Annotated in this window: 55 protein-coding genes and 1 pseudogene (1 of these 56 running past the window's edge); 30 read left to right on the forward strand and 26 right to left on the reverse strand. The window is 62.3% G+C overall.

From position 1 onward, the window contains the following. The 6 genes from ACERJA_RS11415 to ACERJA_RS11440 all read right to left on the reverse strand — a co-directional run. A protein-coding gene (locus ACERJA_RS11415; protein WP_373608305.1) for an aminotransferase class III-fold pyridoxal phosphate-dependent enzyme crosses the window boundary here: on the reverse strand, window positions 1-831 show its 5' portion. The gene continues 513 nt to the left of window position 1, outside the view; the window shows 831 of its 1,344 coding nt (coding positions 1-831); the start codon lies at window positions 829-831; the stop codon falls past the left edge of the window. Window positions 832-877: 46 nt separating this feature from the next. Continuing rightward, window positions 878-2,170, reverse strand: a complete 1,293-nt coding sequence (locus ACERJA_RS11420) for an MgtC/SapB family protein (protein ID WP_373608306.1) — start codon at window positions 2,168-2,170, stop codon at window positions 878-880. Between the two features lie 97 nt (window positions 2,171-2,267). After that, complete coding sequence (locus ACERJA_RS11425) at window positions 2,268-2,540, reverse strand: hypothetical protein (protein ID WP_373608307.1); 273 nt, start codon at window positions 2,538-2,540, stop codon at window positions 2,268-2,270. A gap of 3 nt (window positions 2,541-2,543) precedes the next feature. After that, on the reverse strand, window positions 2,544-2,819 hold the full coding sequence (locus tag ACERJA_RS11430; RefSeq protein ID WP_006065595.1) for a PadR family transcriptional regulator: 276 nt from the start codon (window positions 2,817-2,819) through the stop codon (window positions 2,544-2,546). Window positions 2,820-3,278: 459 nt separating this feature from the next. Further along, window positions 3,279-3,425, reverse strand: coding sequence for a hypothetical protein (locus ACERJA_RS11435; RefSeq protein WP_006065596.1), 147 nt, complete (start codon window positions 3,423-3,425; stop codon window positions 3,279-3,281). Between the two features lie 547 nt (window positions 3,426-3,972). After that, window positions 3,973-4,599, reverse strand: a complete 627-nt coding sequence (locus ACERJA_RS11440) for a hypothetical protein (protein WP_373608309.1) — start codon at window positions 4,597-4,599, stop codon at window positions 3,973-3,975. Between the two features lie 216 nt (window positions 4,600-4,815). On the opposite strand from ACERJA_RS11440, the gene ACERJA_RS11445 reads away from it, so the two are divergent. Further along, window positions 4,816-5,835: a YbhN family protein gene (locus ACERJA_RS11445; protein ID WP_373608311.1), complete on the forward strand. Its 1,020-nt coding sequence runs from the start codon at window positions 4,816-4,818 to the stop codon at window positions 5,833-5,835. 79 nt (window positions 5,836-5,914) lie between these two features. Continuing rightward, entirely contained in the window at window positions 5,915-6,640 is a 726-nt protein-coding gene (locus ACERJA_RS11450; RefSeq protein WP_373608312.1) for a TFIIB-type zinc ribbon-containing protein, read from the forward strand. Between the two features lie 10 nt (window positions 6,641-6,650). Here the strand turns inward: ACERJA_RS11450 and ACERJA_RS11455 are convergent, their stop codons facing one another. The 3 genes from ACERJA_RS11455 to glyA all read right to left on the reverse strand — a co-directional run bounded on the left by ACERJA_RS11455 (window position 6,651) and on the right by glyA (window position 10,430). Beyond that, complete coding sequence (locus ACERJA_RS11455; RefSeq protein WP_373608313.1) at window positions 6,651-7,544, reverse strand: bifunctional methylenetetrahydrofolate dehydrogenase/methenyltetrahydrofolate cyclohydrolase; 894 nt, start codon at window positions 7,542-7,544, stop codon at window positions 6,651-6,653. Window positions 7,545-7,777: 233 nt separating this feature from the next. Continuing rightward, window positions 7,778-9,079, reverse strand: a complete 1,302-nt coding sequence (locus tag ACERJA_RS11460) for a serine hydrolase domain-containing protein (protein WP_373608315.1) — start codon at window positions 9,077-9,079, stop codon at window positions 7,778-7,780. A 97-nt stretch (window positions 9,080-9,176) separates the two neighbouring features. Continuing rightward, window positions 9,177-10,430, reverse strand: coding sequence for a serine hydroxymethyltransferase (gene glyA, locus ACERJA_RS11465; protein WP_373608316.1), 1,254 nt, complete (start codon window positions 10,428-10,430; stop codon window positions 9,177-9,179). Between the two features lie 139 nt (window positions 10,431-10,569). Here glyA and ACERJA_RS11470 point away from each other — a divergent pair, with 139 nt between their 5' ends. Next, a complete protein-coding gene (locus ACERJA_RS11470) occupies window positions 10,570-12,669 on the forward strand; it encodes a hypothetical protein (protein ID WP_373608317.1) in 2,100 nt (699 codons plus the stop codon). Between the two features lie 144 nt (window positions 12,670-12,813). Here ACERJA_RS11470 and ACERJA_RS11475 read toward each other — a convergent pair whose 3' ends face one another. Further along, complete coding sequence (locus ACERJA_RS11475; protein WP_373608318.1) at window positions 12,814-13,959, reverse strand: hypothetical protein; 1,146 nt, start codon at window positions 13,957-13,959, stop codon at window positions 12,814-12,816. A gap of 374 nt (window positions 13,960-14,333) precedes the next feature. On the opposite strand from ACERJA_RS11475, the gene rbcL reads away from it, so the two are divergent. From rbcL to bioD, 6 genes are all read left to right on the forward strand, one after another. Further along, window positions 14,334-15,584, forward strand: coding sequence for a type III ribulose-bisphosphate carboxylase (gene rbcL / locus ACERJA_RS11480; protein ID WP_373608319.1), 1,251 nt, complete (start codon window positions 14,334-14,336; stop codon window positions 15,582-15,584). Window positions 15,585-15,644: 60 nt separating this feature from the next. Further along, window positions 15,645-16,643: a hypothetical protein gene (locus ACERJA_RS11485; protein ID WP_373608320.1), complete on the forward strand. Its 999-nt coding sequence runs from the start codon at window positions 15,645-15,647 to the stop codon at window positions 16,641-16,643. Window positions 16,644-16,719: 76 nt separating this feature from the next. Beyond that, window positions 16,720-17,826 carry a biotin synthase BioB gene (gene bioB, locus ACERJA_RS11490; RefSeq protein WP_373608321.1) on the forward strand — a complete coding sequence of 369 codons (1,107 nt, stop codon included), beginning with the start codon at window positions 16,720-16,722 and terminating at the stop codon, window positions 17,824-17,826. 25 nt (window positions 17,827-17,851) lie between these two features. Further along, on the forward strand, window positions 17,852-19,012 hold the full coding sequence (locus tag ACERJA_RS11495) for a transcriptional regulator (protein WP_373608483.1): 1,161 nt from the start codon (window positions 17,852-17,854) through the stop codon (window positions 19,010-19,012). Between the two features lie 162 nt (window positions 19,013-19,174). Next, on the forward strand, window positions 19,175-20,383 hold the full coding sequence (locus ACERJA_RS11500; protein WP_373608485.1) for an aminotransferase class I/II-fold pyridoxal phosphate-dependent enzyme: 1,209 nt from the start codon (window positions 19,175-19,177) through the stop codon (window positions 20,381-20,383). 3 nt (window positions 20,384-20,386) lie between these two features. Continuing rightward, entirely contained in the window at window positions 20,387-21,067 is a 681-nt protein-coding gene (gene bioD, locus ACERJA_RS11505; RefSeq protein WP_373608322.1) for a dethiobiotin synthase, read from the forward strand. 7 nt (window positions 21,068-21,074) lie between these two features. Here the strand turns inward: bioD and ACERJA_RS11510 are convergent, their stop codons facing one another. The 3 genes and pseudogenes from ACERJA_RS11510 to ACERJA_RS11520 all read right to left on the reverse strand — a co-directional run. Next, window positions 21,075-21,275: a hypothetical protein gene (locus ACERJA_RS11510; protein ID WP_373608324.1), complete on the reverse strand. Its 201-nt coding sequence runs from the start codon at window positions 21,273-21,275 to the stop codon at window positions 21,075-21,077. A 107-nt stretch (window positions 21,276-21,382) separates the two neighbouring features. Then, the gene (locus ACERJA_RS11515) at window positions 21,383-22,870 is read right to left on the reverse strand and encodes a replication factor C large subunit (RefSeq protein ID WP_373608325.1); all 1,488 of its coding nucleotides are present in this window, start codon (window positions 22,868-22,870) and stop codon (window positions 21,383-21,385) included. Between the two features lie 43 nt (window positions 22,871-22,913). After that, window positions 22,914-23,127, reverse strand: a pseudogene (locus ACERJA_RS11520) (hypothetical protein); the annotation flags it as partial. A gap of 46 nt (window positions 23,128-23,173) precedes the next feature. Between ACERJA_RS11520 and ACERJA_RS11525 the strand changes: the two are divergent. The 4 genes from ACERJA_RS11525 to ACERJA_RS11540 all read left to right on the forward strand — a co-directional run bounded on the left by ACERJA_RS11525 (window position 23,174) and on the right by ACERJA_RS11540 (window position 26,582). Then, window positions 23,174-24,688: a hypothetical protein gene (locus ACERJA_RS11525; protein ID WP_373608326.1), complete on the forward strand. Its 1,515-nt coding sequence runs from the start codon at window positions 23,174-23,176 to the stop codon at window positions 24,686-24,688. A gap of 67 nt (window positions 24,689-24,755) precedes the next feature. Further along, window positions 24,756-25,505: a competence/damage-inducible protein A gene (locus tag ACERJA_RS11530; protein WP_373608327.1), complete on the forward strand. Its 750-nt coding sequence runs from the start codon at window positions 24,756-24,758 to the stop codon at window positions 25,503-25,505. Window positions 25,506-25,670: 165 nt separating this feature from the next. Beyond that, a complete protein-coding gene (locus ACERJA_RS11535) occupies window positions 25,671-26,381 on the forward strand; it encodes a helix-turn-helix domain-containing protein (protein WP_373608328.1) in 711 nt (236 codons plus the stop codon). A gap of 21 nt (window positions 26,382-26,402) precedes the next feature. Continuing rightward, complete coding sequence (locus ACERJA_RS11540; RefSeq protein ID WP_373608329.1) at window positions 26,403-26,582, forward strand: hypothetical protein; 180 nt, start codon at window positions 26,403-26,405, stop codon at window positions 26,580-26,582. A 131-nt stretch (window positions 26,583-26,713) separates the two neighbouring features. Here ACERJA_RS11540 and gcvH read toward each other — a convergent pair whose 3' ends face one another. Beyond that, window positions 26,714-27,097 (reverse strand): glycine cleavage system protein GcvH, encoded by a 384-nt coding sequence (gene gcvH, locus ACERJA_RS11545; protein ID WP_373608331.1) that lies wholly within the window; start codon window positions 27,095-27,097, stop codon window positions 26,714-26,716. Further along, window positions 27,097-28,194, reverse strand: coding sequence for a glycine cleavage system aminomethyltransferase GcvT (gcvT, locus tag ACERJA_RS11550; RefSeq protein WP_373608332.1), 1,098 nt, complete (start codon window positions 28,192-28,194; stop codon window positions 27,097-27,099). The genes gcvH and gcvT overlap by 1 nt, the downstream gene beginning before the upstream one ends. Window positions 28,195-28,338: 144 nt before the next feature. On the opposite strand from gcvT, the gene ACERJA_RS11555 reads away from it, so the two are divergent. Next, on the forward strand, window positions 28,339-28,815 hold the full coding sequence (locus tag ACERJA_RS11555; protein WP_373608333.1) for an NYN domain-containing protein: 477 nt from the start codon (window positions 28,339-28,341) through the stop codon (window positions 28,813-28,815). Between the two features lie 101 nt (window positions 28,816-28,916). On the opposite strand, the gene ACERJA_RS11560 is transcribed toward ACERJA_RS11555, so the two are convergent. Further along, window positions 28,917-29,342, reverse strand: coding sequence for an EamA family transporter (locus ACERJA_RS11560; RefSeq protein ID WP_373608334.1), 426 nt, complete (start codon window positions 29,340-29,342; stop codon window positions 28,917-28,919). A 309-nt stretch (window positions 29,343-29,651) separates the two neighbouring features. Between ACERJA_RS11560 and ACERJA_RS11565 the strand changes: the two genes are divergently transcribed. From ACERJA_RS11565 to ACERJA_RS11575, 3 genes are all read left to right on the forward strand, one after another. Beyond that, window positions 29,652-30,500 (forward strand): TatD family hydrolase, encoded by an 849-nt coding sequence (locus tag ACERJA_RS11565; protein WP_373608336.1) that lies wholly within the window; start codon window positions 29,652-29,654, stop codon window positions 30,498-30,500. Between the two features lie 75 nt (window positions 30,501-30,575). Continuing rightward, a complete protein-coding gene (locus tag ACERJA_RS11570; protein WP_006065620.1) occupies window positions 30,576-31,154 on the forward strand; it encodes a DUF2150 family protein in 579 nt (192 codons plus the stop codon). A 394-nt stretch (window positions 31,155-31,548) separates the two neighbouring features. Further along, window positions 31,549-32,520, forward strand: a complete 972-nt coding sequence (locus ACERJA_RS11575; RefSeq protein ID WP_006065621.1) for a phosphoadenosine phosphosulfate reductase family protein — start codon at window positions 31,549-31,551, stop codon at window positions 32,518-32,520. Between the two features lie 117 nt (window positions 32,521-32,637). Here ACERJA_RS11575 and ACERJA_RS11580 read toward each other — a convergent pair whose 3' ends face one another. From ACERJA_RS11580 to ACERJA_RS11590, 3 genes are all read right to left on the reverse strand, one after another. Further along, window positions 32,638-32,829: a hypothetical protein gene (locus tag ACERJA_RS11580; protein WP_373608338.1), complete on the reverse strand. Its 192-nt coding sequence runs from the start codon at window positions 32,827-32,829 to the stop codon at window positions 32,638-32,640. Between the two features lie 87 nt (window positions 32,830-32,916). Further along, window positions 32,917-33,687: a hypothetical protein gene (locus ACERJA_RS11585; RefSeq protein ID WP_373608339.1), complete on the reverse strand. Its 771-nt coding sequence runs from the start codon at window positions 33,685-33,687 to the stop codon at window positions 32,917-32,919. 101 nt (window positions 33,688-33,788) lie between these two features. Then, a complete protein-coding gene (locus tag ACERJA_RS11590; RefSeq protein ID WP_373608340.1) occupies window positions 33,789-34,631 on the reverse strand; it encodes an aldo/keto reductase in 843 nt (280 codons plus the stop codon). Between the two features lie 140 nt (window positions 34,632-34,771). Between ACERJA_RS11590 and ACERJA_RS11595 the strand changes: the two genes are divergently transcribed. Together ACERJA_RS11595 and ACERJA_RS11600 are read left to right on the forward strand one after the other, a co-directional pair. After that, complete coding sequence (locus ACERJA_RS11595) at window positions 34,772-35,443, forward strand: trimeric intracellular cation channel family protein (RefSeq protein WP_373608342.1); 672 nt, start codon at window positions 34,772-34,774, stop codon at window positions 35,441-35,443. Window positions 35,444-35,533: 90 nt separating this feature from the next. Beyond that, complete coding sequence (locus tag ACERJA_RS11600) at window positions 35,534-35,776, forward strand: hypothetical protein (protein ID WP_373608343.1); 243 nt, start codon at window positions 35,534-35,536, stop codon at window positions 35,774-35,776. Between the two features lie 30 nt (window positions 35,777-35,806). Here the strand turns inward: ACERJA_RS11600 and ACERJA_RS11605 are convergent, their stop codons facing one another. Next, a complete protein-coding gene (locus ACERJA_RS11605) occupies window positions 35,807-36,547 on the reverse strand; it encodes a proteasome assembly chaperone family protein (protein ID WP_373608344.1) in 741 nt (246 codons plus the stop codon). A 136-nt stretch (window positions 36,548-36,683) separates the two neighbouring features. Between ACERJA_RS11605 and ACERJA_RS11610 the strand changes: the two genes are divergently transcribed. Both ACERJA_RS11610 and ACERJA_RS11615 read left to right on the forward strand, forming a co-directional pair. Further along, on the forward strand, window positions 36,684-37,595 hold the full coding sequence (locus tag ACERJA_RS11610; protein WP_373608345.1) for an RsmB/NOP family class I SAM-dependent RNA methyltransferase: 912 nt from the start codon (window positions 36,684-36,686) through the stop codon (window positions 37,593-37,595). Further along, complete coding sequence (locus tag ACERJA_RS11615; protein WP_373608346.1) at window positions 37,592-38,098, forward strand: hypothetical protein; 507 nt, start codon at window positions 37,592-37,594, stop codon at window positions 38,096-38,098. The genes ACERJA_RS11610 and ACERJA_RS11615 overlap by 4 nt, the downstream gene beginning before the upstream one ends. A 71-nt stretch (window positions 38,099-38,169) precedes the next feature. Here ACERJA_RS11615 and ACERJA_RS11620 read toward each other — a convergent pair whose 3' ends face one another. The 3 genes from ACERJA_RS11620 to ACERJA_RS11630 form a co-directional block, all read right to left on the reverse strand. Beyond that, entirely contained in the window at window positions 38,170-39,690 is a 1,521-nt protein-coding gene (locus tag ACERJA_RS11620; protein ID WP_373608347.1) for a DUF790 family protein, read from the reverse strand. A 122-nt stretch (window positions 39,691-39,812) separates the two neighbouring features. Further along, window positions 39,813-41,285: a sodium/proline symporter gene (locus ACERJA_RS11625; protein WP_373608348.1), complete on the reverse strand. Its 1,473-nt coding sequence runs from the start codon at window positions 41,283-41,285 to the stop codon at window positions 39,813-39,815. Between the two features lie 2 nt (window positions 41,286-41,287). Further along, on the reverse strand, window positions 41,288-41,422 hold the full coding sequence (locus ACERJA_RS11630) for a hypothetical protein (RefSeq protein ID WP_373608349.1): 135 nt from the start codon (window positions 41,420-41,422) through the stop codon (window positions 41,288-41,290). A 250-nt stretch (window positions 41,423-41,672) separates the two neighbouring features. Here ACERJA_RS11630 and ACERJA_RS11635 point away from each other — a divergent pair, with 250 nt between their 5' ends. Both ACERJA_RS11635 and ACERJA_RS11640 read left to right on the forward strand, forming a co-directional pair. Next, a complete protein-coding gene (locus ACERJA_RS11635; protein WP_373608350.1) occupies window positions 41,673-42,632 on the forward strand; it encodes a TIGR03885 family FMN-dependent LLM class oxidoreductase in 960 nt (319 codons plus the stop codon). A gap of 216 nt (window positions 42,633-42,848) precedes the next feature. Beyond that, on the forward strand, window positions 42,849-43,487 hold the full coding sequence (locus ACERJA_RS11640; protein ID WP_373608352.1) for a hypothetical protein: 639 nt from the start codon (window positions 42,849-42,851) through the stop codon (window positions 43,485-43,487). Window positions 43,488-43,723: 236 nt separating this feature from the next. Here ACERJA_RS11640 and ACERJA_RS11645 read toward each other — a convergent pair whose 3' ends face one another. Next, window positions 43,724-46,072, reverse strand: a complete 2,349-nt coding sequence (locus ACERJA_RS11645) for a catalase (RefSeq protein WP_373608353.1) — start codon at window positions 46,070-46,072, stop codon at window positions 43,724-43,726. A gap of 398 nt (window positions 46,073-46,470) precedes the next feature. Here ACERJA_RS11645 and ACERJA_RS11650 point away from each other — a divergent pair, with 398 nt between their 5' ends. Beyond that, entirely contained in the window at window positions 46,471-46,839 is a 369-nt protein-coding gene (locus ACERJA_RS11650) for a sensory rhodopsin transducer (protein WP_373608487.1), read from the forward strand. Between the two features lie 221 nt (window positions 46,840-47,060). Here ACERJA_RS11650 and ACERJA_RS11655 read toward each other — a convergent pair whose 3' ends face one another. Then, window positions 47,061-48,506: a DEAD/DEAH box helicase gene (locus ACERJA_RS11655; RefSeq protein ID WP_373608354.1), complete on the reverse strand. Its 1,446-nt coding sequence runs from the start codon at window positions 48,504-48,506 to the stop codon at window positions 47,061-47,063. Between the two features lie 173 nt (window positions 48,507-48,679). On the opposite strand from ACERJA_RS11655, the gene grpE reads away from it, so the two are divergent. Further along, window positions 48,680-49,600: a nucleotide exchange factor GrpE gene (grpE, locus tag ACERJA_RS11660; RefSeq protein ID WP_373608355.1), complete on the forward strand. Its 921-nt coding sequence runs from the start codon at window positions 48,680-48,682 to the stop codon at window positions 49,598-49,600. A 165-nt stretch (window positions 49,601-49,765) separates the two neighbouring features. Next, entirely contained in the window at window positions 49,766-51,679 is a 1,914-nt protein-coding gene (gene dnaK, locus ACERJA_RS11665) for a molecular chaperone DnaK (RefSeq protein ID WP_373608356.1), read from the forward strand. 258 nt (window positions 51,680-51,937) lie between these two features. Here the strand turns inward: dnaK and ACERJA_RS11670 are convergent, their stop codons facing one another. Then, window positions 51,938-52,444: a DedA family protein gene (locus ACERJA_RS11670; protein WP_373608358.1), complete on the reverse strand. Its 507-nt coding sequence runs from the start codon at window positions 52,442-52,444 to the stop codon at window positions 51,938-51,940. Window positions 52,445-52,756: 312 nt separating this feature from the next. Between ACERJA_RS11670 and dnaJ the strand changes: the two genes are divergently transcribed. From dnaJ to hpt, 4 genes are all read left to right on the forward strand, one after another. Beyond that, window positions 52,757-53,920, forward strand: coding sequence for a molecular chaperone DnaJ (dnaJ, locus tag ACERJA_RS11675; protein ID WP_373608360.1), 1,164 nt, complete (start codon window positions 52,757-52,759; stop codon window positions 53,918-53,920). 358 nt (window positions 53,921-54,278) lie between these two features. Beyond that, a complete protein-coding gene (locus tag ACERJA_RS11680) occupies window positions 54,279-54,878 on the forward strand; it encodes a DJ-1/PfpI family protein (protein WP_373608361.1) in 600 nt (199 codons plus the stop codon). A gap of 189 nt (window positions 54,879-55,067) precedes the next feature. After that, window positions 55,068-55,808 (forward strand): hypothetical protein, encoded by a 741-nt coding sequence (locus ACERJA_RS11685; protein WP_373608362.1) that lies wholly within the window; start codon window positions 55,068-55,070, stop codon window positions 55,806-55,808. 73 nt (window positions 55,809-55,881) lie between these two features. Next, complete coding sequence (hpt, locus tag ACERJA_RS11690) at window positions 55,882-56,427, forward strand: hypoxanthine/guanine phosphoribosyltransferase (RefSeq protein ID WP_373608363.1); 546 nt, start codon at window positions 55,882-55,884, stop codon at window positions 56,425-56,427. Window positions 56,428-56,633: the final 206 nt, after the last annotated feature.

Consider the following 56,633-nt stretch of genomic DNA (forward strand, 5'->3'; position numbering starts at 1 on the left):
CGACTGGATCTCGTCGGCGATGATTCTGAGATCGTACCGTTCACGCAGTGTCTCGAGGTCGCGGGCGAACTCAGGGTGGGCGACTCGGTAGCCACCCTCGCCCTGGATCGGCTCGAGGATCAGGAAAGCGATCTCGTCAGGGTCGATCACGCCGCGGTCTGGGTGGAGCTTGTCAGCGACGACGTTGCCGCCGGGGCCGTCGGTGAGCCAGCGACGTTCGTACTCGTCTTGCGTCGCTGGGTAGGGGAGACTGATCACGCCAGGCACTTCGGGAAAGCCGCGTCGGTGGGCGGCTTTCGACCGATTGAGCGAAAGCGCGCCGAGCGTGCGGCCGTGGAAGGCACCCTCGAACGTAAACGCGCGGTGGCCGCCTGCGGCATAACAGATCTTGATGGCGTTTTCGATGGCTTCGGCCCCTGAGTTCGAGAGGAAGACGCGGTCCATCCCGTAGTGGTCAGTCATCGCAACCAGTCGGTCCATCAACTGCGTTGGGCCGGGGAATTCGGGATCTTCGGGCGGCCCGCTCCCGCTGACGTAGAAGTCCTGGCCAGCGATCTTCAGCGGATCAACGAGATCGAACTCGCGGAGTTTCTCACGAAGAATCGGGTTGTTGTAGCCAAGCGGGGCGGCAGCGACGTGACTCGTAAAATCCAGCAAGATGTTGCCGTCAACGTCGGTACAGAACGGACCGACCGCGTCTGCGCCAGTATCCCAGACGAACTCGTAGACGTACGTACTTGGGGCGGCAAACTGATGGTGGTAGTCGACCCACCGTCTGGCTCGCTCGTCGGGAATCGTCTCGACCTGGGGTTCCACCGTGTCGCGGTCCATACAGTATGCACTATGGTAGCGTGGCTGATATACTCGCTGGCCGCGCTCAGAGGATGATGAGAAGCGATGCGAGCCCACCACCGAGCAAGAGCAAGCCGCTGTAGACCGCGACCTGCTTGCGAAAATCGTGATTCGTCGACGTCGACGCGAGCAGCGCCTTGACGACGATACTCGAGACCGTCGCCAGCAGGATGGCGATCGTCGCCTCGGCAGCGCCGAGTTGGCCACCCCGATAGAGGACGACCGCCGACGTGGTTGCGCCCGCACTCGAGACGAAGCCACTCGCGACGGCGGTCGCGTAGAACCCCAGCGTCCCAAACCACGTCTCAGCGAGCGATCCGAACACGAGAACGACGAGGAAGACGGCACCGAACGCCAGTGCATTTTTCATCGAGAACGGGCTCTCGAGTTCGATTGGTCCTGATTCACGCCAGTCGGCGGTGATGGCGGCGATCGCGAACGCGATCAGGATCACGGCCCCGAGTGGAACGATCGCCTCGAGGAGGATCGCTGTCTCCCCACCCATCGTAAACCCCACTGCGATCGCGAGGTTTCGTGCGGCCATCGCTGCGTTCGCGAGCAAGATCGCTGCGACGGCATACGAGGCGGCTGCCGGTCGCTGGCGGACGTGATCGAGCATCGTGCCGACGACGGCCGTCGACGAGGCGAGCCCGCCGAAAAATCCCGTCACGGCGATCCCTCGGCCGCCGTAGGTCGAGACGATCGCATAGTTGGCGATGCCGATCCCCGCGACGGCGACGACCATCAGCCAGATCACCTGTGGCTCGAGCGGGAGGATCAATCCACCGAACTCGAGGGCGATCTCGGCGGGCAACAGCGGGTAGATGACGAACGCCAGAATAGCGAACTCAGTGGTCGAGCGCATCTCTTCGCGAGACAGTCCCCACGCGAACTCGTGGAGTTCTCGTTTGAGGACGAGCAACAGCGACGAGAGCACGGCGACGGTGACACCTTCGATGATGAATCCGGAAGCGACCAGCACACCGACGCTGTAAGCGACCAGCATCGAAACGGAGGTCGTCAGCGAGAGTCCGGTGTCGTCATCGCTCAACAGCCCCTGAACCGCCAGCAACACACCCTGGATAATAACGAGCACACCGCCGAGGACGAGAAGCCCTTCACCGATATCCGTCTCGATGGCAAACAGCGTAAACACTGCTCCAAGGAGACTGATCAGCGAGAACGTCCGAATGCCGGCGGACTTCTGGGACCACTCGCGCTCTAAGCCCAGAAACATCCCGAGCGCGCCAGCAAGCGCGATCCGGACGACTGTATTGTCTAGCGACGCATCGACGAGTTGCAACGAGACCTCGCTCACTGTGGCCAGTTCATCACGGTCATATATAAGCGACGTGTCGAAACTGGGGATCCGTCCTCGGGCACGGTGTCACTGGTACCGTGGGGTTCGAGCCCCATCACTCTCGGCGCTCACGAAGACGACGGCCATCCCGCGGGCAGTAGTCGTACGCCGACTCAGTCGTCTGAAATGAACACTCCGGACAGTCTTTCACAGTCGATAGCCGGCGCTGTTCGTCGTCATCTCCCGACCGTCCCCAGCCGAAGAGGATCGGGACGAACGGGAGAAACAACAGGAACAGCGCCGTCTCGAAGAAGATCCAGGCAGCGGCGCTCACCGTAACGCCGACTGCCAGCCCCGCAAGCGCGGTGACCGTTCGTGACCGAACCACGCCCTACAACTCGACGTACTGCGCTTCCCACTCTCGACGTGCCTCGAGCTCTCGGCGGCCACGACGGGTGAGCGTATAGAAGTTCGTTCGGCGATCGCGTCGTCCCTTCTCGACGAGGCCTTTGTCGACGAGCGTGTCGAGGTTTGGGTAGAGGCGGCCGTGGTGAATCTCTTTCTCGTAGTAGTTCTCGAGTTCCTCTTTGATTGCCAGTCCGTGCGGTTCTTCCTCGCCGGCGATCACGTACAGCAAGTCCCGCTGGAATCCTGTCAGGTCGTACATTGGGAAAGTACCAATCGCACTTACTGTCGAATTTTAATAAGGCTATCGGGTTGTTTCGATCGAAACCGGGATATTACCGATGAGAATCGGCGTCTCGACCGTTCTCGAATGATAATCACTATGAGGGGTTCGAAGCAGCGCACACATAATGTGGAAGTCATGTTTACAGTCCATCTTGATCGTTTCTGGAGAATTATAACAGCAGATTTCGTACACGAGGCTGTCAAATCGAGACTCAACGAACGTATCGAGAGTACAGCCGCTACCCAGTAGTTTCAGTTGGAAACAGGAAAGCAGATCGCGTGACGGAAAAATGTCACGCGATCGCTTGCCGCCCTGAATTGGTCCCCGCTGACGCTTCGGCCCTCCAAGCGAAGCGTCACGTGACAGATTCTGCCGAGTGTACTTAAAGCTAACGACACCGGACTGAGTTGTGATACGTTTCGTACGTGACTGGATTCAAATATGCTCTTCCTCGAGGACCCAGCCAAGCGCACGTTTGTAATACGTGAACATCTCTCTAACGCCATCGTGGCGCATCTCCTCGCTCTCGAGGTGTTCTTTGAGAAATTCGTACTGTTCGCGGATTTCGTCTTCGTCTCGCATATGCGCTGTTACACGCCGAAAGCGCAAAAAAGGTCGCCGAAACGAAACCACAGGAGTGCGATACATCAGTGTCGTGGATGTTCCAGACGAGATCAATGCTTCAACACCCAGTGCAGTCGGCAAAATAATACGTAATTGGGGCGCTGTGCTGTCGCTCGCGCTGTCTCTTTCACGGGGAAGCCGCTGGTTTGAATCGACAACAGTTGTGTAAACAGTTCACAGGGGCAGAGCTGGTACCCCTACCTGTCCGGCAGAACAACTGCTCGTATCGCTCAAGTGCCCTCGGCGCTGACTAACCGTCCATTCCAACAACCCCACACGGTTCAACCCCGCCCACCGTGGGGCGGGAATCCGCCTCGCTACCTGGTTTGAAATGTCGTTCATCACGGGCCGATGATCGAAGACGCTGGATGATGGCAGCGTCTTCGATCGCAGCCGCTATGATGATCTCGCGTCGGAAAAAGGGGCACGGCAGCCGATCAGCCGATCAGCCGCCCGGCGTTCGTTCGATCACCGCGTCGCGCTCGAGAAACGGAACGATAGCCGATTAGATGTCGTCGTCGTTGTCGTCTTCGTCATCCATATCGTCGTCATCGGCGGCTTCGCCGAGCGTGAGCGTCAGCTCCTCGTCGTCGCCATCGATTTCGACTTCGTCTTCGGCCTCTTCGCCTTCGAACTCGGCGGTAACCATGTACTCGCCGTCCTCGAGGTCGTCGAATTCGACCTGACCGTCTTCGTCAGTTTCCTCTTCTCGTGGGAACTCGTCGTCGTCCATCTCTTCGTCATCGTCCTCATCATCCATCTCGTCGTCGTCCATCTCCTCGTCATCGTCCTCATCATCCATCTCGTCGTCGTCATCCATCTCCTCATCGTCCATCTCGTCGTCATCGTCTTCATCGTCCATCTCGTCGTCAGCCTCGTCGAGTTCGACCATCGCACCCTCAACGGACTCTTCGTCCTCGTCCTCGACGGTCACCGTGAGCATGTACGTCCCGTTTTCGTCGTCCACCATGTCGTCGTCTTCGTCATCCACCACGTCGTCGTCTTCGTCTTCGACGGGATCTTCTTCATCCACGTCATCATTGCCGTCATCTGCACAGCCAGCGAGTACGAGTGCACTTGCAGTACCTGCAGCGGCAACGAACTTGCGTCGGTTGAGTCTTGGATCGGACATATCTCTGGATAGGACGTTCCCGCTGGTTTCATTGCGGCCTGCAACTGCCGTCCGTTAATGACCTATTGAACAGCATGACTGGCTGCATGATACTCATTGATTTTGTACCGTTCGATGAGTAACTCCCGTGTAGCTCCGAGTAACCATCAGCCGTCGTTGGATTTCGGCCTGTGGTCTATTCATAAAGCAATTGTAGTATCAGAACCATGTTCACGTGTGAAACGACGGATCGCCCTCGGGTTCGCGTTTGCCCTCCTCCTCCTCGTCCTCCTGATCAACGCGATCGGTGGCCAGAACGTTCTGGATGAGCTTTCGAAGGCTGACTATCGAGTGCTTGGTCTCGGTCTCCTTTCGGGCGCGCTCGCGCTGACGTTCCGTGGCCTGGTTTGGGCACGGTTCATCGCACTGATCGACGAAACGATGCCACGTAGACGGATTGGTGAAGTCTTTTTGACTGCGATGTTCGTAAAGTACGTCACTCCCTACGGACAGCTTGCAACCGAACCGTTCGTTGCCTACCTTGTCTCGCGCGACGGAGAGATGGCCTACGAAGACGGCCTCGCCAGTATCCTGTCCGCAGATCTGCTAAACTACGTCCCCTACTACACGTTCGGCTTTCTAGCTCTGGGACTGATCGCAGCCGGCGGCACTCTCAGAGACGGCATGGGCACGCAGTTTGTCGCGTTCGCCTCCTTGTTTCTCGTCATCGTGGGTGTCGTCTACATCGCCGTTCAGCAGCCAGCGATCGTCTACCGACTCGTTCTCAGCATCACCGGCCTCTGCCGTCGCGTCGTCGGCCGGGTTACCACCCGGTTCGACGAACAGCTCTCTCCCGACGCCGTCCGGCCCCGGCTGGATGGGTTCTACACCACAGTCGAAACGATCACAGCCGATAAACGCACACTCGTGATCGCAACCGTCTACGCCCATCTCGGGATGGCTTTCCTAATGCTTCCCATCTATATCGGTGCACTCGCGTTGGGCTATCAGCTCGCCTTCCCCGTGGTCGCCCTTGTCGTCGCACTCGGAAAGCTGGGCGCTGTCGTTCCCGCCCCTGGCGGCACCGGCGGCGTCGAGGTGATTGTCACGGCCGGACTCACCACACTCGGTCAGCTCGAGCCAGCTGCTGCAGTGACGATTGCACTCATCTACCGGCTCTGTACGTACTGGCTCACGATCGGAATCGGTGGGCTCTCCGCCGCGAGACTGCTCGTCGCGCGTCCCACAGACAACTGAGCCACTGGCAGCCATCGGTCACTCGCTCTCGTCATGGAACTCCGGTGTGGTTTTTGGGCATCCGCCCGTAGTGACACCCATGAAAGTCCGGGGTGAGCGCGAGTGCAAGGAGTGTGGGACTCGATGGTCGTACTACGAAACCGGCAGCGTGGGCTGTCCGGCCTGTGGAAGTCTCCGGAGTGTTGGCATCGACGAACGCACCGAACACACCGATCTGCAAGTGTCGTTCGATCTCACGCAGGTTCGCAACGCGATCGACGACCTCTCGACCAACGATCTCGCTGCTCGAGCCCGTGCGGAGTGTCGTGAGTACATCCGCCGCCGTGGCTTCGTCAACGCCGGCACGCTTCGGGAACTCGACGACACCTACCTCGCTGCCAGCGAACTCCGACACGTCGCCGACATCGTCGGCCGCGATCGCCGTCTCGAGGAGCGCGAAGAACTCTATTTCCTCTCGTTGCTTCGTGACGCAGACACCGGTGAGCGGCCGCCGGCCGCCGAAATCCCACCGACCCTCCGAGGTGCCCGTGGGCTCGCTGCTGCAAACGCCGTCCGCGAGTATCGCCGCGACGTCCGAACGTGGGCCGAAGACCGCGAGCTGACGAACGCCGAGCGAAGCGCGCTCGAGACACTCGGCGAACACGTCACCCGAATTCGGATGCTCGATGGCGACATCGACCCCCGCACGGCCGACCGATTGATCGATGCCACTCGTGACCTCGCAAACGGGCTTCGGGGTGACGAACTGGCATTCACACAGGCCCAGGACAGGCTCGAAGCCCTCGAGTTCGACGAAATCGCGTAGAAACGACGGCTCAGGGCAGGTCGACGTCGATATCTTCCTGCAGGCGTGCGGCTTTGACCGTGTTGTAAAGCAACATCGCCCGCGTCATCGGCCCGACGCCGCCGGGAACGGGAGTGATCGCGCTGGCGGGCTCTTTCGCGCTGTCGAACTCGACGTCGCCGACGAGTTCGTAGCCTTTCTCGGTGTCGGCGTCGACGCGGTTGACACCGACGTCGATGACGACCGTTCCCTCGCTGATCATCGAGCCGTCGATGAGTTCGGGGACGCCGACAGCAGCGACGACGACATCCGCACTGCGAGTCTTCGTGGCGAGGTCGTCAGTTCGGGAGTGACAGACGGTCACCGTCGCGTTGCCGTCGTCGGCTTTCTGGATCAGTAGGTTGGCGAGGGGTTTGCCGACGATATCCGAGCGACCGACGATCGTCACGTCTTTGCCCTCGGTGTCGACGTCGGCGGACTCGAGCAATTTCTGGACACCGTGGGGCGTGCAGGGGCGGAATCGGGCGTCACCGGCGACGAGTCGGCCGACGTTTTCGGGGTGGAAGCCGTCGACGTCCTTGGCGGGGTCGACACGGCGGATAACCTCCCGATAATCGACGTGGTCGGGGACGGGGGCCTGGACGATGTAGCCGTGGACGTCGTCGTTGTCGTTGAGATCAGCGATGGTGTCGTACAACTCCTCGGCCGGAGCATCGCCAGCGACGTCGACGTGGTGGCTCTCGATGCCGACCTCCTCGCAGTCGCGCTGTTTCATGTTGACGTACGTCTGGCTGGCCGGGTCGTCACCCATCAGGACGGTCGCGAGGCCGGGTCGGGCGCCTGCGTCGGCGAGCGTCTCGATTGCGTCCGTCAGGTCGTCACGAATCTCGCTTGCGACGGCGTTGCCGTCGATGATCTCAGTCATTACTCGAGTGGGTGGTCGCGAGGCTAATCAACCCTCGGGTTCGTGCTCAGAATCGGTGTCAAAACCAGGGTTAGTATCCACAAACGTGGACATATTTAGGCAGGCCGTTCCTCGAAGAACGCCACGATCGTCTCGGCGACCGAGCCAGGAGATCCGAACGGCAACGTGTGGCCCGTTTCCGCGGGGCGATCCAGCCGATCGCTGAGCAGTTTCTCGAGCGAGCGATGGGCAGGTCACGTGAGTTCGGATCGAACAGTCTCGGAGAGTATCGAGATCCGAGCGTCGTGTTCGTAGCTGTCTCGAATCCCGTTTACGACGTACGCAAACGCCAGATCCGACTCCGGATCGGCCCAGGTCATACTACTGCCGAGTCCGCCGTGGCCGAACGTCGCTTCCGGAGCGGGAACCCCGCGACGGTCGGGAACTGCCCCGCCACGCTGGAACCCGAGGCCGTACCGTGAGGCAGTGCCGACGCCGTCCTCGGGCGGTTCTTCGACGTGTAGATCGGTTGCCGTTGTGACCGTCTCTTCGCTCAGTACGCGCGTACCGTCGAGCTCACCGCCGTTGAGGTAGCAGGCGTAGAATCGAGCGAGTTCTCGAGCCGGGCCGATTCCGGTCCAGGCGGGGTTGATACCCTCCTGAACCGTCTCTCGGTTGTAGGTCTCGGCGGCCTCCTCAGTGGTGTAGCCAGCCATCAGTCCCGGCTCGCCAACCCGGTCGTAGGGCTCGAAGCCGACGAGCGTCGCGACGTCACCATCGTCATCCTCGGGTCGACCGATGTGAGTCCGGTCCATCCCCAGCGGCTCAAAGATATTCTCGCGTGCGAAGTCGTCAATCCGGTCGCCCGTGACCTGACGGACGAGTTCGCCAGTGATCCAGCCGAAGCTGTAAAACTGGTAGCTGGTCTCGTCGCCGGGTGAAAACTGGAGTGCTGCGTCCTCGACGGCAGCGGCCAGCGCGTCAGGGTCGGTCCACTGGTCGTACTCCCGGTCGATATCGGTCTCCGGAATCCCGGACTGATGCGTGAGGACGTGTCGGACCGTCACCTCGGCTTTCTCCGAGTTCTCGTCGGCGAACTCGGGCCAGTGGTCGACGATCGGATCGTCGAACGCGAGTTCCCCGTCATCGGCGAGCATATGAACACAGGCCGCCGCGAGCGGTTTCGTGTTCGAAAAGAGGACGAATCTCGAGTCCGGCTCGGTCTCGACGCCGTCCGGATCGGCCTCCGTTTTCGTGAGTTCGTCGTCGCCTTCGACCCCGGTGATACCGCCGGCAAGGTCGACGACGAGTTCGTCTCCCCGGTAGACGGCGAGTTGCCCACCGTGGTGGAGTCCCTGCTCGAGATGATACTCAAAGACCCGTTCGATCCGTTCTTCGCCGCGAGCAACGGTTTCGGGTACGTCGTCCTCGTTTCGGACGCTAGTTGTCGCACGCGTCGTTCCTGCCGAGGTTGGTTGCCCGGCGAGTGCAAGCAGCCCCGTGCCGACCGCTGAGAGCATCGATCGCCGACCGACGTTCGAGTTATCCGACACCATACTGTACGGATGCGTCGATCGACGGCAAAACCACTGCGCGCGTATTCCGGGAGCCGAACACTGAGAAACCGAGTGGCGTCAAAAACGTCTTCGAACCCTACTCGTCTTCGTACAGCGGATTCGCGTCACACAGCGACTCGACGTCCTCGCGGACCTCAGCGAGGACGGCCTCGTCCTCGGGGTTGTCGATAACGCGCGTGATCAGGTCGGCGACGGTGCGACAGTCGTCCTCGTCGAAGCCACGCGTCGTCAGTCCGGGCGTGCCGGCGCGGATGCCCGACGGATCGAACGCCGAGCGCGTCTCGCCGGGGACCGTGTTCCCGTTGAGGACGATCCCGGCGTCCTCGAGCGCTTCTTCGGCGTCGCCGCCGGAGGTGTCTGGGTGGCTCTCACGAAGGTCGACGAGCACGAGATGGTTGTCGGTGCCGCCCGAAACGAGCGAGAAGCCGTTCTCGACGAGTTGCTCGCCGAGAGCCTCCGCGTTGGCCACCGTCTGGGAGGCGTAGTCCTCGAACTCGGGCTCGAGTGCTTCTTTGAAGCCGACGGCCTTGCCGGCGACGTTGTGCATGAGCGGGCCGCCCTGTCCGCCGGGGAAGACCGCTGCGTCGATGTCGTCGGCGTACTGTTCGTCGCACATGACGATGCCGCCGCGGCCGGCGCGGATGGTCTTGTGCGTGCTGCCGGTGACGAAGTCGGCGATGCCGACCGGCGAGTCGTGGACGCCGGCGGCGACGAGACCCGTGATGTGGGCGATGTCGGCGAGGTGAAGCGCGTCGACGCTGTCGGCGGCTTCCTGAATACGTGCCCAGTCGATCTCGCGTGGGTACGCGGAGTAGCCCGAGACGATGATGTCCGGCTCGAACTCCTCGGCCTGCTCGGCGAGCCCCTCGTAGTCGACGTAACCCGTCTCGGCGTCGACTTCGTACTGCTCGACGTCGTAGAGCTGACCGACGAAATTCGCCGGATGACCGTGGCTAAGGTGGCCGCCGTGGGTCAGATCCAGCGAGAGGATCTTGTCGCCGGGCTCGAGCATCGCAAAGTAGACGGCCTGGTTGGCCTGGGTCCCCGAGTGTGGTTGGACGTTGACATGTTCTGCACCAAACAGCTCCTGAGCGCGGTCGATCGCGAGCTGTTCGACTTCGTCGGCGTACTCACAGCCACCGTAGTAGCGCGAGCCGGGATAGCCCTCGGCGTACTTGTTCGTCAGGGCGCTTCCCTGTGCATCGAGGACGGCCTCGCTGACGTGATTCTCGCTGGCGATCATCTGCAGCGACTCTCGCTGGCGATCTACTTCTCCCTCGAGTGCATCAGCAACGGCGGGATCGACATCCCGGACGTGGTCGTGTTCCATGTCCGATGTGCCGGCTGGCGGCAGTATAAGTGTACCCGTCTTCGATGAGCGGTGTCACTGCACCGCACCGACGGGTCATATGTCGGATTGGAAACAACCCGATACAACTAACTTCCCTGCGTGACATTCAGCATCTCGAATGATAGAGTGGGCACTCGACGGCAGCCATCTCCGTCTCGTCGACGCCGACGACACCGTGTTGTCTATCCACGGTGTCGAACACGTCGAGGAGTCGGGCCCCGAGATTCCCCGCCCCGTCGAGGAGACGCTCGTCGTCACGACGAGTGAACTCCGGTTCCCACACGCGGCCGTCTCCGCGTTTGCACTCGGCTCGAGCGAGCATCACGAACTCGACCCAGACGACACGCCGCGTTCGTTGTCTGCTGGCGAGTATATTCTCAGTATCAAAACAGCGCTCGAGACGTGTCTCCAGTTTTCGGACGCAGCGACGATCAGCCACACCGAAGGCAACGAGTCGCTCGTCGTTTCTTTCCCGGACCGGACCCGCGTGACCGTCGGCGTCAAGAGCCACCACGACCTCCCGACGGAGACGATCACTGTTCCCGACTCGCCCGACGGGATCGCAACCGCCATCAGCCATCTCGCTGCAGCGCACAAGACGGACCGTTCGGACCGGACCTATCCCTCCCTCCGTGGGCATCCGGCGCTGCTCGAACAGGGCGATTCCCTCGAGATCCCCGACCAGCTGCGAGCGACACGCCCCGATTCCGGAATCGAACTCGTCGTTCCACCAGCCTACGAATCGCTGTTCGTGGCCGCGCCGCTGGCATACCATCTGCAAGCGACTCTGCGGACTGCTGATGGCCGTGGTCGTGGTTCCGATCGAGCACGACTTCGGATCCCCGATTTCGGAATCGAGAAACGGCTCTCGCCGATGCCCGACCTCGAGCACGACGTCGAGCGGCTGTTGCGAAAGACATTCTTTCTCGACTGCCTCGTTCGCAACGCCGGGCCATACGGCACGAAACTGGCGGAACAACACATTCTCGAGGCACTCGACCTCGACGCTGGGGCGCTCTACGACGACAGTCCACAACAGCGACTCGCAACGTATCTCGACGTCCCCTACGATGCGATCAAACACCGGCTGCCGGACTGGCATCTGTCGACGTACGTTACGCCTGAGTACGACAGCGTCGAGTTGCTCCCGTTCTTGCTCGACCGGATGAGCATGGTCTACATGCCTCGAACGTCCACACTCGAGGGCAAGGAGCTGATCGAGCGAGCGCTCGAAGATTTCTACCGGAGTGGGAACGAGACAGCCAGCACCGAACTGAGTAGAGCAGGCGCCAGAAACGTTGCCGCTGTCGACATCGTCAAACCCGACCTTCAGAACGGCCGTGCTCACGGCTGGCTTGCGGATGGTGTCCCGATCGACGTCTTCAAAACCACCTCGGATGCCTACCAGAATCGCCTCGACTATCTCGAGCAGCCGAGTGAGTCGATGTCGGTTCATATCGTGTTGAACGATCCAGAGATGGTCGGTGAACACGACAGCGTCGCCGAAATCTATCGCCAGCGCGCCCAGGAGTTGGCAATGGATGTCTCCGTCAACGAATCGCTGACGACGGCCGAACTCGCACGTGTTTTCGAACGCGAGTCCGAGTTCGTCCACTACATCGGTCACTGTGAACGCGAGGGGCTGTGCTGTCCGGACGGCTTGCTCTCGACCGCGAGTCTCAGCCGCTGTAACGCACAGACGTTCTTTCTGAACGCCTGTGGCTCATACCACGAGGGAAAGCGGCTGATCGAGAAGGGGAGCGTCGCCGGCGGGGTGACCTTTCGCGAGGTGTTGAACGACCACGCGGTCAAGGTCGGCTCGACGTTCGCAAAGCTCCTGATCAATGGATTCAGTATCGAACGCGCGCTGGATCTGGCACGCAGCCGGATTATGATGGGCAAAGACTACGCCGTCGTCGGTGACGGCACCCATTCGCTCATCCAGAGCGAACAACAGCTCCCGACGACCATCACCATCGAGGCGCTCGACGGGGACGAGTATCTGGTAACGCTCGACTGTTATTCAACACGGATGACCGGCTCGTACTACGTTCCACAGACTGCCGCCAACGAGTGTGCCTATCTCTGTGGAACCGAGTCGAGTTTCACACTCGAGGAGGCAGGTGTTCGCTCGTTGCTCTGTGAAACCGATGCGTCAGTCATCTACGACGGCGATCTCTACTGGTCGAAAACGCTAGCACAGCAGTTTGGGAACTGACCACCAGTCGGCAGTACTGTCCCATCTCTGTGGGGACATACGAAGATAGTGACGAGTGTAAACACGGCAAAAAGAGAGATAGCACGGTGGGGAGCCGGGCCAGTAGCGTGCCCGTCACGCGGCGTGGTCGGTCTGTCGTCCTACTCAGGAGAACAGCCGACCGAGTTTTGAGCGGAGCCAGCCCAAGAACCCACCAGCGTGGTCATCATCGTCAGCCGCGGGTGCGGGCACGCCACTCTGGTCGTCATCAACGAGCGCGAGATCCGTCGTTGCAGCCGTTTCGTCGCTGGAGTCAGCGTCGGACGCCTCGTTCGGCTCGACTGTGTCGGTCGTTGCCGGCTCCTCGCGGCCGTCCGAAGTGGCAGCAGTTGGTGCGTTTTCGTCCGGTGTTTCGTCACTCGAGGGCGACGCTGCAGCCGACTCCGGATCGTCTGTCTCGGCTGGACCGTCTTCGGAGACGTCCGTCTCGGTATCGACGGCGTCGTCGTCGACACTCGAGCTGTCGACAGTCTCGGACTCCGGAGACACTTCGGCGTCAGGTGCTGTCTCGGTAGTTTCAGACTCTGGTGACGCTTCGGCGTCGGGTGCCGTCTGGACAGTCTCGGACTCCGGCGACGCTTCGGCATCAGGTGCTGTCTCGGTAGCCTCGGACTCTGGTGACGCTTCGGCGTCGGGTGCCGTCTGGACAGTCTCGGACTCCGGCGACGCTTCGGCGTCGAGTGCTGTCTCGGTAGCCTCGGACTCTGGTGACGCTTCGGCGTCAGGTGCTGTCTCAGCAGTCTCGGACTCCGGGGACACTTCGGCGTCGAGTGCTGTCTCAGCAGTCTCGGGCTCCGGTGACGCTTCGGCGTCGGGTGCCGTTTTGGCAGTCTCGGACTCGTCTGCATCGATCCAGAGGAATTCCTGGTCTTTTGTCCGGTCGGTCAACAGGAGTTCCTCGAGCGCCCCCTCGTCGACGAGCAGGTCGTCACCGGCCGGTTCCGGCTCCGGATCGTCCGCACTCGCGATGATATCCTCGGGACTCTCGTCGTCGAGAACGTCATCGATGTCGTCGGTCGTGGACCCACTTTGCTGGAGATTTCCGAAGACGGTCGCAGCCGTCTGGTCCTCGACACCCCCGTCGGATGGCTCTGGCTCATCGTCAGTCGGCTCCTCATCGCCTGTCGATTCCCCGCCGACTGGCTCCCCCTCTGGCACCCCTTCGTCGATCTCCCCGAACAGATCGTCGGCCGTCCCCCCGACGTCGAGTGAGCCGTCACTCGAGTTCGTGTTTATCGTACTATCAGTCATAAACTCCTTCTATGATAGTAGCTAATCATATGACTTTAACTTTCGGAATTTTTTCATTGCTAGTGACAAAATCCGATACCGTATTAGTGTGACGGCCGTTTTCGGGCGACAACAGTAGATCAGGTTGACGAGCGTCCAATAATAGTGCCGAGGGAGTGAATTGTATCTATTCGAGTGCGAGAGGATACGATCGAGAACGGAAACTCGCTCGTCACACCATCGAAACGACCGATAAGCGGGTTTCGGCCGATCAGAGATCGCGCTGGTTTTCTGTGGTCTCTCCGGCCAGACAATGCAGGCGGTGAGAACGGGTTTCAGCGAGTCGAGATCGGGACAAACCCTATTAGTCACCACATTGAATATTAGAAGTTGCTATGACTGGAATCGAATACGACGACTTCCTTGACCTCGAGTACGAACCCACAGACACGGATCTCGTCTGCGAGTTTACCATCGATCCGGCCGAGGGGATGTCGACCGAGGCGGCGGCGAGCCGAGTCGCCTCTGAGTCCTCCAACGGGACCTGGGCAGCGTTACACGTCGACGAAGACGAACTGACCGATCTGAGCGCAGTCGCGTGTGCGATCGACGGCCACGAGATCACCGTCGCCTACCCTGATGCCCTGTTCGAAGCGGGAAGCATGGCCCAGATCCTCTCGTGTATCGCGGGCAACATCATGGGGATGAAAGCGGTTGAGACGATCCGTCTCGAGGACTGCCACTGGCCCGAGCCGCTCGTTTCCGGCTTCCCCGGCCCGCAGTTCGGGACCAGCGTCGCCCACGAAAAACTCGACGCGGGCGACCGCCCAATCCTCGCGACGGTCCCCAAACCGAAGGTTGGGCTCTCGACGGACGCCCACGTCCAGATCGGTGAGGACGCCTGGCGCGGCGGTATCGACCTCCTGAAAGACGACGAGAACCTCACGGACCAGGCGTTCAACCCCTTCGAGGACCGACTCGCCGACAGCCTCGCCGCTCGAGACCGCGTCGAGGAAGACGTCGGCGAGCGAAAAGATTACCTCGTGAACGTAACCGCGGAGACGAACGAGATGCTCGAACGCGTCGACCTCGTCGCCGAACACGGTGGCGGCTTCGTCATGGTCGACGTGATCACCTGTGGCTGGTCGGCCGTTCAGACGGTCCGAAAGCGTTGCGAACGACACGACCTCGCGATCCACGCTCATCGCGCCATGCACGCCGCCTTCGACCGCCTCGAGCACCACGGCGTCTCGATGCGGGTGCTCGCTCAGATTGCTCGCCTCTGTGGCGTCGACCACATCCACACCGGCACCGCCGGGCTGGGCAAACTCGCAAACGAGGACACGCCGGGGATCAACGAGTGGCTCACGTCGGACCTGTATGGCATGAACCCAGTCCTGCCTGTCGCCTCCGGCGGTCTCCACCCCGGCGTCGTCGACCAGTTACTCGACGCGCTCGGCACGGATATCATCGTCCAGGCCGGCGGCGGCATCCACGGCCACCCCGACGGCACGCACGCCGGCGCAAAAGCGCTCCGACAGTCCGTCGAGGCGAGCCTCGAGGGCATCTCGCTCGAGGACGCTGCCGACGACCACGACGAACTGGCGACGGCACTCGAGAAGTGGGGTGCGGAGACACCGCGGTAGTGTTGGCAGACACCACCGAAACGAGACAAAACACTTACCAGTTCGCGTCGAACTGGTCGTATGAGCCGTCCGTCACGCCGCTCCCTCCTCGGCCTCGTCGGGAGCACCGTCGCCGGCTGTGCCGCGGTCGCCGGCTGTTTGGGTCGCGTCGAGCACTCGACGCTGGGTCGATTCGAGGACCCGACCGACTCGCTCCCTCCGGCCGGCGAGAACGCCGCGGGCTGTCCCGACTACGACGTCGACTGGCTCGTCGCGTACCGTGAGATCGATCCCGACGAGGTCCCTATCACCCTCGAGCCGTCGGCCGAGTCGATCGGTGAGGGCGAACGGATGACCGTCACCCTGCGAAACGAGTCCCACAGCGAGTTCTCGCACAATCAGTACAACTGGCGACTGCACAAACGCGTCGACGAGGACTGGTACTTCATTGCCCCTCGAGAGATTCCACTGCCGTTGCATACGCTCAAGCCCCGCAGGCGTTACGAGTGGGAGCTGACAGTCGACAACGACGGCGTCGAGGACGGAACCGCTATCGGCGGCCCGGGATCGTACGGGGACCGCGACCCGATCCAGGGGCTCGGCGGCGGCACGTACGCCTTCGGGACGGAGGGCTGGTTCGACAGCGCCGACGAGAAGATCGGCTTCTGCGCCCGGTTCAAACTCGAGACCGACGCCCTCGAACTGACGCCGACCCGCGCCGTCGACGAGACTGAGTGGAAAGACGGCATCCTCGTTGCCCGGTCGATGCGGGGAGATCCGGAGAACGAGCACTCCCGGCTCGGCGCGTACGAACTCGAACGCATCGTTGCCAACACCAAGAGTGACGACGATCGTGCGAACGACGAAACCGCCGAACCGCTGATCACCGAAACCGTACTGCGAAACGACCAGTTACGGGACGTCGTCGCGCTGGCCTGCGAGTACGACGCCGACCGGGTTCGTCTCGAGGAGTACGACGCGGGCTACCCGATCTTCGGCAGCCACGAGGACGGCGTTTACGAGTACGACGGCGAGGTCTACGAGATCACGACCCGAGAAATAGCGCCGAAAGGCGACTGACGTGCCGAAACCCCTGGTGTCGCAAAAGACGTGAGTATCCACAACAATTATAGTCTCGTTAACCGCCATTCGAATCGTGGTTTACGAGACGGACAACAAGACGGTCGACGACGCGCTCGAGCGAGTGTTCGCCGGCGAACGACTCGATCGAACTGACGGGCTCGCGCTGATGGCTCAGCCGGTCGACCCGCTCGCTGAGGCCGGCGCGGCCGTACGCGATCACTTCGGTGACGGCACGGTCGACGCCTGCTCGATCGTTAACGCAAAGGCGGGCAACTGCGCCGAGGATTGTGGCTTCTGTGCGCAGTCGGTCCACTTCGATACCGGCATCGACACGTACGATTTCATCGGCCCGGAGAAGGTCTTAGAGGCCGCAAAGCGGGCCGAACGCGATGGTGCCCAGCGCTTCGGCATCGTCGTCGCCGAGAAAGGCGTCTCGAAAGAACACCGACCTGAGGAGTGGGCGGACGTGCTCGAGGCCATCCGACTCGTCAGAGACGAATGTGCCCTCGAGATCGATGCCTCCCTTGGCATCCTCACAGAAGAGGAAGCCGAGATCTTGGTCGAGGAGGGGATCAATCACTACAATCACAACATCGAGACCTCACCACGATACTTCCCCGAGATCGTCGACACCCACAGCTTCGAGGATCGGGTGCAGACGCTCGAGATCGCCAAAGACGCCGGCATGGACCTCTGTGCCGGCGTTATCCTCGGCATGGGCGAGACGCCGACCGACCGCGTCGACGCGGCGATCGCGCTCCAAGAGATCGGCATCTCCTCGCTCCCGGTGAACGTGCTCAACCCGGTCGAGGGGACGCCGCTTGCCGAGCAGGGGGCCGCCATCTCGACCGAGGAGATCATCAAGACGGTCGCGGTGTACAAACTCTTGCATCCCGAGTCGCGCGTGCGACTCACCGGCGGTCGCGAGGTCAATCTCGACCCTGACGAGCAGCATCTTCCGCTCGAGGCCGGCGCAGACGGCCTGCTCACGGGCGACTACCTCACGACGGAGGGCCAGTCACCTGGCGACGACATCGAGATCATCGAACGTGCGGGCCTCGAGCCAAACCAGGAGACAAACGAGTTCGACCCCGAGGCGGTGAAAGCTCGCCACAGCGATGCCGCAGAGTCGTCGGCCGACTCGACAGCGAGCACCGGCGCAGAACCGAGCGATGACTGACGACAATTCATTCCCACAGAGACACATGGACGAAATTACGTTTGCAGTAGTTGGAACCGGCGGAATCGGCCGACGAGCACTCGAAGTGAGCCAGCACAAAGATGCGCTGACCCCTGTCGCGGCGTGTGATCGCCACGGCACCGCGATCGATTTCGATGGCCTCGACGTCGACGAGTTGCTGGCGGCAACGGAAGGCAACATCGATAACGAGGTCGCGACGGACGGCGGTGAGCGAACCGACGGTTCGCGATCCTCGACAGAGCACCGGTCTGACGGCGGTGAGCGGACCGACGGGTCGCAATCCTCGACAGCGCTCCGCTCTGACGGCGGTGCGGGTGCGACGGCCGCCGAGGGCGGTGTCAAACAACACGGCGAGGACAAAGGCGTCGTCGCCTCCGAGCAGGCCCACCCCAGCGAGGATTCGATTCAGGATATTATCGATCACGGTGACGGGATCGACGCCGTCTTGCTGGCGCTGCCGAACTACGAACACGACTTCATTCCCCGAACCGCCGATCGCTTCCTCGAGGGCGGCTACTCGGGTGTCATGATCGACGTGCTCAAACGCTCGCGCGTGATCGGTATGCTGGACGAGCGCCGCGAGGCGTTCGAGGACGCCGGCATCACGTTCATCTGTGGCGCTGGAGCGACGCCCGGCCTGCTGACCGGTGCGGCCGCACTCGCAGCCCAGTCGTTCGTCGAGGTCACTGACGTCGATATCCACTGGGGCGTCGGCCTCAAGTCGGGTTACGAGGACAACCGCGGCACCGTCCGCGAGGACATCGCCCACCTCCCCGAGTACGATATCGATACTGCTCGAGAGCTCTCCGACGAGGAGATCGAGGCGATCATCGACGACCACGACGGTGTCATCGAGTTCGAAGATATGGAACACGCCGACGACATCCTGCTCGAGCGCGCTGGCGTCTGTGCTGCCGAAGACGTCACCGTCGGCGGGATCTTAGACGTTCGCAGCGACGAGAAGCCGACGACGACCACTGTGTCCGTGACGGGGCGGACGTTCGACGGTGAGACGGCGACGAACACGTTCCAACTCGGCGACGAGACGAGCATGGAAGCGAACGTCAACGGGCCAGCGCTTGGCTACTTGCAAACCGGCGTCCGACGGAACCGAGCCGGCGAGTACGGTGTCTTCGGCCCCGCCGAACTGATGCCCGGGTTCTGATCCGTCAGGAGTGTTCCAAGAGGCTGGGGTTGTCGCTGAGTGCACGCAAGTCTCGGTACCGAGACGTGAGCAGAGCGACGGCCTCGACCGTTATCGTGCGACCTCGGCCGTGTCACGGAGAACCGTGAGAGTAAAACCATGTCGATGACACCGTTCACCCGAATGGAAGACCGCGGGTTCGACCTCGAGGCCCGACTCGAGACCCTCGAGGACGCAACGCTGAAACGATCGCTATCACCCGTCGACCGGGTCGCCGAGCGGGGCTACTTCGCGGCCCCCGCCGGCGGCGGACTCCCGGTCCTCGAGTCGGACGAAGCGCTGGTGTTCGCTGCGAACAACTATCTCGGACTGACCGACGACCAGCGTGTGCAGGATGCGGCCCGACAGGCCGCAGCGACCGTCGGCACTGGTGCCGGTGCGAGCCGGCTCGTCACCGGTGATACGATGGTACACCACGACCTCGAGCGGCTGCTGGCCGAGACGAAAAGCACCGAGCGCGCGCTCGCCTTTTCCTCGGGCTACGCCGCGAACGTCGGCACGGTCACGGCCCTCGAGCCGGACGTGATCTTCTCGGACGAGCTCAATCACGCGAGTATTATCGACGGCTGTCGGCTCACAAGTGCCGAGACAGTCGTCTACGACCACTGTGACGCTTCGAGCCTGCGTTCGAAACTCGAGGCGCGGGCGGCCACGGCCGAGGGCGCTGGCGAATCGTGGCTGATCGTCACCGACTCCGTGTTCAGCATGGACGGCACCGTCGCGCCGCTGACCGAAATCTGTGACCTCGCCGAGGAGTTCGGTGCGTGGGTGATGGTCGACGAAGCCCACGCCACTGGCCTGTACGCCAACGGCGGCGGCGTCGTGCAGGCGGAGGGCCTCGAGGATCGGGTCCAGATCCAGCTGGGAACGCTTTCGAAAGCGCTCGCAAGCCAGGGCGGCTACGTCGCGGGCAGCGAGGCGCTGATCGAGTGTCTGATCAACGACGCTCGCTCGTTCGTCTTCTCGACGGGCCTTGCGCCGCCGGCTGCCGCGGCCGCGAGCGAGGCCTTACATATCGCCCGCCACAGCGACGCCAGAGAACGGCTCTGGGAAAACGTTGCCCACCTCCGGGACGGCCTCGAGTCGATGGGATACCGGGTGCTCGGCGAGTCACAGATCCTCCCCGTGCTCGTCGGCGACCGCGAGGACGCCCTCGCCCTCGCCGATGGGCTTCGGGAGCGAGATATCGTCGCGCCAGCGATCCGGCCACCCACGGTGCCCGAGGGAACCAGCCGGATTCGGGTCGTCCCGATGGCGACCCACGACCAGAACGACATCGTCACCTGCCTCGAGGCGTTCCGGGCGGCTGGCACCGATATCGGGCTGCGATAAGCGATGAGCGACCCGATCGCCGTCGTCGGCACCGATACCGGCGTCGGCAAGACCGTCGTAACCGCAGGCCTGACGCGCTGGCTCCGCGAACAGGGAATCGATGCACGGGCGATCAAACCCGCACAGACCGGTTTTCCACCCGATGATGACGCTGGCTTCGTCGCCGAGGCGTGTGGTGCTCCCGACGCCGCGACCTGTTGTCGATATCTCGAGCCACCGCTCGCGCCACGTGTGGCCGCCGCCCAGAGTGACGACGAACTGACGTATGCGTCGATTCTGACGGCCTGTCGGGAGGCAATCGCCGAGGCCGAACAGCCGATCGTGGAAGGCATCGGTGGTCTTCGCGTGCCGCTTTCTGGCGACCACGAGGTGGTCGACCTCGTTGCCGACCTCGAGGCGACGGCGCTCGTCGTCACGCGATCCGGACTCGGCACGCTCAATCACACCGCACTCTCGGTCGAGGCGCTCGAGCGCCGCGGAATCGACGTCGCTGGGGTCGTCTGCAATGAGTACGCCGGTGAGACAGTCGCCGAGCGAACCAACCCCGCCGAACTCGAGCGCATGACCGGCCACGACGTTACAACAGTGCCTCCGCTCGAGGGTGAGACGCCACGAGCGATGGCCGATGGCGTTGCTGATGGGCTTTCGGCGACGGTTTTAAAACAGATCGTAACGGACGACTGACGCCGTCTCAGTCGGCCGGTGGAATCAGCTGTTTTTCGCTGGCTACCCCTGGCCTGTCGTCGATCGAACTGTCGATCCCAGTGTCGTGTAGTTCGATGAATTCGGTGACGATTTCGGATTTCCGGTGCTCGACCTCGAGGTGCACGTGGAGGGAGGTCCGTTCGTCGTACGTCTCCGTACAGAGGGGGCAGCGATGTCGGTTGTTCATTCGTTACTCACCGTCACGTGTTACCATGGCTCTGCAGAGTAATAGTGTTGTTTGTCGGGTGCTTCGACACGTTCATCTCGATGAACGGTTCGGCAAGCCGACACACGTTACATGAAGTCGCTCAGTCCCGACTGTCCATCGTCGGTGTCGTCGGCTGCGGTCTCTGACTCCGTTGCTGTCGTGTCGGTCCCCGCATCTGCCGCTGCCGTGAGCGTCTCCTGATCGTTCGTCTCGCCGTCGCCTGCAGCGGTGTCGGCAGCTGTATCCCCGTCGCTCGAGTTGCCAGCATCGAAAAACGCACCCCCCGAGTGCTCGACCGTTTCTTCGGCGATCAGTTCTTTGGCGTCCTCGACGATCGACTGGACCTTGTTCGTGTCTTTGCCGCTGCCGGTGACGAACGAGACTTCGCTTTCATCGAGGTCGTAGACTGCGGCCATCTGGACGGTCAGCTCGCGGTTTTTACAGTGGTGAGTCATCGCCGAGAGAAACGGGAGGATCTCCCGCCGGGCAGTCGCGACGCTCGTTCCCTCGCGTTCGGCGATGCGTTCGGCGATTGCATCACGGGTGTTTCGGGTCCCCTTGGTACGACCGAGTTTCGACCAGTAACTCGGCGGGCCGTAGCGGGTCCAGCCCCCTTTCGAGCCCCGCCGGGAGGCAGCGACACCGGCGGTCATGTTGTCGGTCGCATACCGCCAGTAGGAGTAGTTCTGGGTTGCTCGCACCCGACCAAGCCAGCGGTCGGCGTTCGAGAGGTACCCGTAGGCATCAGCCAGCTCTGCCCCTTCGTAGTCTTTCGGGACGTTGTCTTCGATCCAGTTCAACATCTCGTCGGGGTTCTCGTCGACGTCGTAGGATGCCCGCAGCGCGCCTTCGGCGTCTTCTTCCTTGATCAGCGCATCGAGGAAGTCGAAGATTCCCTCGGTGGTGTCTCGGTCGCCCGTGACGACGTCGTCGACTGTGAGTTGGCTGGTCTCCTCGGCGACTGCCTGCAAGTCGTTGACCGCAGAGCGAAGGTCGCCGCTGGTCGCGTCGGCGATTTTCTTCAGGGCATCCTCCTCGAACTCGATGCCCTCGCGCCGGCAGATATCTCGCAACACCGGGACGATCGACCGCTTCGAGACGTCGCGGAACTCGACCGTCTCACAGGCGTTTCGCAGCGACTGGCTCATGTCGTAGAACTCGTTTGCCACGAGCACGATCGGCTGGTTTGCGTTCTTGACGACTCGCGTGACCTCCCTCGAGCCGCCGTAGTCGGCGTTGCCGTGGAAGTTGTCGGCTTCGTCCAAGACGACAAGCCGGCGGCCGGCCCCGCCTGCGGTGAGCGTCCCGCTTTTTGCGGCTTCGCCCGCGATCCGTTCGATGACGTCGGCCTTCCGATTGTCGCTGGCGTTGAGTTCCATCACGGGCCAGCCCAGATCGTTGGCCAGCGCGTGGGCAGCCGACGTTTTCCCGACACCCGGACTCCCGTGGACGATCACCGCCTCCCGGTGGTCGTCCCACGTCTGTGCCCACTCTTTGAGCTGGTCACGGGCTTTGTTGTTCCCACGTACCTCCGACAGCGTCGTCGGACGGTACTTTTCGGTCCAGTCGCTCATTGGACACTGATTGGGGTGAGTCGCGTTTAGTGGTTGCGGAGCGTCACTCCTCGGAGATCGTCTTCAGTCGAGACGTGGTGTGACTCTCTCGTATGTGTCGTCACTGGAAACGATGGTATCGCCCTCCGATTCGACAAGGTGGAGTGTGTCGACTGGCGTGAACCCGTGATCTTCCACGTATGTCGCCGCCGTAACGACTGTCACCACGTCACCGTGTCCCTCGAGAGGGTCGCCGCGTTCGAGACGACGCGTTCGGTGCGGGCACACCTACTTCTAAGCAACTGGGACGGGTTTGTATCGGTGATGGCGGATCGCATCGACCTCGTCAGCCGATCGCTCGAGGACACGACACAACGCGAGTTCGACCGTCGCGTCGACGAGCAAGCCGCCCGTCTCACCGACGCTGTTCGCGCGGGCCGACTCGACAACCCAAGCTTCGGGCTTGGGATCGAACTCGAGGCGTACGCTGTCGATGACACGGGTCGGCTCACTCGAGTGCCCGACACCGTCCTCGAGGGGCCCTGTGAGAAAGAGCTCGGCCGACACAACGTCGAGTTCAACACGAGTCCGAACCGGTTCGATGGTGACGAGGCCACTGTGCAGGCGGCACAGCTCCGACGTCGCTACCGACGCGTTCAGCAGGCTGCCGAGCAAGCGGACACGGAGATCGTTCTGGACGCGATGTGGACCATACCACCACGAGAGGGCACGCAGGCGTACCTCTCGGACGTCCGCGAACGTGAAGGGGTGACCATCGCTGAAAACATGACGCCGTCGGCCCGATACTGGGCGATCGATAACGACGTGCTGGGGCAAACAGAGGGGGCGATCACTCTCTCTGTTCCAGGGGCCGAACGTGAGTTCCCGTCGATTCTGTTCGAGTCGCTTGCCAGTTCGATCCAGCCCCACGTCCAGGTTCCTGACGTGGAGGCGTTTCCCCGCTACTACAACACCGCCATCCGAACGCTCGGTCCGGTACTCGCAGTAGCGACCAACGCACCACTTCTCCCACCGGATCTGTACGACGTCGACGACCCATACCGCGTGCTCGAGGAGACCGATCACGAACTTCGGATCCCGGTGTTCGAACAGTCGATCAACCAGGCGTGGGAGAAAGTGTGCTTCCCCGCGGAGATACAGCGAACAGCCGAGACGATCGACACCCTCGTCGCCGACCCAACGTGTGCACCGTTTCTCCGTGAATGGCTCGCAGACGGTGACCGTGAGACGCTTACGGACCGGTTCTGGGAGCTCAACCACAAGCGGGGCACCTACTGGCGGTGGCTTCGAGCCGTCATCGGCGGGCAGCCGGTCGGGCAGGGCGACCACTGGTCGATCCGTATCGAGTACCGACCGCTCCCAACACAGCCGACGATCGCCGAGAACATCGGATTCCAGTGGCTGGTCGCCGGCCTCGTCCGCGGGCTGTGTGCGGCCGATCATCCGCTCGTGAGCCTCGAGCACGACGCTGCCAAGCGGAGTTTCTACAGCGCGGTCAAAAACGGACTCGACGCCGACCTCGTCTGGGTGACTGCCGACGGTGATCGAACGACCGATCGAGCCGTGCTCTACGAGGAACTCTTCGCGTTCGCTCGCCGCGGGCTCCGTATGCAGGGGATCGCCACCGAGTCGATTGAGGAGTATCTCGCACCGCTCGAGGCGCGCTGGACGGCCCGCACGACGCCAAGCCGATGGAAACTCGACCGCGTCCGCGAGCAGCTCGACGCAGGCATGCCGTTCGACGACGCCGTCCACGAGATGCAAACCGAGTACATCCGTCAGGCACGGACCGGTGAGCCGATCACGCAGTGGCCCTGAACTCGGTGCCGCCCGACGGTGCTCGAGCGAGCGGAGCGGCTAACTGGGCTGATCCCGAACACGTCTCATGCACGTCGCACTCGTCACCGTCGGCGACGAACTCCTCGCAGGGTCGACGACGAACACCAACGCCGCGTGGCTAGCATCGGCGATCACCGACCGGGGGAGTTCCGTTGAACGCATCCTGACGATTCCTGACGACCGCGACCTCATCGCCGACACCGTCTCCCGCTGGGCAGCGGCGTTCGACGCGGTTATTGTCACCGGTGGGATCGGCGGCACGCCTGACGACATCACCGTCGAGGCCGTCGCGGACGGGCTAGGACGCGACCTCGTCGTTCACAACGGGATCAAAGACAGACTGCTCGAGAAAGCAGCCGCCTTCCGTGCGGAAAACCCGGAGCTGGTCGCGGAGTACGATCTGCAGCTTGATTTCGACGCCGCGGCATCGATTCCCGAGGGTGCGACGCCGATCGTCGTCGACGAAGCCTGGGCACCGGGCTGTCTCGTCGAGAACGTCTACGTCTTCGCCGGCATTCCAGACGAGATGCGCGCCATGTTCGACCACGTCGCCGAGGAGTTCGCCGGCGACGGCGTCGCCCGAACGATTTTCACACCGGCACCCGAGGGGGCACTCCACGACGCCCTCGAGGGCGTGTCCGAGGCGTTCGATGTGACCGTCGGCAGCTATCCACGCAGCGAGCATCGCCCGGGTCGAATCCGAGTCACGGGAACAGACGAGACGACCGTCGAGAACGCAGTTGAATGGCTTCGCCACCGGGTCGAAACGGTTGCGCCGCCGATGGCCGACGACTGACCCACACGTCGATGGGTCTCGAGTGACAGCCATCCGATGTTGTCTGGTCGTGCGTCGGCTGGTGGCCAGTTTTCCCAGAGACACAGCTATCTACGAGCTTCGATGACCATCGTCACGTCGGCCACGGTCCAGTAGCTACTTGGGGTGGCCACGCAACCGTCGCATATGAGCGGCCGTGGGCCAAAACGGGAACTCGCAGAGAAGATCGCCGGGGAGATCACGCTGAGTGACAACCCCGGCGCGACGCTGCGAAAGTGGCGAACCGATTTCAGTATCTCGCAGACGGATCTCGCGGCGGAGTTGGAGATTTCGTCGTCAGTGATCTCCGACTACGAGAGTGGGCGGCGAGAGAGCCCCGGCATTGGCGTCATCCGCCGACTCGTCAGGGGGTTGCTCGCAATCGACGAACGACGGGGTGGCGACCGAATCCGGCAGTACGGCCGGGTGCTTTCGGCCGGCTTCGAAAGCGACATCGTCTACGACCTCCGGGAGTACGCGACATCGATCCCGCTCGTGAAACTGTACGACGATATCGATGCGACCGAGATCACGACCGGCAACACCGACCGCATCAGCGGGCACACGGTTATCAACAGCATCGAGGCAATCACTCGCCTCTCGAGCGAGGAGTTCTTCCGGCTGTACGGCCAGAGCACGAACCGTGTGCTGGTGTTTACGGGCGTCACCCGCGGTGAGTCACCACTCGTTGCCCTGCGGGTCGTCAACCCGACGCCAAACGCCGTGATCCTCCACGGAATCGACGAGGACGAACTGTGGGATCACGCAGCCGATCTCGCCCGGATCGACGGCTACTCGCTTGCCGTGACGAACACGGATCTCGACGATCTGCTCGAGCATCTCGTCAGTCTGGAGTAGCTCACGAACGGAGGTGACAGAATGCTCACTCGAATGGAACAACTGACGGTCGCGCTAACGGGCATCTTTCTCGGTACACTGGCAGTAACGGTCTCTGTCGGCAGTCCGGTGGCATGGCTCGCCTGGGGAGTTGCGATGGTAGTGCTCGCGGGAAGTGCCCTCGTCTACGCCAATCGGTCCGACCCGCCGCTTGACGACTGAGACGGACGCCTGTCAGTTAGTGCCAGTGTGAGCGGTCCTGCGATCGCACCGGCCACTCAAAACAGCAGCTATCGGCGCGGGTACGCTCCTCGAGTGAGCGCGTCTCCAAGCGGTGGCGATCGAAGACCGGTTCAGGCGATCTGGTCTTCGTACTCCGCGGCAGTCAGCAGGGCGTCGAGTTCGTCGATGTCGTCGGCATCGATCTCGAGCATCCACCCCTCGCCGAACGGATCTTCGTTGACGAGTTCGGGGGCATTGAACAGCTCCTCGTTGACCGCCGTCACCTCGCCGCTGACGGGGGCATAGAGGTCCGAGACGGCTTTGATCGATTCGATGACGCCGAGTTCGCCCTCCTGGTCGAGGGAGTCGCCTTCGTCGGGAAGTTCGACGAAGACTACGTCACCGAGTTCGTCCTGTGCGAAGTCAGTGATGCCAACGCGAACGACGCCGTCGGTCTCGAGTGCCCACTCGTGCGATTCTAGATACTGTCTGTCGTCTGGAATGTCGAAGCTCATTATACTGTGTCGATAAACGGTGTGGTCTCAACTCTTGCTTTTTTCGACTGGCCGCGGACGACAACTTGCAGGGTCGTCCCCGGCTCTGCGTACTCGGTCGGAACGTAGCCGAGTCCGATCGGTTGATCCAGCGACGGGCTCATCGTCCCGCTCGTAACGGTGCCGACGACCCGTCCATCGGTGTTCGTAATGTCGTAGCCGTGTCGGGGCACGCCACGATCGATCAGCTGGAGGCCGATCAGTTTCTCGTCGACGCCTTCTACGTCGACCTGCTCGAGGGCGTCCCGGCCGACGAACTCGGTCTCGAGGTCGACGGTAAACCCGATCCCGGCCTCGTAGGGTGTCCGCGGATTGGACTCGAGGTCGAAATCCTGCCCGGAGAGCAGGAAGCCGGCTTCGATCCGGAGCGTGTCTCGAGCGCCTAGTCCACACGGGAGACAGTCGATGAGCCCCCAGATGTGCTCGGCTTCGGACCACGGCACGATCAGTTCGAACCCGTCTTCGCCAGTGTAGCCCGTCCGGGCGATCCAACAGGTGACGCCGTCGAGCGTCGCATACTGGGCCTCGAACCGAGCCAGGCTGGCGACGGACTCTTCGGTGAGGTCGTCGACGAGCGTGGGTGCGTTCGGTCCCTGCACGGCGAACATGGCGTACTCGTCGGTTCGGTTGTCAACGGTTGCCTCGAGATCCCACTCGTTGCGGTAGCTGAGCCAGCGCTCGTGGGTCTCCTCGTCGGTACCAGCGTTTGGAACGAAGAGATACGTCGGCTCGTCGTCCTCGTCTGGCAGCCGGTAGGTGACGGTGTCGTCGATGATGATCCCGTCCTCGTTGGTGATCGCAGCGTACTGGGAGTCACCGACCTCGAGTCGGGTGACGTCGTTTGAGGTGAGCCGTTGCATGAGTGTCGTCGCATCCGGCCCGGTGACGTGAATCTGGCCCATATGCGAGACATCGAAGATGCCGACATCCTCGCGGACGGCCGCATGTTCGGTCTGGATCGAATCGAACTCAACCGGCATATCCCAGCCGCCAAACTCCGTGAACTTCGCTCCACGCTCATCGTGCGCCCCACGTAACGGCGGCGTCTGAAGCGGCATACTCTGGAGGACACTCCCGGAGTAGTAATGTCTTTTCGTCGGCCACGCATCCACGGCGCGTGACATCGCCACAGAACAGGCTACTCGCCTCTCGGGGGCACGTGTTTCGTCACATCTATTTCGCGGCCGTCAGAAGGAGAGGACATGTTTGACCACGTTCGCGCCCGTCTCGCCCGCCTCGTCGGTCCCGACACCGAACGCGAGACCGAGCCGACAGTGGGCCTGTTCGTCGACGGGCCGAACGTTTTTCGCGAGGAGTTCGACGTCGATCTGGATGATCTGCGAGACGTCGCCCGCACGCTCGGCCACGTCGGCGTGATCCGGCTCTATCTCGACGAACACGCCACACCCGGACTTATTCAGGCCGCCGAAGCCCGTGGCTTCGAAGTGATCATCACCAGCGGCGACGTCGACGTCAAACTCGCCGTCGACTCGACCGCTCTCGCCGGCGACGGCACACTCGATCGACTCGCGATCGTCTCTCGAGATACGGACTTCAAACCCGTCCTCGAGCACGCGGGCACCCTCGGTGTCGAAACGATCGCCATCGCCCCGGGCGAGTACGGTCGCTCGGACGCACTGCGAAACGCGGCCGACGAGACGATCACGCTCGAGTCTTGAGGTGGGGTCCGTTACACCCCTCCGGGGAGCATCAGCGCTGATTTTGGTCTGGCAAGTATCGGCAAACGATGGGACGCTGCGGATTGGAACCTCTCCAATCTCTATCGGGTAACCAAGACGATCCCAACAACTGCGAACGCTATCCCAGCAAGTCTCGTTATCGTAACTTCGTCTCCAAGAATAACCATACCGATGAGAGCCGCGACGACGAAGTACATCGCACCGAGAGTCGAGACGATGGTTGTTGACCCTCCGGAAAGACCGATGTACATCGAAATCAGGCCTATTCCGGTGAACAATCCGGCCGTGCCAGCGAGCAGTCCTCCTCTCGCAGTAATGGCAAGTGATGCGTCTGAAACGAGGATGTATCCGAGTGCAAGGGGTCCCGCAACAAGATAGGAGATCGCGGCGGCCGTCCTCGGGTCGATAGACTCCGACGCAGCGTTGCCCAAGACTACCCAGATTCCCCAGGTTACCATTGTAATCAATCCAAAGAACACAGCCGAATCCATCTCAGGAACATCCATTAGTGTGTGATTCTACCTTGTTACCGAAAAGCACATCCCTTCGTTATCTGTGGTTCTTAAACAATCTCTGCGCAAGAATAGCGCGCGCTGGTGTGCGGTATATGCAGCACGGCTCAACAAACACCATCGACAACTGGTGAAATTCCGCCGCTCAGTTCACACCCGCAGTGAACGCACACCTCGAGTGCAGACACGTTCGAGGGGGCAGCTCTCGATGCCGTCAAAACGCGGGCTTGCAGTTACGCTCGTTCCACAGCCGAGGCGTCCGAAGTCGGTGACTTTTCACGCGCGGCAGACACAGTGGCGGCTATGATCGACGAGACGCCGATTCTCGACAACCACCTCCATCTCGATCCGGACCATCATCGCGGTATCGACGCCGTCCGGGACTTCGCTCGCGTCGGCGGCACCCACCTGCTCGTGGTGAACAAACCCTCGTGGCATCTCGGTGTTGAAGCCGAGACGGGCGAAGACTTCCGCGCCGTCTTCGAGCGCACCATCGAGGTCGTCGAGGATGCCTCGAGCGAACTCGAGGGGCAAGCCTGGCCCGTCCTCGGCATCCACCCCGGACTCATTTCGCGGCTCGTCGACGACCGTGGCTTCAGTCCCGACGACGCGCGCGACCTGATGCAGGCCGGGATCGACGTCGCGGCCGAGTACGTCGACGCGGGCGAGGCGCTGGCGCTGAAATCCGGCCGACCCCACTACGAGGTCGACGACGCGGTCTGGGCGGCCTCGAACGCCGTCATGCGCCGCGCGTTCGAGCGCGCAAGCGACCTCGAGTGTGCCGTCCAACTCCACGCCGAGGGGAGCGAGGAGATGACCGAGGTGACAGCGTGGGCCGAAGACGTCGGCCTCCCGGCGCACAAGGTCGTCAAACACTACGCCGGCGGGCGACTCGAGGGGCCGATTCCGAGCGTGATCTGTGACAAAGACGAACTCGAGACGGCGGCCGAACGCGGCGAGCCCTTTCTGATGGAGACCGACTACATCGACGATCCGGACCGGCCGGGGGCCGTGTTGGGGCCGAAGACGGTGCCACGGCGGGTAGCGTGGTTACTTGAGAACGGGCACGAGGATGCCGTCCGGAACGCACACATCGAAACACCCGCGCTCGTCTACGGCATCGATACGGAAGCAACCCTTGAGCGGCCCTAAAACCGGCGATTCGGTGTAACTCGGATCAACGCACAGTAGAGAAAGGCATTTCAAGCGGCCGGTGTAGGTGTCTGTATGAGCAATCCCCCGACCGAGTTCTACTCGGAGGAACGCTGGCAGAACTGGATCGACCGCATCAAAGACGAAGAGCTCGATCCGGAAGACGAGGACTCGGCCCGTCTCCTGTTGAATCTCCAGGACGACACGGCGATCGCGATCGCCAAGATCGTCGCCGCCTACGACGATGGGAACCTCGAGCAAGAGGAAGCGCTCGCGGAGATTGGTGACGTTCGTGAGATCGTCCTCGACGAAGTCGACATCGAGGACGAAGAGAAACTGATCCTCGTCGACGGCGTCCAGACGAGTCTCGTCTGTGTCTTCTTTGCCGCCGAGGAGTTCATCGCCGGTGGCCCCGCAGAGGAAGGCAGTGTCGGCGACTACCTCGGCGCGGCGGCCGACGCCGAAGCCGAAGAAGACCTCGATGCGGCACTCGGCTACGCCGCACAGGCAGGTACACTCGTCATCGACGGCGACGAACTCGATATGTCCATGGCCGAAGACCTCGAGTACGGACTCGTCACCGAGTGGATCAACGGGCTCGACAGCCTCCAGAGCGCGATGAGCGATCCGGAAGTCGTCGAAGAAGACGAGTAGGAGTATTCGAACGCACACCTCGTCGGAGCTGTATTCTACGCGGTGTCAGAAGCGACCCACACAGCATCAGCGACCGCCGGCGACGGCCGGTTCTGGTCTCGCCAATACTCGCCGCTTCTTTCCGACGCCGACCGCAGACGTGTCCCGCCAGTTGAGTGACTACCTTGTGACTGTTTTACATAGCTCTCGAGATGAGCAGTCAGTTTCCAACTCGGCCTGAGACGGCGACAAACCAGCAGTACAGACGGAGGTGCAGCGTCGGTTACAACACTTCGATGGTATCGTCTCGAGTTTTGCAACCGAGAGATAGTTTCAAGCCATCGTCGCAGCTTGCGACAGACGTTTCCGCTCCCCCAAAGCGTTTAAATGTGGTAATTATATCTAATTACACCCTATGACAGCGAACTTCCCCGAGTACGTCGACGTCGACTACGACGATGGCGCTGGTGAGAACCCTGAAGACTACGCACACGTCCACGACCGGATCGAGAAAGCGATCGAAGTGACCCGACAGGGACTCGAGCAGTACGAGAACCCGGCCGTGATGTGGACCGGCGGCAAGGACTCGACGCTCGTCCTCTACTTCGTCAAAGAGGTCGCCGAGCGCTACGATCTCGAGGTGCCGCCGGCGATCTTCATCGACCACTACCAGCACTTCGACCAGATCCACGACTTCGTCGACCATTGGGCCGACGAGTGGGATCTCGAGGTTATCTACGCGCGTAACGAGGACATCGGCGACTACGTCGACGAACACGGCCTCGAGCCCGGCGACGAGATCGATATTACGGAACTCTCCGAGCACAACCAACACCACGTCGAGAACATCCTCGAGTACGAAGAGGACACGTTCCCGTTCCTGCTCGACACCTACGTCGGCAACCACCTGCTGAAGACGGTCGCGCTGAACAACGCCCTGGAGGAGTACGACGTCGATGGCGTCATCTCCGGCGTCCGCTGGGACGAACAGGAAGCGCGTGCCGACGAGACGTTCTTCTCGCCGCGTCACGATCCCGACATTTACCCGCCCCACGACCGCGTCCAGCCCATCCTGCAGTTCGACGAAGCCGCCGTCTGGGAGGCCTTCTGGAACTTCGTGGTGCCGGACACCGTCGCCGAGTTCCCCGACGACGGCTACGTCCCACAGAGCGACACCGACCTGCCGAACGACCTGAGCCAGGACGACATCCCCGTCTCGCCCAAATACTTCGCCGGCTTCCGCTCGCTCGGTAGCGAGATCAGCACCGAAAAGAGCGACGAGGACCCTGCCTGGCTGCAGGACCTCGAGGGGACGACCGAGCGCGCGGGCCGCGCCCAGGACAAAGAGGACCTGATGGAGCGCCTGCGCGACCTCGGCTACATGTAAGCGCGACGGTCTGGTGTCGCATCGCTGTTGATCGATTTTTCTGAGGCTGTCAGTAAACTCGAGCGACAGCGATCGCGCAGTGCTCGAGTGAGACCGCAAAAAGGACTCTCGAACGCGTTAGTGCTGTGCGCGGTACTCGCCGTGTTTGACGCCGATCGCGAGCATGACCGCGCCGAAGATCACCATCGACGGCAGTACCATCATCATAATGCTATCCGTCGTCATCATGTTCGAGCCGATCATGCCGCCAACGCCGAGAGCGATCAAGGCGATGAACACGCCTGCTGTCGTCGTAAGGTCGAATTCCATACGTGATCGTTGGGAGCCAGCCACCTAATGATCCCCGGAATCGGCAGTCCGTTCACAATGGTTTGTCAGGGGTGAGAAAACGAGAAATTATTGCGACGGTCGGACCAGGTTCGCCAGCGCGGTGACGACACCGAGGAACCAGCCGAGCGGGAACGAGATGCCAGTCCACATCGCCGCGTAGGCCGCGCCCTCGAGTTCGAAGTTCCCGCGCAGATACTCGTTGATGCCGCCGACAAAGAGGACGTTGTCGAGTACCCAGACGGCGAAGTCGTAGCTGGGCTCCAAGATGACGCCCTCAAGCGATGGCGTGACGAGTGCGGCGACGACAGGCGGCAAGAACAGCGCCGTCATCGCGAAGGGGTAGGCGAGGGCGACCGTGAGCCCGCGGCCGCCGAACTTCGAGCAGGTGGCGGCGAGCGCGGTCGACACCGTCGCGACGCCGCTGGCTGCGGCGACGGCCAACACGGCGTCGAACGGGATGTCGACCTGTTCCATGTAGGACATCGCGCCCCAAGCGAGCGTCAACAGCCCCCAGCCGAGCAGAGCGATACCCGTGACACCGACGATACCGAGACGGGTCCGCGTCGAGTCGAGTTTCGCCGCGTAGTAGCGGGTGCCAAAGCCGAGGACGGTCAGTGGGTACAGGAGCAGCAAGCCGAGCATTCCGAGGACACTCCAGCCCCGGTAGGCGATACGCTGGGGGAGCGTCTCGGGTTTCCATTTCCCCATGACGGAGTGGCCGCGGCCACGCTGGCGTGGAAAGACGAGTTCCATCCAGGCACCGTGTAACCGCTGGACGTCGGTTTTGATCGCCCCGACGACCCCACCGCCGCCACGTTGTCGTGAACGGGTGGACATACGCGAGCCAAAAAGCCGGCGTACCGTAAACTTTCCTGCTTTTCTGGATCTGCTAGATGTTACTCGAATCGACTGGAAAACGCAGACGCTGAGCAGCGACGTCAGTTCCAGGGTGCAAAGTCAGGATCGACTTCCCGACTCCGCTCCTCGATGCTGTCGATCGCGTCGATATCCTCTTGGTCTAACTCGAGTGTCAACGACGCCCAGTTGTCTTGGATGTGTGCCTCACTGGTCGCTTTCGGAATCGCAGTAATGCCCTTCTCGCGGAGCCAGGCGAGACTGACCTGGGCCTCGCTTGCGTCGTGTTTGGTCGCAATCTCCTGCATCACGGGCTGGTCGAACACCTGTCCGCGGGCCAGCGGGGAGTAGGCAACCAGTTCGACGTCGTGCTGTTCGCACGTTTTCTGAAGCTCCTGCTGGGGCAACATCGGATGCAGTTCGACCTGATTCGCCAGAATCGGCGCGTCACAGATCTCGATGGCTTCCTCGAGTTGCTCGGGTTCGAAGTTGCTCACCCCAACGTTCTCGATCAGTCCCTCGTCGTACAGCTCCGAGAACGCCTCGAGCGTGTCCTCGGGGTCGTACGTTCGGGCCGGCCAGTGGACGTACAGCAGGTCGACGTACTCGACACCGAGTCGGTCGAGACTCTCGCGGGCCGTCTCGAGGACGTCGTCGGACTCGAGGCTCGAGATCCAGATCTTGGTCGCGAGGAAGACCTTCTCGCGGTCGACGTCGGCGGCCGCAATCCCCTCGCCGACGGCGGCTTCGTTCTCGTATATCTGGGCGGTGTCGATGTGTCGATACCCCGTCTCGAGGGCCGTCCGAACGCTTTCGGCACACTGCTCGGGGTCTTCGTTCTGCCAGGTGCCGAGGCCGAGCATCGGCATCCCATCTGCGGTTGGACACGTTTCAGGAGCGGCAGCTGTGGCGTCTTCTGTTCCCATGGCCGGGAGAACGGCCAGCATGCGAAAAGGGATTTGGGTTGCGGCTAGTGGTTCGGTTTCCGTTCGTGGCGGCCGTGTATCGAGTCGCCCACACGGCCGATACGTAGCGCTCAAGACCGTCGCAACCCTCGTCAGAACCAGTGGCTCGAGACCTCGTCGTTGTCCTGTTGGCCGATCCGTTCGTCGTGATGAACACGATCGGGCTGGTCGCGTTCGCGCTCGTCGGTGCGACCAAGGCGATCAGAGAGGAGTTCGACCTGTTTGGGATCGCCGTCGTCGGGCTTGCGACGGCGTTTGCCGGCGGCGTCACGCGGGACTTACTCGTGAGCCGCCTTCCGTTGGCGCTTCGGTCGCTGGGAGAGATCAGCCTCGGCGTGGTCGGCATCGCTCTGGCGATCGGCCTCTATCACGCCCTCGAGTCCCCGGATGATCACCCGATCACGCTGGTTTCCGACGCCGTCGGCCTCGCCGCGTTCACGACGGCCGGAGCCATCGTCGCGACCGACACCGGCGTGTCGGCGTTCGGCGTCATCGCAATCGGGACGATCAACGCCGTCGGCGGCGGCGCACTCGCGGATATCCTGCTGGATCGCGCGCCGTTCATCTTGTTCGAGGACTTCTACGCGAGTTGTGCGGTGTTAGGAGCCAGTACCTACTGGCTGGTCGGGACCCTCGGCGCGAGCGGAAGCACTGCCGCGGCGATGTGTGCGGCCGTCACGGTCGGGACGCGACTGGCCGCCGTCACCTACGGCTGGCGGCTCCCGACGGCACAGACACTCGAGTCGGTCGGGAGCGACGTCGGCAAGCAGTAGTCGGCCGAAGTGGGCTCTCTCGAGTGACGAAGACGACCGGAACGAGTACAACAGTTTGATTGATATGTCCTCCACCCGATGGCACACGAGATGGACACGGATACCGAGCCGAGTGACGAGCCGGAATACACAGTCAATCGGAGTGTGGTTCGGGACGCAATCTTCGACGCAGTCGGCACCGTCGCGTTGCTCGGCTTTGCGCTTGTGTTCCTGTTTGTCGGCGTCCGTGGCTTCGTCGTCGGCTCGTCGCTGCCACTCAGCGCTGCGTTCGTCGCTGCCAGCCTGCTCGTAGCCGGGGCAGCGCTGGATCTCGTGCCACCGTTTCGCGGCTAAGTGGCCCACTCGGCTCCGAAAACGGATCTGCTACTGGTACATTCGCAGCGGCTGGGCCTGCGAACTTTCTTCCTGTCCGATCGCCTGCATCTGCTTGGCGAACGCCTCTCGTTTTGCTTTGATCTCCTCGGCTTGCTCGAGGAGTTCGTCAGTGTCGATTGAGACGTCGGCGATCGGTTCGACGGCATCTTCTAAGAGCACGCTCGCGGCTTCGGGATCGGGGAACTGCGGACTGCACTCGACGACGAGGCCGAAGCTGTCGTGTTCGCGGTGGGCTGCGCGGTTGATCAACGCCCCGGTCGGGCCGGTGATGACGCCGTCTTCGGGCGGGGCGTCGATGTCGTGGGTTGCGAGCGTCTCGCCGACGGTGCCGGTCGCGATCCCGTAGAGGTCCGGTTTCGTCTCGCGTTCTGCAGGAAAGCCGCTGAGATAGAGCGGCGTCGCGTCATGGTCGACGACCCAGCGTGTCACACAGTCGGCGACGTTGTTGACTGCAGCCGAAACGATCGGCACGTCGCTCTGGAGCGCCAGCAGATTATGTTCGTCGCTGACGTAGAGGCGAACCGGCGGGCGAGCGGTTCGGTCGCCGCTGCGGTAGACGCCGATCCGAGGGAGCCCCTCACAGTCGACGCTCGCGTAGTAACGCATCTCGAGTTGGTCGATGAGGTGGTCGGTCGCGAGCTTGCCAACAAGTCCCACGCCAGGGAAGCCTTCGACGAGCGTCGGCTCCTCGAGGTCCGGTTCTAGACCCTGTGTGCAAAGGCCAGTCATACGGAGAGATTCGAACGCAGCCCGCATAAAGACGATGACACGGGAGCTAACGGCGACGACACGCGGACCGACGCGACCGAGCTGGTCCGCTTTGCCTTCGAAACCCACAAACGCCGGGCGCTCGAATCTCGGTTCAATGGAGCCATTCGAGCGGTATCGACCGATTATCGACGATTTCGACGCGTTTCTCGCCGCGTGCGAGCGACCGCTCGGCAACGCCGTCCGCATCAATACGATCAAGGGGTCTGTCGAGCGAACGCTCGAGGCCTTAGATGAGGAGGGCGTCGCCTACGAACAGGCCGACTGGGACCCGCGCGTGGTGCGTCTCGAGACGGACTCGCCGGGGTCGACGTGGACGTCGTTTCACGGCCTGACCCACGGCCAAGAGGAGGTGTCGGCGGTGCCGCCGGTCGTCCTCGATCCCCAGCCCGGCGACCGCGTCTGGGACAGCTGTGCCGCCCCGGGCGGGAAGGCGACCCAACTCGCCGCACTGATGGACGACCGCGGAACCGTGGTCGCAAACGACAACAACCTCGGCCGGATCTCCGCGCTCCGATTCAACGCCGAACGACTCGGCGCGACGAGTCTGGCCGTAACCAACGCTGACGCCCGAACCTACTCGCTCAAGCGCTTTCCGTTCGACGAGTTCGATCGGGCGCTCGTCGACGCCCCCTGCTCGTGTGAAGGGACGATCCGGAAGAACCCCGACGCGCTCGACAACTGGAACGAAGGCCACATCAGCTCCGTCTCGGGCATCCAGAAAGGCATTCTCCGGCGGGCGGTCCAGGCCACACGCGAGGGCGGCACCGTCGTCTACTCGACGTGTACGTTCGCCCCCGAGGAGAACGAGGCCGTCGTCCAGCATGCCCTCGATAACGAGGCCTGTCGCGTCGTCGACTTCGACCTCGGCCTCGAGCACTCGCCGGGGCTGTCCGAGTGGGACGACGAGACGTTCGACGACGCACTCGAGCGCGCCGCCAGAATCTACCCACACCAGAACGACACCGGCGGCTTTTTCGTGGCGAAGCTGGAGGTGACTGCCGAATGAGCGACAACGACGGGCAGCGCTTCGATCGCCTCCCCGCGACGGCAGCGGAGCGAACCGTCGAGGGTCGGGCCAGCCGTAAGGAAGTGATCGACTACTTCGAGGACCGCTTTGGTATCTCGCCCGAGACGTTCGCCGACTACACGTTCTGGGAGAAAGGAGCCGGCAAGATCTGGATCTACGCAGGTGAGGCACCGACGCCGATCGAGATCGAAGCGATCGGGATGACCTGCCTCCGGACGCGACAGGAACACTGGAAGCCGACGACGGACTTCGTCCAGCGCTTCGGCCAGCACGCCACCGACTGCGTGATCGAACTCGACCGCGAGCAGGCACGAGCGTTCGCGGCGGGCGAGGATCAGGACCTCGAGTGGTGGGACGGCGACTGGGGGTATCTCATCGCCGCCCACGACGTGGCTGGGGACCTCGAGCCGCTCGGGATCGGCCTCTACGTCCACGGTGAACTGCGCTCGATGGTGCCGAAAGGCCGCCAGCGAGACATCTGAACGGCCGCCGCTCGAACATCGGCAGTATCGTTTTTCTTGCTGTTCGTAACGACGCAAGAACAGCCGAGAGACTATCGCTCACGGATCGTCCCGCCAGCCAACCCCTCCCACTCGACTCGGTACCCCAGTTCAGCGAGGGTCGCACTCGAGTCCCCGATGCCGACGTCCTCGAAGATGGCCTCAGCCTCCGAAAGCGCCATCCCGGCCCCGATCTCGTCGGCGAGTGCCTCGAGCACGGCTGGCCGAACGAGCGTCCGTCCGACCTGCTCGTGGTCGGGAAACGAGACGTCCGCGAGGGCGTCTTCGCTGACGCCGTGGCGGTTGGCCAGCGACTCGAGTGAGGTGACGTCGTCGTCCGGTCGCAGTTCCGCGGGAAGCGTAGCCGCGCTCTCGGCGACGAGCTGGCGTTCGTACTCCCGGAGCACGTCGGCAACGGCTTTCAGCCGAACCGTCCCCGAGTAGGGGATCGCTCGGAAGTCACGGGCGGCGATCTCCTCGCCGACGCCGAGTGACTCGTCGACGGCGACGATCAGTTCGACGTCCTCCAGGTCGGCCAGTTGAGCGAGTTTCTTCTCGACGTACTCGGGCGTCCAAAACCCCATAATCTCGAAGTAGACGCGGAAGTCGCTGTGTTGGTAATCGAACGCGAAATCGGGGATCATCACCCGCGTGCCCGTCGCGAGCGGCTCCGGTTCGCGCACGAGCTCCCACTCGAGGTCCAGATTCGAAAAGCGGGCGGCGAAGTCAGCCTCGACGCCGCTGTCGAACGAGACGCCCGCGACGGGGTCAGCGTCGGGAGCGCGGACAGGGTCGGCGTGGGAAAGCGAGAGCGTGCGCTCGGTCCCGCGGTCGTCGATCGTCGCCTCGAGCGACCACTCGTTGGCGTTCGTCACCGTCCGCAGGAGTCGTGCGAAACGGGTGCCGTACCGACGGCTCGCCCGGAAGAGGTTGGTTGGGCCGGTGACGACCACCTCGCGTTCGGCGATACCGGCGTGTTCGTCCTCGAGGCGACGAATCTCGTACATCAGCCGGAGGCGCTTGATCGCCGAAATCAGCGCTTTCGGATCGCTCGAGCGAACTCGCAGTTCGGTCGCGTCGAACAGCGCCGTCTGGGCCAGCGAGAGGTTGTACTGGGCGAGGAGGTTGTCAGGGTCCCATCGCGGTTCGAAGGCAGTGAGCACCTGTCGCTCCTCGAGGTCGGCGTACAGCGCTCGCTCGAGGGCGTCCGCAGAGCACGACAGCGACTCGCCGGCTCGGATGAGCGCCATGGTCCGGTCGTCCTCGCTGACGACATCGACCGCTTCGGCGGCCTCGAAGGCAGCTCGGCGGGCGCGTTCGGGATCGACTGCGGCGTCCGTCTCGAACGTCGCCTCGCGCTCGAGCAGCGCCGCGAACCCGCGGACGAGTTTGAAATCCGGGGCGTCCGCCTCGAGATCGGCGAGTGCGTCCTCGAGCACCGCCCGTGGTTCGCCGATGTGGCCCTGATACGTGCCAATGACACGGGCCGCCAGCGGCCGGTGTTCTCGGCCGGCGAACTGGGGATGGTAGCCGCCCCCGGCCCTCGAGACGCGCAGCAGGTCCTTCGTCAGCATGCCGAGGTGTCGGCGCGGGAGAGACAAAAGTGACCTGTTGCCCGGATGAGAACGCGTCGGAAATGTTGTTCGGAATCGGACCACGACAGGTGTGACTCGAGAACGAAACGCGGAACTGGCGCTTAGTCGTCGGCCGGATCGACGCGCTGTGGGGTCGGTTCGGGAACATCGGCGACGCCAGCCCCGTCCGCTGCAGTCACGAGCGTGACACCGACGATGACGATGAGACAGAGCGGCCAGACGAGGATTGGGAACAGATCGGGGGCCAGATAGAGGTTGCCGATCGAGGTGAGAAGTCCGGTGATGATGCCGGCGAGGACGGCTTCACCGGTCGTTCGTTCCCAGAACAGCAAGAACAACAGCGGGAGGCCGAACGTCGCGCCGAGGCCGACGTAGGCGAACTCGATAATCTCGAAGATCGTTCCGGGTCGGAGGAACGCGAGCGCGATTCCGCTGATGGCCAGCACGCCGATCACGCCACGACCGAGCAGGATGAGTTCGGTGTCGCTCGCTTCGGGGTCGATCCGTTCCTCGTAGAACCGCGTCAGATCCGACGAGGCCACGAGAAGCATCGAGTCGGACGTCGAGAGAATCGCAGAGATGATCGCAGCCAGCAGGATACCGGCGATGACCGCCGGGAAAAAGTCGACGATCGCCACCATTGCGACGCTTTCGGGGTCCTCAACGGAGCCGTAGATGATGCGACCAGCCATCCCAATAAGCAGCGGGACGGTCAGTCGAAGCGACTGGAAGGCGACGGCAATGGCGGCTGCGCCGCTCAGATGGCGTTCGGAGCGGATCGCCTGCAGGCGCATCAGCGAGTGGGGTTGGCCGATCGTCCCGAAGGCGAAGGTTACCCACGCAAGCGTTGCGATGAGCATCGCCTGCCCAGCGAGGCCAGCGTTGAGATCAAGCAACGCGGCGTCGTCGATCGCTGCGGCCTCGTTGATAAACACCGACCAGCCGCCGACCTCCATGATCATGAGCACGGGCAACGTCACCACGGCGACGAAGATGAGAATCCCCTGAAAGACGTCCGTCCAGATAGAGGCGTTGAAGCCGCCAAGGGTGGTGTAGAGACCGACGACGACGCCGCCGACGGCGACCGCGGCGAGATAATCGATTCCGACGCCGGTGTCCATCGCCTCGCCGACCGCGATGATCTGGGCGCCGATGTACGCACCCATGAAGACGAGAATCGACAGCGTTGCGACGACCCGAATGTAGAAACTGAGCCGTTCGTCTTCGACGGCAAGCGAGAGGTGGTCAGCGATCGTGATGCTCCCGAGGCTCTCGGACTGTCGGCGAAAGCGCGAGCCGACGTAACGGTACATGAAGACGACGATGAAGATCATCGTCACCGAAAACCAGAGCCCGTTGAGTCCCACGGTAAAGCCGACACCAACCCACGCGAAGAACGTCCAGCCACTTGCGACTGAGGACACTTCGGAGATGGCAATCGGCCACGTCCCGACATCTCGGTCCGCAAGCAGGTACTCCGAGAGTCGCTGTGTCTCGGTGGTGAAATAGAAGTAGAGTCCGATCGCGAGCAAGATCAGCAGGTAGACACCGAACGTCAGTTGCAGCGTCGCCATCGTTATCGCCTCCCGAGGACGGAGACATAGCCGTCGTTTCGTGTTCGATCGAGCCAGTACAGCGCAAGCGTTCCGACTGGAACCAGGAGCATCAGCAAGAGAGCGATCGTGCTCCCAGTTGGCAATCCGGATAGCATGCCCATCCATCACAGCCATTTCATTATATACGTACCGACTCGAGAACGTCGCTACGGTGCCCATACCTCACGTTGGGAGAGAAACAGGACTGAACAGACGGCGGTGTCACGCTCGCTCGAGCGGAAGGCAGACTGCGAGGACAGCACACTCACGCCGTGGAACTAAGTCGCGTTTCGTGGTGTCTGAGACCGTGCTGACCGATCACGAACGCGATTTCGATCGCTATCACGACCAGGGGTGGGCGGTCAGATGACCGACCTCGGCTACCACGCCTCTCACGAACAGTTCGCACCGAGTGCGCTCCTCGAGTACGTTCAACTCGCCGACGAGCACGGGTTCGACCACGCCCTTGCGTCGGATCACTTCCATCCCTGGAGCGAACAGCAGGGTGAATCCGGGTTCGTCTGGTCGTGGCTTGGCTCGGCACTCGAGGCGACCGAGCTAACGTTCGGGACGGTCAACGCACCCGGCTACCGCTATCATCCCGCGATCATCGCCCAGGGTGCGGCAACGCTGCGCGAACTGTACCCCGAGCGATTCTGGCTCGCCGTCGGCAGCGGCCAACTGCTGAACGAAGGCATCATGGGCACCGACTGGCCGGTCAAGCGCGAACGGAACGCCCGTCTCGAGGAGTGTGCCGAGATCATGCGGCGACTGTTCGAGGGCGAGGAGGTGACCCACCACGGCCGCGTCGACGTCGAGCAGGCCCAACTCTACTCCCGGCCCGAGACCGCACCGCCGCTGATCGGGGCTGCACTCTCCGAGGAGACGGCGGCGTGGCTCGGCGAGTGGGCCGACGGCATGATCACGATCGCCACTCCCGACCACGAGGCCGACGCCGCCCGCGTTGAGGCCTTTCGCGAAGCGGCACCCGAGAAACCGGTCTATCTCAAGGCCCAACACTCCTACGCCGAAAGCGACGCAGACGCACTCGAGGGTGCCCACGAGCAGTGGGGAGCGAACTGCATCCCGGGTCCCGTGACCCAGGAGCTTCGGACCCCCGAACAGTACGACGAACTCGCCGACCAGATCACCGCTGGAGAGGTCGAGGAGAACGTCCGCGTCTCTGCCGACCTCGACGACCACGTCGACTGGCTCGAGACCGACGGCGATCTCGACGTGGACAGGGTGTTCGTCCACAACGTGAACACGAATCAGACGTCGTTTATCAAGGCGTTCGGCGACGACGTGTTGCCGTCGTTCCAGTAGCGACGCAGTCTCTGATAGCGCGCTCGGGACGACGGAAACTGACCGACGAAATCCTGATGGCTGATGTTCGCCGCCTCGTGGCGCGAATTGACCATCCGTTCGCACCGCTACAGACGAATTCGTGTTACAACCAACACTCCGTATAGGGCCATCGAGGGAGAAACGGAGTTCTGTAAGAACGACGTTCTTATCTTCCGTTACCTACTCATAGCGTGCATGAATTCTCGACGTAGTTACACAGATCGTCCTCGACGGCGGCAGTTTCTCCAGCTAGCTGTCGTTGGAACGATCGGTGGGTTCGCTGGCTGTCTGGACGGATCCGACGACGAACCGACTGACGACGAGCCAACTGATGACGAACCGACCGACGACGAACCGACTGACGACGAGCCAACGAGCGAGCCGGAACTCCGAGACGTCCTCAACTGGGAATCGTCCTATGTGATGGAACTCGCCGTGCCACTAGGAAGCGGGACGATAACCGTATACGACGGTGACACGTACACCGCCTGGACAATCAACGGGGTGGAGATGGAAGCCTACAGAATCGGAACGGATGAGTACATCGTGGTAGACGAGGAGTGTTTCATCCCGACAGGGAGTTCGGACGAGGACATTTTCGAGCCAGAACGGCTCATAGACGAGTTTGGTTCTGTCACGGCAACAAAAGCGGAGCCCATCGACGGTCAGGACGTATACCGATTTGAAGTCGACGATGGATACCTGTACGTCCGTACTGACTCTGGCTACCCGATTCGATTCGAATCCAAGGACGCCAGTGGAGCCACCGACTTTCACTCGTGGGGAGAGCCGGATCCGATCTCGCCACCGGACATGGACTGTGTTGAACAGTAACAAGCGTCGCCCGCCGGCCTCCGTCCGATTTGCAGGCACGCGGATCGAGTGATTCGGCCAGTTCAATGGCAGTACCGAACTCCGTTCGCTGCATCCGTTCTCACACGCAGTTTGTGACCGGGCGCTCGAGAACTACGTGACGTGTCGGTTTCACAGCGAACGAGCGTCGCCACAGCTGTGATGCCGGTCGGTCGCCCAGTCCACGTCGCACTCGAGGAACGGCGGCCCCGGGCCCGTCAGGCGGGCACTTCTTTCGGACTCCGCTCCCAGTGGCGATGCTCTGCGATCGCGTCGACGAACGCCGCCGCGAACTCCTCGAGGTCGTCGCTTCGGCAGGTGATGACGCCAGCGTCCGACACGAGGTCGCCCTCGTCGGCGATCTCGGTGTTCGGCAGGTCGACCGCCTCGAGCAGTTCCGTTCCCTCGCCGACGGCGGCGATCGGCTTGTAGTGTTTGAACGCCTCGGCGACGAAGTGCTTCGGATCGCCTTGCTGGCCCATTGCGTCGACGCTCTCGCTGCCACCGGGGACGGCGATCGCGTCGAACGAGACCGAGGCCGCCGCGACGTGGTGTTTGTCGACTTCAATCGTCTCGCCGTCGGCTCCCGACTTCTCGCCGAGAACTTTCGAGACGACCTTGACTCGAGCACCTTCCTCCTCTAAGGCCGATCGAAGCGTCGAGACGTGCTCATCGTCGAACCCGTCGTCGAGCAGCAAAGCGATCTTGCGGGTCTCGATCGTGTCCGGGGTCCGGTTTTCCATGCTGAGCGACGGATCTTCCCTGTCGTGGGTCGGCATCTCCTCGCCGGGTTCGTCGGGCGGCTCGACGCCGATTCCCTCGGCGACGCGTTTGGCGAACTCATGGTCGACGTTGTTGAACAGGTCGTAGACCATCCGCTCGCGGATCTCCATGCGATCGACCTTCCCGAGCTCGAAGTGGGCGGCGTCGACGATGTTCTGCTGTTCGGGCTCGGACATGCTGTTCCAGAACAGCCGTGCCTGCGTGAAGTGGTCCTCGAAGCTATCGCTGCGATTGCGGATCTTTTCCCCGGAGATCTTCTCGGCGAAGTGCTCGTAGCCGCCTTCTTCTTCGGGGACTTCCTGCGGATCGTCGTCGCCGATCGAGTTCGGCTTGTAGGAGACCTCACCTTCGTTGATTTCCTGGCGCATGAAGCCGGCACGCTGGTTGTTGTGCCGCTCGGTGACGGGCCGGTTGATCGGGATCTCGTCCCAGTTGGCGCTGCCAAAGCGGTTGAGCTGGGTGTCCTGGTAGGAGAACAGCCGGCCCTGCAGCAGTGGGTCGTTCGAGAAGTCGATCCCTGGGACGACGTTGCCGGGGTGGAACGCGACCTGTTCGGTCTCGGCGAAGAAGTTGTCCGGCGTCTCGTTTAACACCATCTTGCCGATCGGCCGGACCGGAACTTCGGTCTCGGGAACGATCTTGGTCGGATCGAGGACGTCGAAGTCGAACTCCTCGGCCTGTTCCTCGTCGAAGATCTGGACGCCCAGTTCCCACTCGGGGTCGTACCCCTCCTCGATGACGTCGTAGAGGTCTTTCCGGTTGAAATCCGAGTCTTTGCCCCAGAGCTTCGTCGTCTCGTCCCAGACGAGCTGGTGGGTGCCGAGTTCTGGCGTCCAGTGGAACTTGACGAACACCGACTCGCCGTCGTCGTTGACTAGCCGGAAGGTGTGAACGCCGAAGCCCTGCATCATCCGGTAGGCCCGCGGCAGCGCTCGTCCCGAGAGCACCCACATGATCATGTGCGTGATCTCGGGTTTCAGCGAGGCGAAGTCCCAGAAGGTGTCGTGGGCCGCCGACGCCTGGGGCATCCCGTCGTCGGGTTCGGGTTTGATCGCGTGGACGAGGTCTGGAAACTCCATGGCGTCCTGAATGAAAAACGGCGGCATGTTGTTCCCGACGAGGTCCCAGTTACCCTCTTCCGTGTAGAACTTTGTCGCGAAGCCGCGGACGTCCCGGACGGTGTCGGACGATCCCCGCGAGCCCACGACCGTCGAGAACCGCACGAAGACGGGCGTCTTCTGGTCGGGATTCGTCAGCACCTTCGCTTTCGTCAGCTCCTCTATGTCGTCGTACTCGTCGCCGAGGTCGGGATCCTCGTAGGGCTGGAAGTAGCCGTGCGCGCCGGTGCCGCGGGCGTGGACGACCCGTTCCGGGATCGACTCGTGGTCGAACTGGGTCATCTTCTCCCGGAAATGGAAGTCCTCCATGATCGTCGGCCCGCGTTCGCCCGCTTTCAAGGAGTTGTCCGTATCACTCACTTTGACACCGTGGTCGGTCGTCAACTCCTCGCCCTCGGGATTCTCGCGGACCTCGTCGAGTTGCGCTTGCTTGCTATTCTCGGCGCTTTCATCCTCCTGATCATCACTGGTACCCGCTTGCGACTCCGAGTCGGATCGCGACTCTCCATCGTCACCGCCGTCGGCTCGCTCCTGTCGTTCCGGATCGTCGGCTGTCGCTTCCCGCTCCGATTGCTCGTCTCTCGCATCGGGTTGATTCGCTTTGCTGTCGGTTGACTTCGGCTGTTCGTCGTCTCGGTCGTCTGGATTTGAGTCGTTTGCTACCATAATTGAAATCCGTGGGGCCGCATGTCGTCGTTCGATAGCAGGTTCGATCCGTCGTCCGCGTCTCGAGAGCCATCGACGCTTGCGAAAGGTGACGCGACCGGCCTACTGCAGTATCCAGAACGAGCAGCGTAAGCGCCAGCCCATCCATAGCAAGGCAAGTTGCACGGTCGGGGTGTGCCATCGGCACGGATGTGATAACGGACTCGTCATGACCATCCAGGCGGTCGCCATGGACGCTCGAGGACGGGCTGACCCCGACGAGCAGACGGATTCCTATCTAGCGGTACACGAAGCGCTCGTCTCGAAAACCAGCGAAAAATACACGCCCATTCCAACGCCGCCTGATGGTACAAGCCGGTCTGTTATCCGCATCTCCGACGTTTTGCTCTATGGACACGATGACCGGTACCCACACGTGGACGATTCCGGAGGGATACATCCCCGAGGAAAGCACCGGCCCCAAACCGGAGATGGAGAGTCACGAAACCGTCTGCATTTTGAATACGACCGACGAGGATGCGACCGTCGAGATCACGGTGTACTTCACCGACCGGGAGCCGATCGGCCCGTACGAAAAGACGGTCCCGGCGAAGCGAACCAGGCATTTCCGGTTCAACGAACTCGAGGACCCGGAACCGATCCCGAAAGGCAAAGACTTCGCAAGCGTGGTCAAGTCCGACGTCCCGGTCGTCTGCCAGCACACGCGACTGGACTCGCGACAGGCCGAAAACGCGCTGCTCACGACGATGGCACACCCGGGTGAGTGAGCGTGGCTCGAGAGCCGGCCGCGAGAGCATAAATCGGCCGACGAGGAGCGAACCGCCCGCGTCGCCGATGCCGACGAGCAGGATGACGAGCAACGCCAACAACCGGAGGAGCACGCCCATGTCGAATCCAAGATCTATACGTAACCTGAGTCGACTCGGACGTTTCTGTCGTGGAGATAGCTATACCGTGAGGTCGCAGTTCGCCATTCGAGCGTTGCAGCTTACAGCGAGCCGTTGCGGCGTCGCTCAGCGACTCGTTTCTCACCCGTGTTCTCGGAGACAACCTCGTAGAGGATCGCTCGCGTGCCGTCTTCTTTCGGCCGGAGAATCCGTCCGAGGCGCTGGATGAACTCGCGTTCGCTCCCGCTGCCCGAGAGCACGACCGCTACCGACGCGTCGGGAACGTCGACCCCCTCATCGAGGACGTTCGAGGTCGCGATGCGCGTGTAGGTCCCCTCTCGGAACCGCGCTAAGATTTCTCGGCGCTCTCCAGCGCCGGTCTGGTGGGTGATCGTCGGGATCAGAAACCGCTCGCTGACGTCGTAGGCGAGGTCGTTGTGGGCCGTAAAGACGATCGTCCGCTCCCCACGGTGATCGTCGAGAATGTCGGCGAGGGCCTCGAGTTTGGCCTCGCTGCCGAGCATGATCTCGCGTGCGCGCTGGCGCGCGAGCAGCGCCTTGCGGGCCTCGGGGTCGTTGCCCGACCGTTTGACGAGTTCTTGGTAGTCCGAGCCGCTTTGCATCCGGATGTTCGAGCGCGCGAGGTAGTTCGTGAAGACGTCCTGCTTGCGGTCGTACTCCTCGCGTTCGTCGGGCGTGAGTGTCACCTCGAGGCGCTTCAGATCGTAGGCCGCGAGGTGGTCGCCGGCCAGTTCGCCGACGTCGACGCGGGAAACCAGCGGGCCGACGATGTCCTCGATCACCTCGTGGGCATCGTCGGGACGTTCGAAGGTGGCAGTGAGCCCCAGCCGTGCGGGGGCAGCGAGCAGGCGTGCGATCTCGCGATACCCCTCGCCGCCGAGGTGGTGGACTTCGTCGAAGACGACGAACCCAAACCGGTCGCCCACGGCGTCAGCTTTCAGATACGCCGAGTCGTACGTCGAGACGGTGATCGCCTCTATGCGTTGCTCGCCGCCGCCGAAGCGACCGATCTCACAGTCAAACTCGGATTCGAGTTCCCGTTGCCACTGCTCGAGCAAGTCGATCGTCGGCACGACGACAAGCGTCGGCACCGAGAGCCGTTCGATCGCTTTCAGGGCGATGACAGTCTTCCCGCTGCCGGTCGGGAGTTCGAGGACGCCCGCAGGTGCACGCGCGAGCGAGTCAGTACCGTTGCTGTCGGTCCAGCGATCCGTCTCGAGCCATGTGTCGAGGGCCTCTCGTTGGTACTCGCGGAGTTCGTACGCCGACTCGAGCGCCGGCAGCGACTCGAGATCGAGGACGCGGTCGTCGATTCGGCCGTGCTCGGCATCGAGCGCGCGTCGAAGGGCAGCGTAGCGAAACGCTGGCACTCGCCAGCTGTCGGTTCGGGGATCGGCCTCGAGGCCGGAGACCGACTCACGAACGGCGGCCAGCGCGTCGGACTCGAGGCCGTCGATTCGAACAGTGCCATCTTCGTACCGGAGCGCCGGTGGCGCATCTGTGGCGTCGTCTTGGGGCCGCCTCACGACCGATGCTCCGGGTGGGAGCAACAAATACAGTCTGGTGTCTCGAGCGCCTCGAGCGGCGGTGCCGTCGGCTACCGATGGAGTGGCCGACTCGAGCGGCGCAGACGGGAACCCGGTAGTGCCCAGCGCACCGTACCTCAACCCTTTTATTACCGCTGTTCGTTGACTGGCACATGAGCGAAGACGAGGGCACGAACGCGACGGCCCAGGGTGTCCCGTCCGAGGAGCAATCCGACGACGGCGAGACGGCCGACGTCGAGTCTGACGCGGCCGGCGACGCTGACTCGCCCGACACGGACACACCAACCGAGGACGAACCACAAGCCGAACCGTCCGTTTCAGACGACGAGGCGGCCATCGCCCCGGAAACGAGCGACGACATCCAGGAACTTCTAGAGGAGATCAGCGAGCACGACGACGACCTCGCCCACCAGGTCAGCGCTATCGTCGAGGATGCTCGCGAAGTAAACGCCACTGTCACTGACCAGCGCGAGGAACTCGAGGATCTCTCCGAGCGCGTCGAGGAACAGGCCGAAACCATCGGCGAGTTGCAGGACGACCTCGAGGCAGCCGAAGCTGAAGTCGACGACCTCAAGGGTCGGCTCAAGCGCAAACAGGCCGACTTTCAGAACTACAAGAAACGCGCAAAAAAGCGCCAACAGCAGATCAAAGACCGGGCCACTGAGGATCTCGTCGAACGGCTGCTTGGCGTCCGCGACAACATGAAACGCGCCTTGGAGGAAGAAAGCGGCGACGCCGACAGCCTCCGTGATGGCGTCGAGATGACGCTTCGAGAGTTCGACCGCGTGCTCGAGGACGAGAACGTCTCTGAGATCGATCCCGAACCCGGCACCGAGAGCGACCCACAGCGCCACGAAGTGATGATGCGCGTCGATAGCGCCCAGCCCGAGGGGACCATCGCCGACGTCTTCACGCCCGGCTACGAGATGGGTGAAAAAGTTATCCAGAACGCACAGGTGACCGTCTCGAACGGCGAACTCGAGGCCGATGTGGACGAAGACTCCCCGGCAGCGACCGACAGCGACGATAGCGACGCCGGCGACGAGGCCGCGACCGAGGAAACGGCCGACTGACGGACGCTACCGACGGCTGACAGTTCTGCCCCGATTTTCCGGTATTTTGTTTCGACCGTCTAAACCCCTCGAGAGTGGCTTCTATCGCCGTTTCCGATCATTTTATTCGGCTCACAAAACGCCCTAGTAAGCTTTAAAACAAAGTGCGCACAATAGCCCCCCACGATGGCGAGCAACAAAATTCTCGGAATTGACCTTGGGACGACGAACAGCGCGTTCGCGGTGATGGAAGGTGGCGATCCGGAGATCATCGTCAACGCAGAAGGTGAGCGGACGACGCCCTCCGTCGTCGCGTTTACCGACGACGACGAGCGACTCGTCGGCAAACCGGCGAAAAATCAGGCGATTCAGAACCCCGAAAAGACGATCGCCTCGATCAAACGCCATATCGGCGAAGACGACTACACCGTCGAGATCGACGACGAGGAGTATACGCCCGAGCAGATTTCGGCGATGATCCTCCAGAAGATCAAACGCGACGCCGAAGAGTATCTCGGTGATGAGGTAGAGAAAGCCGTCATCACGGTCCCCGCATACTTCTCGGACCGACAGCGCCAGGCGACCAAAGACGCCGGCGAGATTGCCGGCTTCGAGGTCGAGCGCATTATCAACGAGCCAACCGCCGCGTCGATGGCCTACGGCCTTGACGACGACTCCGACCAGACCGTGCTCGTCTACGACCTCGGTGGTGGCACCTTCGACGTCTCGATTCTCGACCTCGGCGGCGGTGTCTACGAAGTCGTCGCAACGAACGGTGACAACGACCTCGGTGGCGACGACTGGGACGGGGCCATCATCGACTGGCTCGCCGAGGAGTTCGAGGCCGAACACGGTATGGACCTTCGCGAGGACCGTCAGGCCCTCCAGCGGCTCAAAGACGCCGCCGAAGAGGCCAAGATCGAACTCTCCTCGCGCAAGGAGACCGAGATCAATCTGCCGTTTATTACGGCCACCGACGACGGCCCGATCCACCTCGAGGAGTCGCTCACGCGAGCGAAATTCGAGTCGCTCACGCAGGATCTGATCGACCGTACCGTCGAGCCGACCGAGCAGGCACTCGAGGACGCCGGCTACGAGAAAGACGACATCGACGAGGTCCTGCTGGTCGGTGGCTCGACTCGGATGCCACAGGTCGGCGAGAAGGTCGAAGAACTCACCGGCAAGGAGCCCCAGAAGAACGTCAACCCCGACGAGGCCGTCTCGCTCGGCGCGGCGATTCAGGGTGGCGTCCTCGGCGGCGAGGTCGACGACATCGTCCTGCTCGACGTCACGCCACTCTCGCTGGGTATCGAGGTCAAAGGCGGCCTCTTCGAGCGACTCATCGAGAAGAACACGACGATTCCGACCGAAGAGTCGAAGATCTTCACGACCGCGGCGGACAACCAGACCTCCGTGCAGGTCCGGGTCTTCCAGGGCGAGCGTGAACTCGCACAGAAAAACGAGATGCTCGGTGAGTTCCACCTGACCGACATCCCGCCAGCTCCGGCAGGCACCCCACAGATCGAGGTCACGTTCTCCATCGACGAGAACGGCATCGTCAACGTGAGCGCAGAGGACAAGGGCACCGGCGCAAGCGAGGAAATCACCATCGAGGGTGGCGCTGGGCTTTCCGACTCCGAAATCGAGGAGATGCAGGCCGAAGCCGAGAAGCACGCCGAGGAGGACAAGCAGAAACGCGAGCGCATCGAGGCCCGAAACACGGCCGAAGCGACGATCCAGCGCGCCGAAACGCTACTCGAGGAGAACGAAGAGGAAGTCGACGACGACCTCCGTGGAGACATTGAGGCAGCCGTCGAGGAACTCGAGGAAACGATCGACGACAGCGATGCGGACGCCGAAGACATCGAAGCCGCGACTGAGAGCCTGAGCAAGGAACTGCAGGAGATCGGCAAGCAGATTTACCAGCAACAGGCTGGAGCCGCAGGCGCTGGCGGTGCAGCCGGTGGTGCTGGCGCCGCAGGTGCCGGCATGGGCGGCATGGGTGGCGGTCCAAACCCAGGTCCAGGCGGCGCAGCAGCCGACGAGGGCGAGGAGTTCGTTGATGCGGACTTTGAAGACGTTGACGAAGACGAGGACTGAAAGGACGAGTCTTCGTCGGCTCGGAAGGTGAACGAAGTGAGCCTTCCGTCGTTTCGAAACGTGAGCGAAGCGAACGTTTCGAAGTGAACGAAGACGACGAAGACTGAGTCGTTTCTTCGGCGATCTTGCCGTCCCGTAAGCGGTAACCGTGATATCGGTGTACTGCATCGTCTTGCCGGAGGCCTCTCACCCAGTCGAAAATATTCACATCAGTTTCGATCGCCCGCAGGTTCGTGGTGCATTCGCGCGCTGTCTCTTCTATAATATCGCTCGCACTACACCGACCGCGACAGCGACGATGGCCGCGTGATAAATCAGCGTTGACGTAAACGCAAAGAACACAAGCTTCGCGACGGGGTAGCGAGCGATCCCTGCTGGAAGGAGGATCAGCCCGCGGAGGTACGGAACGAAGTTCGTGACGAACACGCCGACACCGCCGTACTGCTTGAACCACCGTTCCGCCTGGTCGATTCTGTCGGGAGAGATACGAATTCGCGGCGACGATTGAATCGTTGATAATCCGTCGCGACGGGCGATATAATAAATGATGAACTGGCCGGCGACGTAGCCAGCCGTCGACACAGAGATAATCACAGCAGTTTCGCTGCGGCTTGCGGAGATTGCCAGCACGTATCCAGGAAGGATCACCGTCGTAGGGATCGGCTTCCCTACGAATGCCCCCTTCAACAAGAAGAATACGAACAGAGCCGGCAAGCCGACGTGCAGGAGAAGATCAAACATCGCATCGACGATCGCTTCAAGCATTCGAAGTCTGCCCGTGGTTTGGGACAGAGCATGATAAAACATCATTCACCGGTAGAATCCTGTCGACATCGCAGAACCGTTCGCCTCGCTTACGTTTCGAAGACGAAGTCGACTCCGTACTTCGACGTTGCAATCGGAGTGTGCGACTCGAGCCAGCTCCAAAACTCACAGAGAGCGGACTCACCGTAGCCGGCGAGTGGGCAGCAGCCAGCGAGCGATGCCGTGTCAGTGAATCGAAATAGCACCGACACGGCGGCGTCCACGCGGAACGTTCGTTTCAAGTGGCTCAACCGAGTATCGGTGTGACAACGAATGAGCGAGGACTTCTATGACGTGCTCGGTGTGAGTTCCGACGCGTCGGCTGAGGAGATCAAACAGGCGTACCGGACGAAGGCCACGGAGTACCATCCGGACGTCAGCGACGACCCTGACGCCGAGGAGAAATTCAAGAAGATCCAGAAGGCAAAGCAGGTCCTGACCGATGAAGAAAAACGTCAGGCCTACGACCGAATGGGTCACGACCGCTACGAACAGGCCGAAAAGCACGGCTTCGACGCAAGCGACGCCGGTGCCGGCGGGATGGGCGGTGGCCCGTTCGGTGGTATGGGCGGCGGTGGCGGCATGGGTGGCGGCGGCCTCGGCGATATCTTCGAGCAGGTCTTCGGCGGCGGTGGGGGCCGCGGTCGGCGTCGGCCACGGAAAGGTCGGGACCTCCGAACCGAACTCGAGATCGATCTCGAGCAGGCGTTCGACGGAGCCGAAAAGCAGTTTACCGTCGAACGACCCGAGGAGTGTGAGTCCTGTGATGGAAGGGGCCATCCAGCAGATGCAGACGCCGAAACCTGTCCGGAATGTCAGGGCCGGGGGCAGGTCACACAGGTCCAGCAGACGCCGCTGGGGCGGGTCCAGCAGACGACGACGTGTCCACGCTGCGATGGCGAGGGGACACTGTACTCCGAGACCTGTGACGACTGTCACGGCGAGGGCTACGTTCGCAGCGAGGCAACGCTGACCGTCGAGGTTCCGGCGGGCATTCAGGACGGCCAGACGCTCCGGATGGAAGGCGAGGGTGCGCCCAGCCCCGAGGGCGGCCGTCGTGGCGACCTGCTGATCGACGTCTCGGTTCGTGACCACGAGTTGTTCGAGCGCGAGGGCGACGACCTCCGACACCGACTCGCCGTCTCGTTCCCACAGGCGACCTTCGGCGACACCGTCACGGTGCCGACACTCGATGGCTCCGTCGAGTTCGACATCCCCAAAGGAACCCAGAGTGGGGAAACCTTCCGCCTCGAGGGGAAGGGCATGCCTCGACTCCGCGGCCGCGGACAGGGTGACCTCTACGTGAAAGTCCAGATCGTCACCCCCGAGAATCTGAACGACGAGCAGCGCGACGCGCTCGAGGCCTTTGCCGAGGCCGGCGGCGACGAGATCGACGTCAAGGAAGGCTTCTTCGAGAAGATCAAGCGGGCGTTCTAAGCCGTCGTTCGTCCACTATAGTAGCCACTGAAAGTCAGTGCGCACCCGATCGCACGACAGCTGTGCGGTCGATGTGCAAACCGTTTCAGTTGTTACTATAGCCTGAGACAGTCTGTTGGCAGTCAGTTCCGGCGCGACCACGAGCTGTCCCTCGGTCGTGCCAGGACATCGGGACAGCAGACTGTATGGCCCGTTTACCGGGCTATCTCGAGATCTCGCTGTTTTCTCCTACGCGTCGCGTCTCGAGACACAGCGATCGATCCCGCGTTCGAGTACCGATACGTTCGCCAACGGAAGTGTCATGGTAACGTTCAACATTGACTATGGCCGATGCGACCGTACTGTGGGACGGAGACCCATGTCAGCACAACAGATCCTGCTCCTCGCCGGCGACTACGTCGAGGACTACGAGGTAATGGTTCCGTTTCAGGCACTCGAGATGGTCGGCCACGACGTCCACGCGGTCTGTCCGGAGAAGTCGGCCGGCGACACCTGTCCGACCGCCGTCCACGACTTCGAGGGCGACCAGACGTACACCGAAAAGCCAGGGCACAACTTCGAGTTGAACCACGATTTCGACGCCGTCGACCCCGCCGAGTACGACGCGCTGGTCGTCCCGGGCGGTCGCGCGCCCGAGTATCTCCGAACGTACGACGAGGTGCTCGAGATCGTCCAGCACTTCTTCGAAGCCGAGAAACCCGTCGCCGCGGTGTGTCACGGCGTCCAGATCCTCGCCGCCGCGGACGTCCTCGAGGGCCGAACCTGTACCGGCTATCCAGCGCTCGAGGCGGACGTCCGCGGCGCTGGCGGCGAGTGGACGGGCGAGGTGACTCGCGACGAGAATCTGGTGACGGGACAGGCGTGGCCGGACCACCCCGAGTGGCTCGCCGAGTTCTTAGCGTGTCTCGGCACCGACATCGACCACGCCGACACCGCCCCCGCAGCCGCGGACGACTGATGCGGTCTGCTGTCCCGATGTCCCGGCACGACCGCAGGACGGGTCGCGGTCGCGCCGAAACTAATTGACAGGAGACCGTCTGACACCGACTCGAGCAGCCGACGATCAGCGCGGACTCGCCGTCGTATGAGGGGCTGTCGTCGGCCGCGAGTCGGCGCGCTTTTTTCGGCTGGGTACTGAGTGGCACGTATGACCGCCGTGACAGTCGACGAGCTACTCACGCGTGAACTTCGGGACGATCGCACGGCACTCGTCGATGCGACGGGCCGGGAGTTCGACCACCACTGGCTGTGTACGACGTCCTGGAAAGCCGGGAACTTCCTGCGACATTCGGGCGTTCGAAAGGGTGTCACCGTCGGCATCGTCGGCGAGAATCCGCTCGCCTTACTCGCCTTCTTTGGCACCGCGATGCTCGAGGGGACCGCACGGTTCGAGCCACCGACCGACCTCACGGATGAAGACGGTTTCCGGGCGCTTGTAGCACCGGTCGACGACCTCGAGGCCGGGACCTACGACCTTCCGCGTGGTGCCCAGCGGGTTGGCTACGGGTCGAAACCGAACGAACCCGATATCCACCACTTCGATGCGGGCGTCTGGAGCGAGAACCCCTCGTTCCCACCGCTGGATATCGACCCCGAGACGGCGATCCTGACCGATGGCGATCGGACGATCAGCCACGAACAGGCACTCGAGGCCGCGAGCGAACTGATCGACGAGTACGATATCGAGGCCGGCGACCGCGTCGTCGTTCGGGAACCGCTGTCGGACCCTCGAGCCGTGATTGCGGGTGTCCTCACACCGCTGCTCGCAGAGGGTGTGATCGTGCTGGCAGACGAGGAGACGACAACGAAACAGGGTGTGTATGCGGTCTCGAGCGAGTCGGCACCTGAGCCGAATCGAATCGAGCTGGACGACGTGTCGCTTTCGTAAGACGCGATATCGCTTCGTCGGCGGGCGACGCCGAGAACGATCCGTTTTTGCCGTGATTTCCCCAATCGCTTCCATGGAGAGACTCCTCGAATCGCTGGATGACGCGCCGATTATCGACAAAGACGGTTACGAGTACCTCGTACACCCGATCAGTAACGGTGTGCCGAGGCTCGATCCTGATCTGTTGCGGGAGGTCGTCGTCGAAGTCATGCGAACGATCGACCTGAACGTCGACAAGATCGTCGCCCCCGAGGCGATGGGTATTCACCTCGCGACCGCACTGTCGCTGCAAACCGACATTCCGCTGGTCGTCATCCGCAAACGACCGTACGGCCTCGAGGGCGAGGTGTCCTTGCATCAACAAACAGGTTACTCGGAGTCTGAGATGTACATCAACGACATCGAGGCGGGAGACCGTGTCGTCATCGTCGACGATATGCTCTCGACGGGCGGGACGCTGGCGGCCATCTGTAACGCGTTGGATGACATCGGTGCCGAGATCGTCGATATCGCCGTCGTCATGCGGAAGGTTGGGCCGTCCGAACTGGACGACACCGAGTTCGAGGCGACGAGCCTGATCGATATCACCGTCGAAGACGGTGAAGTGACCGTTCACTGACCATTTCGCGTCTACCGAGACATGCGACTAGCGAATCGAACGAACGCCTCGAGGCGACGAACCGAGAACTCGAGATGCGGGACCGACCTGTGGGCGACGACTCGGAAATACATACACATTTGTGCACAAAATCGCCGGTGGATAGCTCCCTGATAAGCGTATATACGAGACTTTTTGTAAGTCAACTCGTTACGGGTCGCGTATAC

Origin of the sequence: Natronorubrum sp. A-ect3, assembly GCF_041821125.1 — an archaeon.
Classification (GTDB): Archaea; Halobacteriota; Halobacteria; order Halobacteriales; family Natrialbaceae; genus Natronorubrum; species Natronorubrum bangense.

Excerpts from the sequence above, each read along its gene's own strand:
- ACERJA_RS11475 (WP_373608318.1), bottom strand. The coding sequence starts at position 13,959 with ATGACTGATAGTACGATAAACACGAACTCGAGTGACGGCTCACTCGAC.
- glyA (WP_373608316.1), bottom strand. The coding sequence starts at position 10,430 with ATGGAACACGACCACGTCCGGGATGTCGATCCCGCCGTTGCTGATGCA.
- ACERJA_RS11610 (WP_373608345.1), top strand. The coding sequence starts at position 36,684 with ATGGAGCCATTCGAGCGGTATCGACCGATTATCGACGATTTCGACGCG.
- ACERJA_RS11430 (WP_006065595.1), bottom strand. The coding sequence starts at position 2,819 with ATGTACGACCTGACAGGATTCCAGCGGGACTTGCTGTACGTGATCGCC.
- ACERJA_RS11530 (WP_373608327.1), top strand. The coding sequence starts at position 24,756 with ATGCACGTCGCACTCGTCACCGTCGGCGACGAACTCCTCGCAGGGTCG.
- ACERJA_RS11605 (WP_373608344.1), bottom strand. The coding sequence starts at position 36,547 with ATGACTGGCCTTTGCACACAGGGTCTAGAACCGGACCTCGAGGAGCCG.
- dnaK (WP_373608356.1), top strand. The coding sequence starts at position 49,766 with ATGGCGAGCAACAAAATTCTCGGAATTGACCTTGGGACGACGAACAGC.
- ACERJA_RS11500 (WP_373608485.1), top strand. The coding sequence starts at position 19,175 with ATGGAAGACCGCGGGTTCGACCTCGAGGCCCGACTCGAGACCCTCGAG.
- dnaJ (WP_373608360.1), top strand. The coding sequence starts at position 52,757 with ATGAGCGAGGACTTCTATGACGTGCTCGGTGTGAGTTCCGACGCGTCG.
- ACERJA_RS11625 (WP_373608348.1), bottom strand. The coding sequence starts at position 41,285 with ATGGCGACGCTGCAACTGACGTTCGGTGTCTACCTGCTGATCTTGCTC.
- rbcL (WP_373608319.1), top strand. The coding sequence starts at position 14,334 with ATGACTGGAATCGAATACGACGACTTCCTTGACCTCGAGTACGAACCC.
- ACERJA_RS11570 (WP_006065620.1), top strand. The coding sequence starts at position 30,576 with ATGAGCAATCCCCCGACCGAGTTCTACTCGGAGGAACGCTGGCAGAAC.
- ACERJA_RS11685 (WP_373608362.1), top strand. The coding sequence starts at position 55,068 with ATGACCGCCGTGACAGTCGACGAGCTACTCACGCGTGAACTTCGGGAC.
- ACERJA_RS11630 (WP_373608349.1), bottom strand. The coding sequence starts at position 41,422 with ATGCTATCCGGATTGCCAACTGGGAGCACGATCGCTCTCTTGCTGATG.
- ACERJA_RS11450 (WP_373608312.1), top strand. The coding sequence starts at position 5,915 with ATGAAAGTCCGGGGTGAGCGCGAGTGCAAGGAGTGTGGGACTCGATGG.
- ACERJA_RS11590 (WP_373608340.1), bottom strand. The coding sequence starts at position 34,631 with ATGGGAACAGAAGACGCCACAGCTGCCGCTCCTGAAACGTGTCCAACC.
- grpE (WP_373608355.1), top strand. The coding sequence starts at position 48,680 with ATGAGCGAAGACGAGGGCACGAACGCGACGGCCCAGGGTGTCCCGTCC.
- ACERJA_RS11470 (WP_373608317.1), top strand. The coding sequence starts at position 10,570 with ATGATAGAGTGGGCACTCGACGGCAGCCATCTCCGTCTCGTCGACGCC.
- ACERJA_RS11540 (WP_373608329.1), top strand. The coding sequence starts at position 26,403 with ATGCTCACTCGAATGGAACAACTGACGGTCGCGCTAACGGGCATCTTT.
- gcvH (WP_373608331.1), bottom strand. The coding sequence starts at position 27,097 with ATGAGCTTCGACATTCCAGACGACAGACAGTATCTAGAATCGCACGAG.
- ACERJA_RS11525 (WP_373608326.1), top strand. The coding sequence starts at position 23,174 with ATGGCGGATCGCATCGACCTCGTCAGCCGATCGCTCGAGGACACGACA.
- ACERJA_RS11680 (WP_373608361.1), top strand. The coding sequence starts at position 54,279 with ATGTCAGCACAACAGATCCTGCTCCTCGCCGGCGACTACGTCGAGGAC.
- ACERJA_RS11555 (WP_373608333.1), top strand. The coding sequence starts at position 28,339 with ATGTTTGACCACGTTCGCGCCCGTCTCGCCCGCCTCGTCGGTCCCGAC.
- ACERJA_RS11635 (WP_373608350.1), top strand. The coding sequence starts at position 41,673 with ATGACCGACCTCGGCTACCACGCCTCTCACGAACAGTTCGCACCGAGT.
- ACERJA_RS11495 (WP_373608483.1), top strand. The coding sequence starts at position 17,852 with ATGGACGAAATTACGTTTGCAGTAGTTGGAACCGGCGGAATCGGCCGA.
- bioD (WP_373608322.1), top strand. The coding sequence starts at position 20,387 with ATGAGCGACCCGATCGCCGTCGTCGGCACCGATACCGGCGTCGGCAAG.
- ACERJA_RS11580 (WP_373608338.1), bottom strand. The coding sequence starts at position 32,829 with ATGGAATTCGACCTTACGACGACAGCAGGCGTGTTCATCGCCTTGATC.
- ACERJA_RS11435 (WP_006065596.1), bottom strand. The coding sequence starts at position 3,425 with ATGCGAGACGAAGACGAAATCCGCGAACAGTACGAATTTCTCAAAGAA.
- hpt (WP_373608363.1), top strand. The coding sequence starts at position 55,882 with ATGGAGAGACTCCTCGAATCGCTGGATGACGCGCCGATTATCGACAAA.
- ACERJA_RS11585 (WP_373608339.1), bottom strand. The coding sequence starts at position 33,687 with ATGTCCACCCGTTCACGACAACGTGGCGGCGGTGGGGTCGTCGGGGCG.
- gcvT (WP_373608332.1), bottom strand. The coding sequence starts at position 28,194 with ATGCCGCTTCAGACGCCGCCGTTACGTGGGGCGCACGATGAGCGTGGA.
- ACERJA_RS11615 (WP_373608346.1), top strand. The coding sequence starts at position 37,592 with ATGAGCGACAACGACGGGCAGCGCTTCGATCGCCTCCCCGCGACGGCA.
- ACERJA_RS11460 (WP_373608315.1), bottom strand. The coding sequence starts at position 9,079 with ATGGTGTCGGATAACTCGAACGTCGGTCGGCGATCGATGCTCTCAGCG.
- ACERJA_RS11440 (WP_373608309.1), bottom strand. The coding sequence starts at position 4,599 with ATGTCCGATCCAAGACTCAACCGACGCAAGTTCGTTGCCGCTGCAGGT.
- ACERJA_RS11650 (WP_373608487.1), top strand. The coding sequence starts at position 46,471 with ATGACCGGTACCCACACGTGGACGATTCCGGAGGGATACATCCCCGAG.
- ACERJA_RS11515 (WP_373608325.1), bottom strand. The coding sequence starts at position 22,870 with ATGAGCGACTGGACCGAAAAGTACCGTCCGACGACGCTGTCGGAGGTA.
- ACERJA_RS11560 (WP_373608334.1), bottom strand. The coding sequence starts at position 29,342 with ATGGATGTTCCTGAGATGGATTCGGCTGTGTTCTTTGGATTGATTACA.
- ACERJA_RS11510 (WP_373608324.1), bottom strand. The coding sequence starts at position 21,275 with ATGAACAACCGACATCGCTGCCCCCTCTGTACGGAGACGTACGACGAA.
- ACERJA_RS11670 (WP_373608358.1), bottom strand. The coding sequence starts at position 52,444 with ATGCTTGAAGCGATCGTCGATGCGATGTTTGATCTTCTCCTGCACGTC.
- ACERJA_RS11640 (WP_373608352.1), top strand. The coding sequence starts at position 42,849 with ATGAATTCTCGACGTAGTTACACAGATCGTCCTCGACGGCGGCAGTTT.
- ACERJA_RS11600 (WP_373608343.1), top strand. The coding sequence starts at position 35,534 with ATGGACACGGATACCGAGCCGAGTGACGAGCCGGAATACACAGTCAAT.
- ACERJA_RS11535 (WP_373608328.1), top strand. The coding sequence starts at position 25,671 with ATGAGCGGCCGTGGGCCAAAACGGGAACTCGCAGAGAAGATCGCCGGG.
- ACERJA_RS11575 (WP_006065621.1), top strand. The coding sequence starts at position 31,549 with ATGACAGCGAACTTCCCCGAGTACGTCGACGTCGACTACGACGATGGC.
- ACERJA_RS11485 (WP_373608320.1), top strand. The coding sequence starts at position 15,645 with ATGAGCCGTCCGTCACGCCGCTCCCTCCTCGGCCTCGTCGGGAGCACC.
- ACERJA_RS11645 (WP_373608353.1), bottom strand. The coding sequence starts at position 46,072 with ATGGTAGCAAACGACTCAAATCCAGACGACCGAGACGACGAACAGCCG.
- ACERJA_RS11455 (WP_373608313.1), bottom strand. The coding sequence starts at position 7,544 with ATGACTGAGATCATCGACGGCAACGCCGTCGCAAGCGAGATTCGTGAC.
- ACERJA_RS11565 (WP_373608336.1), top strand. The coding sequence starts at position 29,652 with ATGATCGACGAGACGCCGATTCTCGACAACCACCTCCATCTCGATCCG.
- ACERJA_RS11620 (WP_373608347.1), bottom strand. The coding sequence starts at position 39,690 with ATGCTGACGAAGGACCTGCTGCGCGTCTCGAGGGCCGGGGGCGGCTAC.